Here is a 56,332-nt window from a genome sequence, read left to right as displayed (position 1 = left end):
CCAAGAACAAGTCCAACTGCGCCGACGCCTGTGCCAAGGAGTGGCCGCCGCTGCTCGACAAGGCACCCACCGCGGGCAGCGGAGTCAAGTCGAACCTGCTGAAGACGACGACCCGCGGCGACGGGAAGAGGCAGGTGACCTACAACGGTCACGCGCTGTACCGGTTCGACGAGGACCAGAAGGCCGGCGACACCAACGGGCAGGCCGTCGACGCGTTCGGCGCCAAGTGGTATGTCATCAGCCCCGAAGGAAAACAGATCACCACCAAGCCGACGAGTAACACCGGCAACGGTTACTGATCCCCGGCCGATCCGGCCCCGCAGGGTGCCGTCCATGCCGCCATGGCCTCCCGATCTCCCGCTGCCGGGTGGCGAGTTGCCAGCTCAGGTGCGCACTGCGCGGCTGGACAGATCGATTGTCGAAGGCTGGGCGGGCAAGCGCGCGAAACTCCTGGCAGGCATTGGTGATCTTGGCCGAAAACACCTGCATAAGGAGCTTCGTCGTTGCGCGGAAGCATCCAACTCCCTTTCGGCTTCGCTAGGTTGGAAAAGGCTCACTGATGTGGTCGAGTCCAGCTCGCCGCCGGGCGTGATGGCTTGTCACATACCAAGGTGGAATTCGGTCCCGCTCACCTGGCGCCGCGACTCCCGTGACTGCTCCTCTACTCCTGCAGTAGTTCAGGCTCGTAGCGGAACCGCATGGGGGTGGATTCGTAGTAGTACCGGGCCCCCGACTGTGTCCCACTCCCCTACCGATGGCATCGTCTGCCGCCTCGCCCGTCGTGCAGCAGCAGACCGAGTCCGCAGGACGATTGCTGCCCGCCTCCCCGCACGCGAGAAGGGCCGTGCAGGCAGGCGAGTTGTGAGCCGGTCACCGGTGAGCGACGACCGCGACGGGGGAAGAGGCGTGGTGGAGGACGTTGTGGGTGACAGGTCCGATATGCGCGCCCATCGAGGACCTGCGGATGCGTCGTCCGACGACAACGAGGCCGGCGCCGGCTCCGTTCTCCAGGATCTGGTCCGCCGCTCGGCCGGTCGTCGCCCGTACGTCGACACGGACGGTCGGCCATCTCTGCTGCCAGGGCGCGATCAGTTCGTTCAGTTTCGCCTCCACCTGGCGTGTGAGCTGCTCCGTGACCGCGGGGTCATAAGACATCCCGGAGCCGAACAGCGGGGGAGTCGCCGCACTGTGCAGCACACACACTGGGCATTCGCGGTGTGCCGCCTCTTCGAAGGCGAATGCGAGGGGGGCGTCGCTCGGCCGGTCCACGTCGATTCCGACGACGACCGGACCGTACGCACCGTGACTCCGGGCGTCGCGCTTCGCCTCTTCCGTCCCGCGTACGAGTACGACGGTCCGCTCCGACCCGCGGACCACCGCCAGGCCGACGGAACCGAGGACGTAGCCGGAGACGGTTCCCAGCCCCCGTGACCCCAGGACGAGCATCTCGGATGTGGCGGCCACTTCGGTGAGCGCGACGCCCGGCGGACCGTCAACGTCCTTCGTGTCGACGCGCAGGTGCGGATGGGCCTCGCGCAGTGCGTCCGAGGCGTCGGTAAGGAGCGCCTCCGCCCACCGTTCACGTGCGTCGGAGCGGCCGGCGCGGATACCGACGGGAGACGGCCCCTCCTCGCAGTGGACGAGAAGGAGGGGCCTTTCCCGGAGGACCGCCTCCCGCGCGGCCCAGTGAGCCGCAGCGGCGCTCTCGGCGGATCCGTCCAGACCGACGGCGATGCTCTGGTTCATGAAGGGCCTCCTCTCGCCCTCTGCCGAACTGGCTCAGCTGTCCGGGACCAGTGCGTGCCCCGGGAGCCCGCACCTCGACGGTCCGGTCATCCCCCACTGTCGGCACCCGGGCCGGGCGAGTGGAAGGGCCGTGCGGACCCGTATCAGGACCGAGCAGCCGTAGTGCGTTCCTGGGCTCAGCGCGAGGGACTGCCTGCATGAACCACGGGACCACGACGCTCCACCCGCCTGTTCAGCCACGTCCCGTCCGGGCTGCCCACGGCGGCACCCCGGTCGGATGAGCCAGGGGGACAAGGTGGTCCCGGTCGGGTGCCGACCGGCCCAAGCGCTGCGACGTCCCCGTTGCGAGTCTGGTGACAGGCGCTTCGAGCAGCGGAGAGGGACGACGTCATGAAGGCACTGGTTTTCCACGGCGAGGGACAGAAGTCCTGGCAGAACGTCCCCGACCCCGGCATCGAAGACGCAGGCGACGCGGTGATCCGTGTCGAAGCGGTCACCATCTGCGGGACGGATCTGCACATCATGAAGGGAGACGTGCCCGAGGTGAACCCGGGCACCGTCCTCGGGCACGAGGCGGTCGGCGAGGTGGTGGAGACAGGAGGCGACGTACGGAGCGTACGGCCGGGCGACCGGGTGCTGGTCTCCTGTATCAGCGCCTGTGGCCGCTGTCGCTTCTGCCGTGAGAACCGCTTCGGGCAGTGCCTGGGCGGAGGCGGCTGGATCCTGGGGCACCTGATCGACGGCACGCAGGCCGAATACGTCCGTGTGCCCTTCGCCGACCTCTCCGTCCATCCGCTGCCCAACGCCGTGAGCAGCGAGGACGCCGTCCTGCTCGCGGACATATTCCCGACTGCGTACGAGGTGGGCGTGCTGAGCGGGCGCGTGGGACCGGGCGACACGGTCGTTGTCGTGGGTGCAGGGCCCGTCGGGCTCGCGACCATCGCGACCGCACGCCTGTACACCCCGGGCAGAGTGATCGCGGTCGACTTCGCACAGTCGCGGCTGGAGGCCGCGCGCGCCGTGGGCGCGGACGTCACCGTCGGGGCCGACGAAGACCCCGAGCTTCTGGTCGACGATCTCACGAACGGTCTGGGTGCTGACGTGGTCGTCGAAGCGGTCGGTGTTCCCGAGACCTTCGAACAGTGCACGCGGATGGTGCGACCCGTCGGCAGGGTCGCCAACGTGGGCGTGCACGGCAAACCGGCAGCGCTCCACCTGGAGAGCCTCTGGTCGAAGGACGTGACCATCACGACCGGGCTGGTGGACACCTACTCCACCCCGCTGCTCCTGGAGATGATGGCCGCCGGCCGGCTCCCGGCGGCACCCGCACTGGTCACACACCGCTTCACGCTCCCGCAGATGGAAGAGGCGTACGACATCTTCGCCGGGGCGGCCGGCACCGGTGCGCTGAAGGTGGTACTCGGCGCGTCCTCGCACGACGCGGTGTCGGTGCCCGCCCAGGCGCCCTGAAGGGGCGCTGCCCGGCCGGGCAGCCCAGCTCGGCAGCAATCGCCGGAAGCGGAATCAGCGGTCCGACTGCTCCCGGTCGTGTGCCTGTGTCGCGATGACCGCGGCCTGCACCCTGCGCTCCACTCCGAGCTTCGCCAGCAGTCGGGAAATGTGGTTCTTGACCGTCTTCTCGGAGAGGTAGAGCCTCTTGCTGATCTGCCGGTTGGTGAGCCCCTCACCGATGAGTTCCAGGACCGCGAGTTCCCGGTCGGAGAGCACCGACAGCCGCTCGTCGCCCACCGGGTGCGCGGAGGCCGGAGAACGCAGCGAGCGCATGAGCTGTGCCGTGGTCGTCGGATCCAGCATCGACTGCCCGGTGGCCACAGTCCGCACGGCTGCCACGAGATCGACTCCCCTGATCTCCTTGAGTACATAGCCGGCGGCGCCCGCCATGATCGAGTCGAGCAGGGCTTCCTCCTCGTCGAACGACGTCAGCATGAGGCAGGCCAGATCCGGCATGCGGGAACGCAGTTCTCGGCAGACGGAGATCCCGTCGCCGTCCGGCAGCCGGACATCGAGTACGGCGACATCGGGTCGGAGCGCCGGCCCCCGGGCGACCGCCTGTTGGGCGGTCTCGGCCTCACCCACCACGGTGAGGTCCGGCGCGGAGTCCAGCAGGTCGCGCAGGCCGCAGCGCACGACCTCGTGGTCGTCGACCACGAAGACCCGGGTGGGCCCCTTCTCAGCGACACCGGCCCGTACGTCAGTCATTGCTGCCCCTGTACCAGTCGCGGCGCCACGACGGCGCCACGGTCGGAATGCTGCTGCACGGCCAGTATCCCTCCACGGGGCCCGTCCGGCTCGGCGCGCGGCAGGGCGCGACTTCTCGCTGCCGGCCATACGGTGGTAGCCGAGGTGGTTTCCCGCCGTCTCAGGAGGGTGGCCGTCGTGAGCGAAGGCGATCTGGGTGCCGAGCCGCGCACACATGAGCTGCTGAGCCGGCTCCAGGCCCGCCTGGAAGCCGTCCGTGTCTCCCGGGACCAGATCCACGGCCTCCTGGAAGCGGTTCTGTCCGTGGGCCGTGAGCTCGAACTCTCGCAGGTGCTGCGCCGCATAGTCCAGGAGGCCACCGTCCTCGTCGACGCCGAATACGGGGCTCTCGGTGTGGTCGGCGAGGACCGCCGGCTCTCGGAGTTCATACCGGTGGGAGTGGACGACGAGCAGTGGGCGGCCATAGGCGCGCTGCCCGTCGGGCATGGACTCCTGGGCGAGCTGATACGGCACCCGGAACCGCTACGGCTGGCCGAACTGTCCGGGCACCCGTCGTCGTACGGGTTCCCGCCGCATCACCCGCAGATGCATTCGTTCCTGGGCGTACCGATCCGCGTACGGGGTCAGGTCTTCGGCAACCTCTACCTCACTCAGAAGCGCGGTGCCCGGGAGTTCGACGCGGAGGACGAGTCGGTGCTGCTGACCCTGGCCGTCGCCGCGGGCATCGCCATCGAGAACTCACGGCTCTACGAGGAGTCCTGCCGCCGTGAACGCTGGCTGGCCGCGGGCTCCGAAGTCACGAACAGCCTGCTGTCCGACTGCCCCCGGGCCGAGGTGATGGCTCTGATCCTCCGGCGCGCCCGCGCGAACGTGTCCGCGGACCTGGGACTCATCGCGATTCCCGTGGAGGGGTCGGGCAAGCTGCGGATCGCGCTGGCCACCGGCGTCGAGGCGGAGAGGCATCACGGGGCGTTCGTGCCCATGCGTGCCGGTTATCTCGGCACCTCCTTCACGCATACCGGGGCGCTGGAGACTCCCGACATCGAGAACGATCCGCGCAGCCGGGACGAGGCCTCACGATGGTCCGGTTTCGGGCCGGCGGTCGCGGTGGCCATCGGGTCGGGAACCGCTGTCCGAGGGGTGCTGCTGCTGGCCCGTAAGAAGGGCAGCGCCTCCTTCTCCGCCGAGGAGTCGGAGCCTTTGACCGCATTCGCACGCCAGGCTTCGCTGGCCATGGAACTGGCCGAGCGCCGCAAGAACGCGGAACAGACGGCAGTCCTGGAGGACCGGGACCGTATCGCCCGTGACCTTCATGACCTGGCGATCCAGAGACTGTTCGCCACCGGAATGACACTGCAGGGCGCACAACGGTTCGTGACCCATCCGCAGGCGGAGCAGCGGCTCCGCAGGGCGGTGGACGATCTGGACACGACCATCAAGATTATTCGTTCCACCATCTTCGGCCTTCGCACGCACGACACGGGCAGCGCGGCTCCGCCGGGCCTGCGCAGCAGAATCGCCCAGGCAGTCGAGGCTTCCACGGCATCTCTGGGCTTCGTGCCCGGTCTGCGGGTCGAAGGGCTTGTCGAGACCCGCGTTCCGGCACCCCTCGCCGACCACGTGGTGGCAGTACTCGTCGAAACGCTGAGCAACGCCGCACGGTACGCGAGGGCGGACTCGGTCGACGTCCATCTCCGCGTCACCTCCGAATGGCTCACTCTGACGGTCACCGACGACGGCGTGGGCATTCCGGAGGGCGTCGCGTTCAGCGGGCTCAACAATCTCGGCGAACGTGCCCGGGCCGCGGGGGGCAGGCTGGCTGTCAGCGCCCCGGAGGGCGGTGGCACCAGACTCACGTGGACGGCTCGGGTGGCTTTGGAGGACGCCCACGACCGGCCCGTCCGGTGACCCGACGACTGCCCGACGCATTGGATCGGGCAGGGAGCACGGCGCCCGGGGCCTCGAACGCACGTCCACCCTCACGGTTCAGCGACGGCTGCCGTGCCGCACGTGGCCTGCCTCTTACGTCGTGCAGGGCCCCGGGGGCCGCCCGGGCATCCCTGGGGTCCGGTCGGCCCTGTGACCGGGGGTGACGCCGATGGGACCGTAGCAGCAGTGGAAGGTTGCGCGGATAGGGACGTGAGGACCATGGCATCTCCCCCTCTGGTTGTCGGTGTGGACGGGAGCGAGCCCAGCATCCGTGCCGCCGAGTGGGCAGCGGACGAAGCAATGCTCCACCAACTGCCCCTGCGTCTGGTGTACGCCTCTTTGTGGCAGCGCTACGAGGGCGCCGCGCTCGCGGCCAAGCTTTCGCGCCCCGACGGACAGGTGATGGCCGAGAACATCCTCGGCTCCACGACGGAACGCATACGCCTCAGGGCGCCGGACCTGCGTGTCACCACGGACGTACCGCACGAGGACGCCGTCGACGCGTTGCTGAGGGAAGGCGAGGAAGCCTTCGCTCTGGTCACCGGCTCGCGAGGACGAGGCGAGTTCGCCGGCTTGCTCCTGGGATCGGTGAGTCTCGCCGTCGCGGCGAGGGCCCATGTCCCCGCCGTCGTCGTGCGTGGCGACAAGGCCGGGCTGGAAGGGACCCACGGACGGATCCTGCTCGGCATCGGTGACAGCGACATCGATTCGGCGGCCGTGCGATTCGCCTTCACCGAGGCGCTGCTGAGGCGGTGCACACTGGATGTCGTGCGGGCGTGGCGCTGTCCGTCCCACGAGACGGCCGACCATCCGCTCCTGGCGGGTGACCCCGCCCAGTACCACGAGGCGCGTGCCTCCGAGCTCCTCGACGAGGCCCTGGCGGCGGCTGCACAGGCTCATCCGGACGTTCTCGTGCGGCGCGTCACCACGGAGGGGCCCGCGCGGAAGGTTCTCGCCAAGCGTTCGGCGGTGGCCGACCTGCTGATCGTAGGGGCTCATCGGCGGCACCGTCAGCTCGGTATGCAGCTCGGCAGGGTCGCCCACACAGTCCTGCATCACGCCGCCTGCCCCGTAGCGGTCGTTCCCCACAGCGAGAGCGTCTCGGAAGGAACAACGCCATGAACCGCCGGTCACCTCACCGTGTGGACGATGTCATGACGAAAACCGTCGTCGCAGTGGGCCTCGACGCACGTTTCAAGGAGATCGTGACCGCCATCGATCAGTGGCAGGTCACCGCTGTGCCCGTGCTGGAGGGTGAGGGCAGGGTGGTGGGGGTGATCTCCGAAGCGGACCTGCTGGCGAAGGAGGAACTACGGGACACGGACGCGACCATGATCGGTCAGAGGGAGCGCCTGGCGGATTACGCCAAGGCTGGAGCAGTGACCGCACGGGACCTCATGTCTTCTCCCGCCGTCACTGTTTCCGCGTACGCGCCCCTACCCGAAGCCGCCCGGCTCATGGCGCACCACGGGGTCAAGCGTCTCCCGGTCGTCGACGGACACGGGGTTCTCAAAGGAATCGTGAGCCGGGCCGATCTGCTCAAGGTGTTCCTCCGGACGGACGAGGAGCTTGCCGACGAGGTGCGCCGGGAGGTCGTCGACCGGCTGTTCCCCATCTCGCACGGGGACATCCGGGTCGAGGTGACCGAAGGGCGCGTGGCGATCACCGGAACCGTCCGTGATGCCGCGCTGATTCCCGTCGCCGAACGGCTGGCCGGAGCGGTGGAGGGCGTGGTCGATGCACGGTGCCATCTCAGCGGCCCGGCCGCAGCGGCGACGCCTTGACCCGGACGGGGCCGTCTGCCGGTTGACGGACCGGGGGCCCACGCACCCGGCCGCGGCAGTGGGGTTTGGCGTCAGTGGGGGTTTGCACGTACGACGACCACGGGACACTTGGCGTGCTGAGCGCAACGCTGGCTCACGGAACCCAGCATGGCCCGCGCGAAGCCGCCGCGCCCCCTGTTGCCGACGACAAGAAGGTCGGCCCCCTCCGAAGCCTTGACCAGAACCTCGGAAGGATCACCCTGCACCAGCATCTCCCGCACCTCGGCAGGCTGAACGTCGCCGAACACCGCTCGGACACCCTCGGTGAAGCGCAGACGAGCGCGCTCCAGGTCGAAGCCGGCTTCCGTGGCCGGTCCGGCCCAGCCGATCTCGGAGGGGGTGTCCCAGGCGCACACGGCTTCGACGACCGCGCCGGTGAGCTGCGCATGGTCCGCTGCCCAGCGGAGGGCCTCCTGGGAGGGGCCGGAGCCGTCGACGCCGACTACGACGCGAGGGGTGGGTTCCCTGCTGCTGCTGTCCATGACCGCCTCACCGCTTCTCGGAGTCCCCGTTCGTCCACACTGCCCGGGCTACGGGCGCCGCGCCAGTGGAGACGGCATCGTCCTGGCTGCGTCGCCGGTATCAGGGCGGTGTCTGCCGTTCGATGTCGAGCACGTCGCTCACCGCTCGACGGGGCGTCCGGGGGACGCGGGGGCCGTATCCGAGCCGGAGCAGCATCTGAGGGAACGCTGACGCCGCGGGTGCGTGTGGATCCCGCAACAGCCACCGCAGCTCGGCGCTCTCGACGGCCTGCGAGTTGAGCGAGGTGGACAGCCCGTCCAGGGTCGCCTGCAGGAGGACCCGTTCCAGGGCCTGGCCGGCGAGCAGCCAGTCCTGAGGGCGGTCGGCGGACGTCCCGAGCACCGTGAGGCAGGGAGACTGCTCGAACACCGCCGACTCACGGCCGGGGTCCGGACGGCCCGCGGCGAAGTCCCTCACCGGTGCCCGGCCGTCCCGGCGCTTCGGCCCGAAGGCATAACCGGGGATCCCGGCGGAGTCCTTGGCTCCGGCTCCCGTCCATCCAGCGATCTCGTCCCGGACGCCAGGTGACAGTGATTCGTCCTGCCGGGCCTCCTCGACCACGTCGAGCACAGCGTCGAGCTGCCAGTCGTTCAGGACGGTCATGCTCGCGCCCTCGGACCGGGCAGCACCACTCAGGCCATCGAGGAGGGCATCGGGGACCGACTCGTCGGTGAAGGGCTCGCGGCTGCTGTGCCGGCGAACGATCGCCGGATACAGCATGGACAAGGGGTCGGTCCCGTCGTACTCGGTGAACACCACGGTGGCGGCCAGAGCGGGATCGGCGGGATCCGGCAGCAACCGGACGCGCGCGGACCATCCGGCGTGCGCGGCAGCCACGCGAAGGTTGAACAGTGCCGCACCGCAGCTGATGTGCATGCCGCGGTCGGAGGGGTCCGCGCGGGGCATGGAGCGTGCCGTGTCCATACGCAGATCGAGTACGTTCATGGCTGGTGCGTACCGGAACCGCCAGGGCTGGGCGTTGTGCATGGACGGTGCCATGGTGGCGTCGCTGATCCACGCGCTCACTGCCGCGACATCCGCGTGTCGAGTCGGCATCGGTACTCCTTCCCGACGAGGCGTCATATGTGAGGGACCACGGCGACGGGGCAGGCCGCATGATGGATCACCGCGTGCGCCACGTGCCCGAGCCGGGGACCCACCGGCAGCTTGCGCCGACGACGGCCGACGATCAGCAGTCCGGCGCCGGGCGACGCGTACACCAGCTCCGCGCCCGGTGTCCCCACCACGGCCCTGGCCTGGACCGCCACATCGGGGAAGCGCTCCTGCCACGGAGCGACGGTGCGTTCCAGGGTGTCTGCGATGTGACCGGCGAGTTCGTCGCCCAGCCCCGGATCGGCGGTCTGGGCGTACGAGTACATCGCGGGCAGGGACCACGCGTGCACGATCCGGAGGCGGCTGTGCCTGCGGGCCGCCTCGGTGAAACCGAACGCCAGCAGCTCCTCGTCGGCCCCTGTTCCCTTGAGGTCGACACCGAGGACCAGCTCCTCGCTCCCGGGAGCGGCATCCGCCTCCTCCGCTTCAGCGGGTTCCTTGCTGCGGACGAGTACGACCGGCCGTTCGGACGCGGCGACCACCGGAAGCGAGGTGGAGCCCACGAGGAAGCCGGCGACGGTGTTCAGCCCTCGTGAGCCGAGCACCAGCAGTTCCACCCTTCCGGGTGCGTCGACCTCGGCCATGAGCATCAGCGTGGGGTTGCGACCGGACAGGTTGTCCGTGGTGACGTCCAGGCCCGGTCGATCGAGCGCGGCCATCCGCGCCGCCTTCGCGAGCAGCGCGTCGTCCTCCTCGGACTGCTGCGGCGGGACCGGTACCTCGGGGGTGAGGGGCCACTCGCGTACATGGAGGATCCGAAGGGGCAGCTGTCTGAGGGATGCCTCGCGGGCGGCCCATCTCACGGCTGCGAAACTCTCCGGCGTTCCGTTCAGTCCTGCTGTCACATTGCCCGTCATGGTGATCGCCTCGCAGTGCTGGAGGGGTCGCTGCGGGGATGCCGCAGCGGTCCGGTCCCCCGCGGAGTCCGGGGGAGGCTCATGTGCCCTCGTCCGCCCATGCCGCTCTCCGTTTCTGGACGTCCTTCTCCAGGCGCCGGCGGACGTCGGAGGTCAGGTTCGAGAGACGGGTGGACACGGCGGGAACGGGCGGTTCCGGGTCGCCGATGCTGCGCGCGGACCGGGGGAGGGCGGCCATATCGGCCACGAACCGGTCATGTGCCGCAGCCAGGGTGTCGGGCGCCCCGGTGCGGCGTCCCGCGGACATGACCGTACGCAGCAGAGGCTCCGTGCCCTCGGGCACCTCTTCGTCCGCCAGTGCGATCACATCTCCCGCTTCACGGGAGCGGAAGACCTGTTTGCGTCCTGGCGCGGTCACCTTGGCGGCCGAGAGCTTCATCACCGGACGGCCGGCGTACTCCACCAGCTTGTAGGCGGTATCGAGATACGGGGCGTCCGCCGAGGTCCCCACTTTGGTCCCGACTGCATAGACGTCGATGGGTGCGCCACAACGGACCAGCTGGTCGATGCGGTACTCGTCGAGACCACCGCTGGCGATGATGGCGACGTCCGGCAGCCCCGCGTCGTCCAGGATGCCGCGCGACCGCCGGGCCAGGTCCGCGAGATCACCGCTGTCGAGCCGGATCGCCGACCCCGGGCCTCGCCGCAGGGTGTTCAGGACCCGAGCGGCGGTCACGACGCCGCCGGCCGTGTCGTAGGTGTCGACCAGGAAGGTGACCGGACCGGGACGGCCCCGCGCGAACGCCGTGAACGCGGCTTCCTCGTCGCCGAAGGCCTCGATGTACGAGTGCGCCATGGTGCCGGAAGCCCGTGTGTTCCACCTGAGAGCCGCGGCGACGTTGCTGGTGCCGGTGAAGCCGACCATCGACCCCACTCTGGCCGCCTGCATACCGGCCTCCGGCCCGTGCGCACGGCGCAGGGAGAAATCGACGACGGGGTGCTCGGCCGCCGCGAGCACGCATCGTGCCGCTTTGGACGCGACGGCGGTCTGATGGCTGACCTGACTCAGCAGCCAGGTCTCCACGAGTTGCGCCTGCGGCAGGGGCGCGGTGACTTCCAGCAGCGGCTCCCCGGACAGAACCGCCCTTCCTTCCGGCACAGCTCGGACCTCACCCTCGAAGCCGAGGCCGACCAGTGGTCGCACATCGTCGGGCCGGCAGCGCAGAGCCGCGGCGAAGTCCTCCGCATCGTCCGTGGTGACGCGAAAACCGCTCAGGAAGTCGAGAACCGGCTCCAGTCCCGCGCTCACCAGGAAGCCGCGGCCCTCGGGCAGCCCGCGCACGAAAAGGCTGAACGTGGCGTCGTCGGTCAGTCCTTCGCGCAGATAGGAGAGCGCCATCGACACCTCGTACAGATCGGTGGTCGTGACGTGCGACATGACGCTCACCCCTTCTCCCCGGTGTGACGGAAGGCGACGGAGCGGCCGTCCCGGCAGGAAGGCCTCTGCTCACTCATCCAGCGTTCCCCGGAGCAGCAGCCCGTGTGAAGGGCCGACCGGGGCACCTCTGGGAGAGGGAGACGGGCATCGCTCCGACGGCGTGGCCCTTCGCGGCAGGGAGGCCGCAGGCCGGACGGGGCCCCCGGCCGCCCGGACGAAGTGGCGCGCAGCCTCTCATTCCCCGCTCCCGGCTGCGTGCCCCGCCGCCCGCGCGTCGTCCTGGCCTTCACGGTCGCGCAGGTCGAGACGTATGTCCACCACCCCCTCCACCGCCCGGACGGCGCGGGCGATCAGGGGGACCAGTGCACGGTCCGACAGGGCTCCCCCCAGGGTGACCACCCCGTCGGACACCCGTACGTCCACGTCGGCGGCGGCCCCGATCCCGCCCAGCACGTCGCGTGCCTCTGCGGCGATGTCCTCGTCGGACCGCAGGAAGACCTTCAGCAGATCGCCTCTGCTGACGACCCCTTGCAGCAGCCCACCGCCGTCCACCACCGGCAGACGCTTCACATGCCGTCGTGCCATGATGCGCGCCGCCTCGGCTATGGTCGCGTCCGCGTGCACCGTGACGGCTGGGCTGGACATGAGCTGCTCCGCGTACAGGGCGTCGGCCTTGGTGACATCCGCGAACGGAGGGTCACCGGGTGCGGACGTCTCAGTCGGACGGTTCTCCTCCTTGGGCAGGAGGTCCGCCTCCGACACCACTCCTATGACCCGCCCTTCGCCGACGAGTACCGGCAGGGCGCTCACCTTCCACTCGTTCATCAGCTCGACAATGTCCTTGTACGAGGCCCGGCTCCCGACAGCGACGGCGGTGTGCGTCATGAGGTCGCTCACGGTATGAGGCGAAGCAGTCATCTCAGGCTCCCCTGGTAGGCCACGCGGGCCGTTCCCCGCGTCGTCCGGCTGCTCGGGCCGGAGTTCAGGTACGTCGACTCCACTGCGGTTCCACCCTGCTCCACTCGGCCTCCCAGCCGGCCGCGCGGCGCCTGTTGCACACCCTCCGTACGCCCAGCCCGGCGAGGGCGCCTACGCCTGCGACGACAGCCGCGCTGCCCGCTCCCGCCGCCAGCGCACCGGTCCAGACGTCACCCTCCCCGGCCGGGGCGGAGGTGATGCGCCCTTGACGGTCCAGCCAGAGATTCGTGTACTCCCCACGCTGGGTGCCCAGGGGCACCGGCGCCTGCCCCGTGACGTGTGCGCCGGAGGCGCTGGTCCAGCGGACCGGCACGGGCACGCGTTCCGTACGGCCCGACTCGTCCGCCCACGGCGACGATCTGGCGGCGTCCCTCAGAACCAGGGCCCGTTCGAGATGACGGGCGGCCCGCTGTTCCGAGGCCACCGACCGCTGGTGATCGTAGGCCGCCCAGCCGTGGGCCACGCCGATCATCGAGGCGCATCCGACCGCTGCGGCGCACAGGAGCAGCAGCAGCCGTGCTTCGAGGACGTCGATCCGCCGACGAAGCGGGTGGGTGTTCCATCCCCGCTTCCAGATCGCTGAGGACATGGCGTCACAGTCTTTCCGGCGAGGCTCCGACTAGCGCTGCGCGACCACAACCCTTCCGCAATGCCGTCGCGGATGCCTTGGCTGACGGTCTCCACCGAGTGTGCGCGTAGCCGTGGGAACGCTGAAGGGCCGTCCGACGCATCGCGGAGGGCCGACCGGTCCCCTCCTCTCTGCCGCAGCCGGGTGACAGTCCCGGGCATCCCCCCACGGGAGGGGCCCGAACGTCCCGGTGGGTTGCCCCGTCCGTCTCTCGCAGGAAACGGGCGACGCTCCGAGACTGGAAGAGAGATCTGCTGCGGCTCTTCCGGTCAACGAAGTTTGCAGAGGTGATTGCGGTGCACGGTTTCGTTTTTCACGGTCCTGGCCAGGGGCTTTGGGAGACCGTCGACGATCCGGCGATCGAGCAGCCGACCGATGCGCTCGTGCGGGTCGAAACGACCAGCGTGTGCACAGGCGATCTGCTGACGCTGCGCGAAGGCGCAGCCGATGTGAAGCCGGGTACGGTCCTGGGGCACGAAGCCGTCGGCGAGATCGTGGAAGTCGGACCGGAAGTGCACGCCGTGGCCCCGGGGGACGAAGTGATCGTGTCGTCCATTTCCGCCTGCGGTCACTGCGTGAGGTGCAACGAGGGAACGTACGGTCAGTGCGCGTACGGGGGAGGGTGGCTCCTCGGGCACGAAGTGAACGGCACGCAGGCGGAGTTCGTCCGTGTTCCCTTTGCCGACCATTCCACGCACAAACTGCCGTACACCCTCGACCGCGGCACCGCTGTCCTGTTCTCCGAAGTCCTGCCCGCGGCCTTCGAGCTCGGCGTGCGCAACGGGGAAGTCGGTCCCGGTGCCGTGGTCGCGATAATCGGGGCAGGGCCCGTCGGCCTGGCCGCTCTCGTCATCGGGGGGATGTACACCCCCGCGAGGACCATCGTGGTGGACCTGTCGCCCCGTCGCCTGGAGGTCGCCACCGGTCTGGGCGCCGACGCGGCGGAGCTTCCGGGGCAACTGATCGCAGAGCTGGCCGAAGGCCCCGGAGCCGACGTGGTCGTAGAGGCGGCCGGGAGCGCCGACAGTTTCACCCTGTGCACCCGGGCCGTGCGTTCGGGTGGTCACATCGCGAACATCGGTATGCACGGTGCCTCGGTGACCCTGCACCTCGAAGAGCTGTGGCGCAAGAACGTCACGATCAGCATCGGTCAGGTCGACACGTCGTCCACTCACTGGCTCCTCAAGGCGCTCGCGCCCAAGCACCTGGAGTCCCTGTCGCGGCTCATCACCCGGAAACTCGACCTCACGGAGGTCGGCCACGCCTACGAGATCCTTTCCACCGCAGTCGAGGACGGCGCGCTCAAGACGGTCCTGCAGTCGGCGTAGTCGGCCCCGCGTCCGACGCGAGACCGGCTACGGCCCGCGGTGACGGCTACGCGCTCGGTCCTGCGAGGCTGCTGAGTGCGGCGTCGAGGCGGCGGGTGGCCTCCTCGGCGACCGGCTCCATGGCGGCGATGCCGGTCAGGGTGACCATCGTGCCGGGGTCGACGGCCTGGACGATCACGTGCTCCCCGTCCGTGCGGACCACGACATTGCAGGGCAGCAGCAGGCCGATCGAGCGGTCGGCCTCCAGTGCCTGCCGGGCGAGTGCGGGGTTGCAGGCGCCGAGGATCAGGTACGGCTCCATGTCGTGGTCCAGCTTGGCCTTCAGCGTGGACTGCACGTCGATCTCCGTGAGGACGCCGAAGCCCTGTTCGGCCAAGGCCTCGCGGACAGCTGCCGACGTCTCCTCGAAGGAGCCTTCCAATTGCACGGTGCGGTCGTACTGCACGGTGTCCCACCTCGCTTCTTCCGATTCCGGCAGCACCGCCGGGCAGGCGGCGGCCGTGGCGGTCGCCATAGCCGAAATATACCCCGGGGGGTACGGGCGTAGTGGTGTTTGCAATACCCCAGGGGGTAATTTTCACGCGAAAGGAGTATCGATGTGCTCTTCATGGACGCCATCGGCCTGGAGGGCCTCGGTAACCGCAGCTACCTGGCCGGGGGTGAGATGGGCGGCGGTCGCGGTGGGCCCGCCCCGGGGTATCGGCACCGTGCTGAGCGCTGCCGCCCGTCGAGGAGTGCGGATCTCCCGCGTGGTGGAGACCCGCCTCCACATCTTCGCCGACGTACTGCTGGCGGTGGCGGCCCTCATGCTCGTCGACGTGATCGTCTGACCGCGAAGGCCGCCGGAACATCAGGCCAGGGAGAGGAACAGCTTCTCCAGCCGGGCCCGCATCTCGTCCCGGTCCTCCCCGGAGCGGAGGCCTTCCTCGACGCCGGTCAGGCACTGTTGCAGCCCGGTGGCGATGATCGCGAACCCGGCCCGGTCGAGCGCCCTTGAAGCGGCCGCCAGCTGAGTGACGACCTCTTCGCAGTCCCGGCCCTCCTCGATCATCCGGATCACCCCGGAGATCTGACCCTGTGCCCTGCGCAGCCGGTTGAGGACCGACTTCAGTTCGGCTCCCGCCAGATCAAGATCCACCACGACAACTCCTCATTAAATACCCCCAGGGGTAATGTACTCCCCATTCGGGGGCATCGTCGAAGACAAGGATGGCACCTGTCACGACAACGCCCACCGCTCTCGGTACCGACGAGGCGCGCACCTGCATACACGTACTCACCGTCATCGACGTCCCACACCCGGTGAGTACCCGGGAGGCCACCTCCCGGGCGCCCTCAACATCCCTTTCGACCAGGCCCGGCGTGCCCTGCCCGACAAACGCCACGTCGCCGGGCGCGGTGATGTCCTGATCGTCCGCGCCTCCGGTGCCCCGACACCTGCGCCCTGGCCGCCGTGCTCGCCGGACTTCCCCGCAATCGCCCCCGTGCCGCCGACCTGCACAACACCCTGGCCGCTCTGCGCAACCGCTGGCACGCGGAGGACGCCGTCCAGGGGGCTGCCGAACCCGGCATCCATGACCCGTCGGCGTCCACCGGGCGTCGGCCCTCTGATCCGGGAGACACGTCCGGTTGCGTCAACGCACCGCGTCAGTCGACGAGTTCCAATTCGGCCACACGCTGTGCGTACTCCCTGGCGATCGCCCCGTTCGGAGCGATCGCCTCCGCCGCCCGGTACGCCTGCGCCGCCTCGCGGGTGCGGCCGAGGCGGCGCAGCGCGTCAGCGCGGACGGCCGGCACGGCGTGGTTCCCCGCCAGCTTCTTGGACGTGGCGAGGACGTCGACGGCATTCAACTGCGCCTGAGGGCCGTCGCGCATCCCGACAGCGACAGCGCGGTTGAGCGCCACGACCGGGTTGGCCCGCAGGGCGAGGAGACGGTCGTACCACCTCACGATCGCCGCCCAGTCGGTCGCGGCTGCGGCCGGGGCAAGGGCGTGCTGTTCAGCGATCGCCGCCTGGAGCGCGTAGGGACCGCCCGCCACGACGGCCTCGCGGGCGAGGGCGACGCCCTCGGCGATGAGCGCGTGGTCCCATAGCTTCCGGTCCTGTCGCGCCAGCGTGACCAGCCCGCCGTCGGCATCGAGCCGGGCGGCGCGTCTCGAGTGCTGGAGCAGCAGCAGCAGCGCGAGGAGCCCCCGCGCCTCCGGCTCTCCGGGTGCCTCGGCAGCGACGAGCCGGGCGAGCCGGACGGCCTCCCCGGCGAGGTTGTCGCGGTGCGTGTTGCCGTCGCTCGGTGCGTACCCCTCGGTGAACATGAGGTAGATGACGGCGAGTACTCCGTCCAGCCGTTCGGCGCGTGCCCCGGGTGGCGGCACCCGGTACGGGATTCCGGCCGCCGCGATCTTGCGTTTCGCCCGCAGGATCCGCTGGGACACGGTGTCCTCGCCCACCAGGAAGGCGCGGGCGATCTCACGGGTGGTAAGGCCGCTGACCGCCCTCAGGGTCAGCGCGACCCGCGATTCGAGAGGGAGCGCCGGGTGGCAGCAGGTGAACACCAGCCGTAGCCGCTCGTCCCCCGGCGGCTGCGGTTCCCGGACCGCCTCGAGCGCGGCGGCTTCGGCGAGCTTGCCGCGCTCGGTCGCCCGGCGGCGCAGCACGTCAAGGGCGCGGTGCCTCGCGACGGTCACCAGCCAGGCTCCCGGCCTGCGCGGTATCCCCTCCTTCTCCCACGCCGGCAGGGCACGGGAGAACGCCTCCTGCGCGCAGTCCTCGGCCAGCTCCCAGTCGCCCGTCAGACGCACGATCGTGCCGAACACGACACCCCACTCGCCGCGGTACGCCTCGGCGAGCGCCGCCCGCACCTGCGCCGGGCCGGCCTTCACGAGAGGTCGGTCCAGAACTCGCGCAGCTCGGCGATCCCGGACCGCGTCATGGGGCAGTGGGAGAGATAGTCGATCGCCTCCTGCCAGTCGCCGTCGATGAAGAAGATCGCGGACACCCATTCCGGCACGTCCGTGTACGCGCCGTCGGTGATCAGCAGGTCCCCTCCCCGGCGGCGCACGAGCGTGGCGTCCTCGACGGGACTCAGGTGCTCGCCACCGAGAAAACGGCCGGAGGCGAGACCGTCGCGGACCCACTCGGCCACCGCGGTGGGCTCAGGGGTGCAGGGCGGTGCGCCCGGGTCCGTCCGGATGATCCCGAGGAAGCGTGAGGCGGGCGCGTCGCCCTCGTGCGGGACGTTCCCGGTGCCCGGTCCGAGGTCGAGCGGATCGACCGGGCGGATCTCGATGCGTCCGCCGGTCGCCATCGGGTGCGACGCGGCGACCGCGATCGCCTCGTCGAGGTCGGCGGCCTCCACCAGGTCGTAGCCTGCGATCCACTCGGCAGTCTCGGCGAACGGGCCGTCGGTCACCAGCACCCGGTCGTCGCGGACGCGGACCGTCCTGGTCTCGGCGGCCGGCTTGAGCGGCATCCCCTCAATGCGGACGCCGCGGTCGTTCCACTTCTCCACCCATGCCTGCGGGTTCTCGCCGGTCGGCTCCCCGGCGGGGTCTGTGGCGACGAACAACACGTACTTCATGACCGTTCTCCTTTCGAGCGTTTCACGATCCGACGAACGGCCTTCGCGGAATCCGACAACACAGTGAAGATTCCGATGACCGTATCCCCGCCGGACAGACGAAGAGACCGTGGCCGAGGTGGTCCGGACCATCCGTGGCCGCAGTGGACGGCTCGTCGTGCGGCGGAAACGGGAGACGGAACTGGCCCCTCTGACCGCAGCGATCCGTCCCGTCACACCGTGTCCGGGCGGGCGTGGTCCGGAGGGACACCAGCGGCTAATAGGGTGACCCGCATGTCTGCACAGTTGAGCTCCATCAAGACCCGCGCCGCACTGCGCACTTCGGCACGTGTCTCAGGCGAATTGCTTCTCGTCCTTGTCATGGCTGCGGTAGCGGTGTGGCTGATGGGGCGCATGTGGTCGGTTGTCTGGCCGCTCATAGTCGGACTGCTGCTCACCACCCTGACGTGGCCCGCTGCGCGCTTCCTGCGCCGGTGCGGATGGCCGCCGGCCCTCGCGGCATCGCTCGTGACGGTGCTCTTCCTCCTGGTCGCCGCGGGTGTCGTCGCGCTGATCGCGGTACCGGTGGCCTCCCAGTCGGGTGAACTGGCCGACGGCGTGGTCCAAGGCATCCAGCAGCTGCGGGAATGGGCCTCGGGGCCGCCGCTCAACATCGGCGACGACGAGATCACCGGTGCGTTCGACTCCGCGACCGCCCGTATCCAGGACAGCGTCGGCAGCATGGTCACCACGGTCTTCACCGGGGTGAGCACCGTGGTCAACGGTGTGGTCACCGCCGTCCTGGCGGTCTTCCTGATGTTCTTCATGCTCAAGGACGGCCCCCGCTTCCTCCCGTGGCTCGCACGTCAGCTGCCCGGCCGGCTCGCCGGTGATGTTCCCGCTGTGGCCGCGCGCGGCTGGGAGACCCTGGGCGAGTTCGTGCGTTCCCAGGCGTACGTCGGCTTTCTCGACGCCGTCCTGATCGGCATCGGCCTGTGGATCGTGGGAGTGCCGCTGGTGCTGCCGCTGGCGGTGCTGACCTTCGTTTCGGCATTCGTGCCGATCGTGGGGGCGCTGTTCGCCGGCTTCGTCGCCGTTCTCATCGCCCTGGTGTCCAACGGACTGACCGACGCATTGATAGTCCTGGCCATCATCGTCGTGGTGCAGCAGCTGGAGGGCAACGTGTTCCAGCCGATGATCCAGAGTCGCGGGCTCGGTCTGCACGCCGCGGTGATTCTGCTGGCGGTGACGCTGGGCGGGAGTCTGGCCGGCATCGTGGGCAGCCTGCTCGCCGTACCCGTCGCCGCGATGATCGCGGTGGTCTGGAACTATCTGCGCGAGCAGCTCGGCGAGCCGCAGCAAGAGCCGGAAGACGCCGCTTCGGCGAGTGTTGGCGGCTCCGTGTCCTGACGGCGCCTCCCGATGCGTTCGCCGACAGTCGGAGAGGCGGGTGCTGCCGATGCCGATGCCGATGCCGATGCCGATGCCGATGCCGATGTCGCTGCTCGGCTCGGCTCGGCGGTGAGTGTCCGATCCGCGCGGCGGTGACGGGGCCGTGCGGAGCTCGATCAGGACTGTGCCGTATCCCCGGCGGCCCCTGATCCGGCACGGGACCCGGCCTACGTTCGTCCGCGGGGCCGGGCGGCGTCGGTGACGCGGTCGATCCGGTAGTAGTCGGCGACGCACCCTCCGGGCCAGTAGGAGCGTCCCTGCCGGCTGAACGGCTCCAGCATCTGGCTGATCACGAGCCGCTCGTACGGGAGGACCCTGGCACCGGCGCCCGCAGCCGCGCGCATCCGCCGGTCCTGGGCATCCCATCTCACGGCCCGCTCGCGCATGTTCGCGTCGAGGCCGAGCAACGTGACGGCCGGGCCGAAACAGACCAGGACACAGAGCACCGCGCACACGGCTTGCACAGGGCCGGTCCGCCGCGCACGCCACCGGGCCGCCACCCCCAGCAGCGCACCTGCTCCGACGAGCAGGGCCACGTACACCAGGAGGAAGTCGTTCCGGAGCCGGTTCGCGCTGGGAGCACTCACCCGGTCCTCGAACACCGGATATGCGATGACCGTGCAGAGGTAGCCGGACACGAGGAGCGCGGCCACTCCGGCACAGGCCGTCAGCGGCCACCGGGCGGGCAGGACGGGCGCGCTCCCGTCCGGACGCCGGCACAGCAGACCCAGGAGCACCCCGACCGCGACCGCTCCGGCGTACTGCCAGGTGGTGGCCACGCTGTGAGCGATCTCCGTGAACCCGCGCAGTGAGGCGGCGAGGGACTCCGGCGCGGCCAGGGACGTCGTACCCGCCCCGTACCGTTCCCGCCGGGTGTTCGAGCCGGGCGAGGTGATCAGGACGAGTGCCCCGGCCCCGACACCGGCGATACCCGCCGCACACCAGAGGCGGAGGAAGCGAACGGAGGTATCGGTGACGCGGCCGCTGAGGAGGAGGACGGTGACCAGCAGCACCGTCACGACGATCGCCGTCTCCTCCGAAAGTGTGCCGATGGCCGGACCGGCGAGGAGGGCGAGCGCGAGGGCCGCGCCCCTGCCCCGGCGCGAGCGGGCCACGAGGAACGGGATCAGCGCGGCGCAGGCGAGAACCGGTGGCATCGTGTGCGAGACCGACGCGGCCGGCCAGTAGAACGTCTTGTACGTGTTGGGGGTGGCGAACAGGAAGAGGGCGGTTGCCATGGCCGCCACCAGCAGTGGCAGCCCGCGTGGCACGGTGAGCCGCCCGCGTCGCAGCGCGGCTGCCGTCGCCGCCCACAGCACTCCGAGGGTCAGCGCACCGCTGACCAGGCCGAACCACTGGTGGCCCGCGACCTGGAACTCCGCATAGGCACCGACCAGTGCCGCGTTGGTGACCCGCCCGTTGTCGGCGAAGTAGAACCGGCCGATGAGGCCGGTGATGCCGTCGTCCCGCACCACGGGCAGGAAGCACCAGTCGTCGGCCCCTGGCCGGACCCACCTGCCGAACCAGGCCGCGGCGGCCAGCAGTACGAGAGGTGGCACTGAGAGAGCGGTCACCCAGAGCGAGGTCCGCGAAACGTTCCGCGGGTCGTGTACGTCCTGCCGACGCTCGGCGTCCTGGCGGACTGGGACCGCGTCCGGCCGGTCCGGGACCGTGGAGTCCGGGGTGTGGTCGGACATCCGCGATCACCGGTCCTCGGACGAAGGCAGGGGGCGCGCGGAGACAGGCTCGCCGACCGCCCGTTCCGACGGCCGGGCGGCCGTCCCCGCCGGCGCGGAGGCGGGGCGGCGGCCCGACATGATGGCCCACCGGGCCAGCAGGAACGAGACCGGGGTGACGAGGGCACCGGCCACGAGGGCGGCCACATTCTTGTCCATGCCGAGGCCGCTGACCGCCCCGTGGAGGAGCGCGCCCGATGCCACGAGATTCACGACGCTCGACACGGGATAGCGCAGGAACGCGTGCCACGTCGGCTTCGTCCGGCAGGTGACGTAGGAGTTGAGCAGGAACGAGCACACGATGCTGACCGCGTAACCGAGGACATGGGCGGCCAGGTAGGGAATCCATCGGTTCAGAACCGCGTACACACCGAGGTAGACGGCTGTGTTCACACACCCGACCAGGACGAAACTGCCGAACTGGCGCCCGGTGCGGGTCCGCGCGGGGACAAGATCGTCCAGCTCCGCGACGACCGGGGGAGGAGGGCGGTCCGACAGCGCCGGACAGTCCTCGTCGGTCTCCCGCACCACGTAGGGCGGGCGGTGCTTCGCCTCGTGATAGATACGCCCCACGTATTCGCCGATGACCCCGAGAGTGACCAGCTGGATACCGCTGAGGGCCACCACCGCGGTGAGCAGAGTGGCGTAACCGGGCGTGTCGGCACCGTTCAGGACTACGGTCACAACGGTCCACAGCGCGTACACCAGTGCCGAAAGGAACACCCAGAAGCCGGCGTAGATGGCCAGGCGGAGCGGACGGTTGTTGAAGGACAGGAGCCCGTCGATGCCGTAGTTCAGCAGACGCCTGCTTCCCCATTTCGACCGGCCGGCCACGCGTTCGCTGTTGCGGTAGCGGAAGCTGACCGTGTCGAAGCCGATCCAGGAGAAGATCCCCTTCGAGAAGCGGTTGCTCTCCGGCAAGGACAGGACGCTCTCCACCGCCCGCCGGGACAGCAGGCGGAAGTCCCCCGTCCCGTCGAGGAGTTCCACGTCCACGCAGCGGCGGACGACCGCGTAGTAGGCGTGGCTGAGTGTGCTGCGGACCACGCCCTCCCCACTGCGGTCGCGACGCGGGATGACCTGGTCGTAGCCGTGCCGGTGCAGTTCGAGCATGCGGGGGATGAGCTCGGGCGGGTGCTGGAGGTCGGCGTCCATGATCACCACGGCGTCACCGCGCGACATGCGGAGACCGGCGAGCATCGCGGCTTCCTTGCCGAAGTTCCGGCTGAACGCCGTGTAATGGGTCCGTTCGTCCCGCGCGGCGAAAGAATTGAGAAGCAGTCGTGTGCTGTCGAGGCTGCCGTCGTCCACGTAGCAGATCTCGAAGGTCTCTCCGAGGCCTTCGAGGACGGCGAGCAGGACCGCGTGGAACGACCTGATGCCCTCGGCCTCGTTGAAGCAGGGCACGACGACCGACAGGTGAGGGCCGGTCACACGACACCTCCGGGCTTCGACTCGGATCGCTCGGCTTCACCACCGCCGCCCATCCAAGGGTGCGGTGCCTCTGCTTACGCTCCGAACGCGCGGGCCGCCGCACTCTTTCGCACGAACGGCGGACCTACGGCGCAGAGGCGGCGCGCGAAATCGGTGGAGCCCCGGTTCGACGAGGCCCCACCGAGACCGCACCCGCAGGGGTCAGCGCCGTGTGCGTACCAGCAGGTAGAAGAAGTACGGCGTGCCGATGACCGCAGTCATCAGACCGGCACCGAGCTGCGCAGGGGCGATCACCGTGCGCCCGGACAGATCCGCGAGGCAGACCAGTAGGGCCCCGAGCAGGAGCGAGACCGGAACCACCCGTACGTGCCGCCGTCCCACGAGGGCGCGCGCCGCGTGCGGGGCGACCAGTCCGACGAAGCCGATGGTGCCCGCGGCCGCCACGGCCGTGGCGGCCAGCAGCACGGCCATCACCAGGAAGCCGAGACGGGCCCTGGGGAGGCCGAGGCCGAGGAGCCTCGGAGTGTCCTCGTCGAGCGCGACGAGGTCCAGTTCCCGTCTGCGTACCACCGCCAGGACGATGCCGACGGCGAGAACGACGGCCACCGGCAGCACGTCGGGCATGTTCCGCCCGTACGTGGACCCGGACAGCCAGGTGAGGGCCTTCGTCGTGTCGAAGGGATCGCTGAGTACGATGACCAGGCTGATCAGCGCCGCCGCGGCGGAGGACACCCCCATCCCGAGCAGGACCAGCCTGTTCTGCCGGAAACCACCCCGGGCGGCCAGCCCGAAGACGACCGACGCGGCGACGGCAGCCCCTCCGAACGCCGCTCCCGCGACCTCCCACGAGCCGGGGGACTGCGCGAGGGTGACCAGCAGGACGGCGCCGAGACCGGCACCTCCGGAGACTCCCAGAATGCCCGGTTCGGCGAGCGGGTTGCGGGTCACGGCCTGAACCAGGGTGCCGGACAGTGCCAGCGCGGCGCCGGCGAGGAGCGCGGCAGCCACCCGGGGCACCCGGGTGTCGAGGACGAAGGTGACGACCCGGCCGGCCCTGCCCTGCGCCCAGTTCACGACGTCGCCGAGCAGCAGCTTCGCGTCACCGAGGAGTACGGCAGCGACAAGCACGCCCACGAGGGCGGCGATGAGCACGACCACGGTGACGAGGAACGTCATCCGCCCAGGGATCCGCAGCCGGTCCGGCGCGTCCGCCGAGGCCGTGTCACGGGTGCGGAGCGCCATCACGACGAGGAACACCCCGCCGACCACGGTGGTGACGACGCCGGTCGGCACCTCGACAGCGGTGTCCGCGGGCACGACCGCACGCAGCAGCACGTCGGAGAGGAGGACGAGCGCCGCACCCACGAGTCCTGCCACGGGCAGGCTCACCCGCGAGCGGACGAGTCCCCGGAACCGGCGGGCCAGCGGCCGGACGAGTGCGGGCGCGCAGAGGCCGACGAAGCCGATGGGGCCTGCCAGTGTGACCGCCGCCGCGGAGAGCGAAGTGGCGAGCACGACACTGGTGATCCGTGTCCCTCGGACGGATACGCCCAACCCGCGGGCGGCATCGTCACCCAGGGCCAGGGCGTCCACGCGTCGGGCGACGAGCAGCAGCCCGACGATGCCGGCCGCGATGACCGGGGCCATCTGAACGACACCGTCGAACCCGTTCTGTCCGACGCTTCCCTGGTTCCACGCGTAGAGTCCCTCGGTCTGTTCCGGGAACAGGAGCAGCAGTGCGTCGGTCACCGCGTTCAGCCCCAGAGCGAGGGCGCTGCCCGCGAGGACGAGACGCACGGTGCCCTTGCCGAGCCCGGACAGACCGAGCACGACCGCCGCGGCGGCGAGTCCGCCGACGAACGCCGCGCCGGACGAGGCGAGGAGCGGGAGGGCGGTGCCGCTGACGGCCACCAGCCCGAGCGCCAGGTAGGAGCCGGCGTTCACGGCGAGGGTGTCGGGTGAGGCGAGCACGTTCCTGCTGACCGCCTGGAGGGCGGCCCCTGCCATGCCGAGCGCCAGTCCGACGAGGACGGCGGCGACCATCCTCGGCAGCCGGGAAGCCACGACGACGGAGGCGTCCCCCGCCTCGGCGTTCCCCGTGAGCGCGTCCCAGACCTGCGACGCGCCGACGTCGGCGGTGCCCTGGGTGATGTCGACGGCGGCGAGGACCGTGACCAGCAGCACGAGCGTGGCCGTCACGGCGACCGCGCCCGTCGTGGCCGCGGCGGTGCGGTCACGGCCCACCGCGGTCTTGTCGATGACGGCCACGGCGCGCTACTTCGTCAGCGCGTCGACGAGGGAGTCGGTGTACGCCTCCATGGAGAGGGGGCCGCCGAACATCCAGACGCCGTCGGGCAGCCGGTGCACGTTGCCGTCCTTCACGAAGGGAAGCGACTTCCACACCGCGTTCTTGGCGAGGGGACCGGTGAACGCGTCACCGTCCGCGTCGTTCGCCACGTACGTGAACTGGACGTCGCCGAGGCCGGTCAGGCCTTCGACGTCGGTGGTGGCGAGGCCGTAGCTCTCGTCGCCCTTCACGGTCCAGGCGTTCTTCAGCCCGAGCTTCTCGTTGACGGCCCCGAGGAGGGAAGTGCCGGTGTAGGCGCGGATGGAGACCTGGTTCGAGGCGACGTAGCCGTCGGCGGAGGCGATCTGGGCACCGCCGAGGCCCGCGTCCGCGAGCGCCTTCCTGCCCTCGGTGAGGCTCGCTTCGAAGTTCTTCTTGAGCGTGTCCGCCTTGGTCTCCTTGCCGGTGGCCTTCGCGATGAGGTCGAGGCCCTTTGTCATCGTGCCGATCTGGTCGGCGGCGTCGGCGGACGTGATCTCCATGACGGGCGCGACCTTGCGGAGCTGCTTCACCACCGCCGGCGAGAGGTCGCTGGTGGCGACGACCAGGTCGGGCGCGAGGGCCGCGACGGCGTCGATGCTCGGCTCGCCGCGGGTGCCGATGTCCTTGGGGTCACCGGTGAGCGGGGCCGCGGTGTTCCACGCGGTGTAGCCCTTCACGTCCGCGACGCCCACGGGTGCGACTCCGAGCGCCAGAAGGTCCTCGACCACGTTCCACTCGGTGGCGACGACCTTCGTCGCGGGTCCGTCGAGAGTCACCTTCGTGCCCTTGGCGTCGGTGAGGGTGATCTTTCCCGCAGGCTTGTCCGCGGCCGCGGAATCGGCGGGGGAGGGTTCCGTGGTTCCGCAGGCGGCCAGGGAGAGTGCGGCGACGGCGACGGAGACCGAGGCGAAGAAGTGGCGTCTCATGGGGAGGTGCTGAGCCTTTCGGATCTGGAGTGGTGGCGGCCTATCGCGCGGGTGCGCAGCCGGCCGGTCGAGGGATCGGTGCCTACATCGATGCGAATGCCGTAGACGTCCGACAGAAGTTCCGGCGTGAACACGTCCTCGGGCGCGCCGTCGGCGACGATGCGCCCCGCCTGCAGCAGGGCCACGCGGTCGGCGACGGCTGCGGCCTGGTCGAGGTCGTGGAGGACGACTCCCACAGCGATGCCGTGGTCGTCGGCGAGATCGCGGATCAGGTCGAGGAGTTCGACCTGGTAGCGGAGATCGAGGTAGGTGGTCGGCTCGTCCAGGAGCAGTACCCCTGTCTCCTGGGCGAGACAGCTCGCGAGCCATACGCGCTGGAGCTGTCCGCCCGAGAGCTGATCGACGCCGCGCCCGGCGAGGTCCTCCACACCGGTGAGGCCGAGCGCCCGGTCCACCGCGGCGGTGCCACGAGGGTCGGGCCGGCCCCAGCGGCCCCGGTGGGGGTAGCGGCCGAAGTCGACGACGTCCCTGACGGTGAGTCCGCCCGGTGTGGACCGGGTCTGGGTCAGGAGGGCGACGCGCCGCGCGAACTCGCGGGCGCCGAGCGCGAAGCCGTCCGTGGCCTCGTCCGTTCCCGCGTCGATCGTGAGCGAGCCGGTGCGCGCGGTCTGGAGCCTGGCGAGCGTGCGCAGCAGCGTCGACTTCCCGCTGCCGTTGGGGCCCACGAGCACGGTCACCTCGGCGGGCCGCAGGGTGATGGCCGCAGCGTGTACGACGTCGACGCGGCCGTACGCCACGGTCACCCCGTCGGCGGTCAGTCCATGGCCACTCGCACGCGGCACACCGGCCGCCACAGGGGCAGCCACAGCACTGGAAGTGCTCTCACCAGCTCTCATGGGCCTTAGGTTAGCCTGCCCTTACAGCTTGGTCGACGTCGGCCTCCCGTAACGGGTGCGGTCCGCCGGAGCCACCGGCCGGCCGGTCCCGCGCCGAGCGCCGGCGCCCTCCTCCTCCCGGTGTTTCACGGATGCCGTTCGGCGGCGGCCGTGGCGTCAGGGGCGCCTGGTCAGATAGCCGCCCATGGCGGTGAAGTACTCCGCTGCGGGCATTTCCCGGCCGTCCTCGGTGCGTACGCGTGTGATGGCCAGGCCGCGGTTGCGTCCGGTGCGGGCGTCGGATCCCGCGACGACGACCACCCCGTCGCCCTCGCGGTAGAAGATCCGGCCGGGCGTTCCCCCGTACCGGCCCTGGGACACCGCCGCGGCGAGGACCTCGATGCGCGTGCCCTTGTGGAAGGTGAACGCGCTGGGATACGGCTCGGACTGGGCGCGGACCAGGCGTTCGAGGTCCTCGGCGGGCCAGCTCCAGTCGATGCGGATGTCCTCGGCCGACCGCTTGTGGAAGAAGGTCGCGTGCGAGCGGTCCTGCGGGGTGAACTCCGTCTTCCCTGCCGCGATGAGATCGAGAGCGCCGATGGTGACCGGGCCTATGAGGTCGACGGTCCTGTGGAACAGGTCGGTGGCGGTGTCCGTCGGGCCCACCGGCACGGCCTCCTGCCGGACGATGTCGCCGGCGTCGAGTTCGTCGTTCATCATGTGCGCGGTGACGCCCACTTCGGACTCGCCGTTGATCAGGGCCCAGATCAGCGGGGAGAAGCCGGCGTACTTCGGCAACAGCGAGTCGTGGATGTTCAGCGTGCCGTGGCGCGGGAGGCCGAAGATGCGCGGGGGGATCCAGGTCCGCCAGTTGTTGGCCACGATGATGTCCGGGGCGGCTTCCTGGAGGCGTTCGAACAGCTCCTCGTCGTCGGGGCGGTTACGGATCAGGACCGGGACGTCCCGCGCTTCGGCCAGGTCGGCGACGGAGTCGCTCCAGATCTTCTCGTACGCGTGGTCGCTCCTGGGGTGGGTCACGACCAGCACCACGTCATGCTCGGAGTCCAGGAGGGCTTGCAGGGTGCGGTGCCCCCAGGTCTGGTACCCGAACATGACGACCCGCATGGGTTCCTCCTTGGAGCAGGGATTGACGAGCACTCAGTAAAGCGAGGCTAACCTTAGTGCGCAACAGGGCGTCGGGAACACGGTGTTGGCGGAGGGCGTGCGCGGTGGTTCGCCCCCCGCCTGTCGACAGCTGGGAGGGAGGAGCTTAGGCTCACCTCAATTGCAGGAGCGTGCCGCTCGGCCGGCGCGCGCCCGCTCAAGGTCTCCCGCGTCCTTCGGCGGATTCCCCGCGCGATGGGAGTGACATGTCGCAGGTTCTGCCTGACGGTGCGGCACCTGCGGCACCTGCGGCACACGGCCGGCTGCACGCACTCTCCGGCCTGCCCCGCCGCCGACCGGAAGCGGACCCCGAGTGAGCGGCGCCGACACGCGCGTCGCGCCGTCCACCCTGCGCACGGCGGCGGGTGGCGAGTCCACCCGATGGCTCGCCTCGCGGTGCCGTGAGGCGCCGTGGCTCACGGCGGCCACCGTGCTCACCACGGTGGCCGGGGCGGTGTTCCAGGTGCTCCCGGTGCTCCTGCTCAGCCGGGTGGTCGACGGCGTGGCCCAGGGCGGCGGGCACTCGGTCCTGGTCACGACGGGCGCCCTGATGGGAGCCGCCGCGCTGCTCGGCGCCGCGGCCACCGCGATGTCGGTGTATCTGATCGGGCGGCTGGGGGCGGATCTTCTCGCACAGTTGCGGGAAGCTGCCGTCCGGGCGGTTCTGGGCATGCCGAGCGCACGGATCGAGCAGGTCGGCAGGGGAGACGTGCTCTCACGCGTCGGCGACGACGTGGCCGTGCTGTCCAGGGGCATCCGTACGGCCGTCCCCACGGTCTTCACTGCGGGCGTGCTGGTGGCCATCGCCACGGCCGGCATGTTCGGACTCGACTGGAGGCTCGGCCTGGCGGGCGCCGGCGCGCTGCCCGCCTACGCTCTGGCCCTGCGCTGGTATCTCCCGCAGTCGGCCCCGCTCTACCGGCGGCAGCGGACAGCCCAGGGCGAACGTGCGCAGGCGTTGATCAGCGGTCTGAACGGGATCGAGACGGTCCGGGCGTACCGTCTGGAGAGCGACTTCCGTGAGCGGGTCACAGCCACGTCGTGGCGTGTGCGCGATCTCGGCATCGAGGTCTTCCGGATCTTCGGCCGTTTCGTCGGCAGGGAGAACCGGGCCGAGTTCGTCGGGCTGGTCCTGATCCTCGTGGTGGGCTACGTCCTGCTGGAGGGCGGCGCCGCGACCCTGGGAGAGGTGTCGGCGGCGCCCCTCATGTTCCACCGGCTGTTCACCCCGCTGGGGGCCATCATGTTCACCTTCGACGAGGCACAGAAGTCGGGCGCGAGCCTCACCCGGTTGGTCGGGGTGCTGGGAGAGGCCGGAGAGGACAGGCTGGTGGGCGACGCCTCCGTGGCGGCCGCGGCCGCCACCGAGTACCCGGTGACAGTGGAGCGACTGACCTTCAGCTATCCCGGTTCCGAGGAGCCGGTCCTCCGGGACGTCAGCCTGACGATCCCGGCCGGCGGTTCGCTCGCCCTGGTGGGGGCGTCGGGCGCGGGGAAGTCGACCCTGGCCGCGCTGATCGCGGGCATCGGTACTCCGCAGGCCGGTTCGGTGCGCGTCGGGCCGGTGGACCTCAACGGCCTCGACGAAGCGGGCGCGCGGGCTCTGGTGAGCATCCTGACGCAGGAGACGCACGTGTTCTCCGGGCCTCTCGCGGACGATCTGCGGCTGGCCGCGCCGCTGGCGACCGATGCCGAACTGGCGGACGCACTGCGGACCGTCGGCGCCGGTCACTGGGCGGACGCGCTCCCCGACGGGCTGGACACCGTCGTCGGCGAGGGCGGCGAGCGCCTCGACGTCACCAGGGTCGCCCAGATCGCCCTGGCCCGGCTGGTGCTGAACCGGGCACCGGTGGTGGTGCTCGACGAGTCGACCGCGGAGGCGGGCAGCGAGGGTGCCGCCGAGCTTGAGAGGGCCGTGCGGGCCGCGTGCTCGGGCCGGACCACGCTGTTCGTCGCGCACCGGCTGACCCAGGCGAGGGCGGCGGACCGGATCGTCGTGCTGGACGCGGGACGCGTGGTGGAGGAGGGGACCCACGAGGAACTGGTGGCTCTGGACGGACGGTACGCGCGGCTGTGGCGGGCCTGGCGCGAGGGCAGTGAAGCAGCGCTGAACTCGGGCCGGCCCGGCCTCCCTACGCTGTGAGGACGATGTGTTCCCGATGACGGATCGCGGTGCTCGCTCCGCCCTGCTGTCCCGCACCGGCCCCGACGACCTGCGCGGGCGGACGGTGACCCTTCGGACGCCGTCCTGTGATCACGATCCGCGTCACGCTCACCCCGCCAACCCCGGAAGCGATGGCCGGCGACCTCGATGACGACTCCTGATCCGCAGCGGCCCCGTCGGGGGACCGGCATCCTCCGGACCGCACTGCGCCGCAACGTCGGCGCCATGGCCCGGGGCACCGCTCTGATGGGCCTGTACCAGGCCGGCGAGACCGCCTTCCCCATCGCGCTCGGCCTGATCGTCGAGCACTCACTGCAGGAGCGGAGCCTCGGCTCGCTCGGCCTGTCCATCGGTGCGCTCGCCGTGATCATCACGACCGTCTCCCTGTCGTGGAGGTTCGGGATGCGCGTCCTGCAGGAGGCCAACACGACCGAGGCGCACCGCTGGAGGGTGCGGGTGGCGGCCTGCGGACTCCAACCGGTGGCCAGGGACGTCGATCTGAAGTCCGGTGAGGTGCTCACCATCGCCACCGAGGACGCCGACCAGACCGCCGACATCATCGAGGTGGTACCGCTGCTGATCAGCTCGCTGGTCGCGGTGCTGGTCGCGGCTGTCGCGCTGGGACTGGCCGACCTCCGCCTCGGCCTGCTGGTCATCGTGGGAACCGTCGCGATCCTGTCGGTCCTGAGCGTGATGTCGAAGCGGATCGGCACCGGCACCCAGGAACAGCAGGCCCGCGTGGCACGGGCCGGCGCGAAGGTCGCCGACCTGATCACGGGCCTGCGCCCGCTGCACGGCTTCGGCGGCAACCACGCCGCGTTCACGTCCTACCGCAAGGTCAGTACGGATGCCAGGCACCAGGCGATCACCGTCGCCAGGGCGAACGGCGCGTACGCGGGTACCGCGCTGGCCCTCAACGCGGTGCTCGCCGCCGCCGTGACCCTGACGGCGGGCTGGCTGGCCTTCGAGCGCCGGATCACCATCGGGGAACTCGTCATGGCCGTGGGACTGGCGCAGTTCGTCATGGAACCGCTCAAACTGTTCTCCGAGATGCCGAAGTACGTGATGACGGCGCGCGCCTCGGCCGAGAGGATGGCGCTGGTCCTGTCCGCGCCGCCGGTGACGGCCCCGGGACGGGATCGCCCGGCCGAGGGCGGGGGTCTGGAGGTCGACCGCGTACGCTACGGCTCCCTGAGCGAGCTGAAGTTCCAGGTGGCCGCCGGCGAGTTCGTGGCGATCGTCGCCTACCGGCCTCGCGCGGCGGCCGACCTCGCGTCGATCCTGGCCGTGAACATCCCGCCCCACGCCTACGAGGGCGCGGTACGGGTCGGAGGGCAGGAGATCACGGACCTGGCGATCGAGGCGGTACGCGAGCACACGCTGGTGAACCCGTACGACGCGGAGATCTTCGCGGGCACCCTCCGTACGAACATCGACCCGTCCGGCACCAGCCGGACGGTCGCCGAGGCCGTAGAGGCGTCCATGCTGACCGACGTCGTGGCGCTCCACCGTGAAGGACTCGACCACAGCGTCCGCGACCGCGGCGCGAACCTCTCCGGGGGACAGCGTCAACGGCTGTCCCTGGCCCGCGCCCTCGCCGCCGACACCGACGTGCTGGTGCTCCACGACCCGACGACTGCCGTCGACGCGGCCACCGAGCAGCTCATCGCCCGCGGTATCGCGAAGATGCGCCGGGGCCGCACCACCGTAGTGCTCACCAGCAGCCCGGCCGTCCTCGACGCCGCCGACCGGGTGCTCGTCCTCGACGACGGCGTCATCACCGCCGAGGGCACCCACCGCACCCTCCTCGCCACCGACGAGGCCTACTGCCGGGCAGTGGCTCGGTGAAGCGACGGCAGCTCGGGCAGCAGGGGTCCCACCCGGTTTTTCACGGCGCCCGGCCGCCTTGCCGGGCAGCAGACGCCTGCGCCGCCCCACAGCTCCCGACGGGGCTGGGTACGCCGGCGGGTCAGCCGGCTGAGTACGGGCACTCAGGCCCGCGGCGCTCTTCCCGACCACGATGGGGGTCACCACTTTCCGAGTCCGGGAGTACCCGCTCATGCTCAGTCGCCTCGCCCACGCCCTGGTACCCGCTGTCGGCCGGCTGACGGTCACCACCGACAGCGGCGCCGACTTCGCGGAGGGGAGCGTCATCGCCGCCAACCACAGCTCCCTGGCCGACCCGGCCGTGGTCCTCGCGGCCCTGCGCAGCCTCGGCGTCGAGCCGGCCGTACTGGCCGCTGCGGGTCTCTGGCGCATCCCTCTCCTCGGACGTGCGCTCGCCCGTGAGGGACACATCCCCGTTCACCGGCACGACGCACGCGCGGGTGACGCCCTCGACGGCGCCGCCGAAGCCCTGGCCCGGGGGCGCCTCGTCCTGATCTACGGCGAGGGCGGCATCCCGCTCCGCAGGGACGCGGGAGAAGCTGCCCCGGAAGCCTTCCGCAGCGGACTGGCCCGACTCGTCCACCGGACCGGAGCTCCCGTCATACCCCTCGGACAGGCCGGCTCCCGCCGCATCACGTCGGGCAACTGGGCCAAGCAACTCGCGGGCCTGGGCACGGCCCCGCTGCGAAGGCCCGGCCTCCATGTCCACGTGGGGGCGCCGGTCATGCTGACCGGCGACCTGCCGAACCGCACCGGCCATGCCCGAGCGGCGGTGACCGCCGCGTGGAGGGAGGCCGCCGAACGCCTCGGCGAACCCATCACCCTCGCAGCGTGAGGAGCGGCGGAGAACCGCCGTCGGCCGGTACGTCTCGGACCACCGCGGGCAGGGCGGCTTCGCGTCACTTCTGCGGGTCGTTCCGGCCGGGCAGCAGCCCGGCCGCGGATCGCGCGTGGGGACCCGCCGACTTCGCGGTGGCACCGAACGGTTCGTCGACCGCGGTTACTCCGTCGTCCGGCCGGCCAGCGATCATGGGGGCCGTGCCGCACGACGAACGCGGCCCCGCGACACGACCGGGAGGACCCCGTGGCCGACCCCAGGAGCTACATCATCGAGTCGTTGGACACCGGTCTGCGGCTCATGCGCCTCTTCCTCACCCATGACACCCTGACGGTCACCGACGCCGCCCGGGAGCTGGACGTGGCCCGCTCCACCGCGCACCGTGTGCTCAGCACCCTCGAGTCCCGCGGGTTCGCGACCCGCGACACCTCGGGCCGGGGCTACTCCGCAGGACCCGAACTGGTCGCGCTGGGCCGCCCGGCCGGCTACGGCCCCGGGATCGGGGCGCGCCTCCAGGTGGTGCTGGACGCGGCGGCCGCGACGACCGGAGAGACGGTCAGCACCGCCGCCCTCATCGGCGACCAGGTGATCATCACGGACGGCAGGGAGTCGCGGCACCCCGTGCGAGCCGTTCTTGAGACCGGCCGCGCCCACCCCGCGCACGCCACCTCGGCGGGCAAGATCCTGCTCGCCCAGCTGACCACCGATCAGGTCTGCGCCCTCTACCCGCAGGAGCGGCTGCCCGAGGTCACCGGCCGCACCCAGATCTCCCGTACCGCACTGCTCTCCGAACTCGCGGATATCCGCACCGTGGGTCGCGCCGACAGTGCCGGCGAATCGGTGCGGGGAATGAACGCCGTCGCCGTGCCGCTCGCGGGACGCAGCTGGCGTGACCGGCTCGCCCTGATGGCGTCCATGCCGGCTGACCGGGGCGGCGAACCCGAGCTGGCCCGGCACGCCGTGGCGCTGCGGAGGGCCGCCGGGCTGCTGCCGCCCCCGTCCTCCTGACCTGCCCCACCTCACCTGAAAGCGGACCCACTCACGATGTGCATGTCTCTCTCCTCCTTCCGGACGGGCGACCATCCGGACCGCGTGCCGACGCTGCTGCCCCATCCCGTCCACACGGTCGAAGTCGCTGTGTTCGCCGACGCGATCGACGCTCTGCCTCCCGGCGGCTACGGGGCGTACGGGCTACGCCCATCCCGACGCGCACCGGCGCCATCGGCCGGGCAGGGCTTCTCGCCGGGGTGGCCGAGGCCGAGAAGGAGCGGGCGGCGGGCTCGTCGAGGACCCCACCCCCGAGTGGCTCGGAGTAACCGTCAGGGAGGGCGGCAGTCCTGAAGGGAGGCGCTGCTCGGTGTGGTGGGGACCGGCCGGGTACCCGTCGACGGAGATCGAGAGATCGCAGGTCACCCTGCCCGGACGTCCTGTCACTGTGCTGTCCTCCTGGTGGCGATGTCCCGTCGCCCTCGCGGTGGGCCGCCTGATTCGTTCCTTACTGGTAGAGACCGTGCCAGGTTCGCGAACTCATCGCTTCGCAAGGACAGCGAAACTTTCTGCTTGTGACATCGTGATCACGCTCAGGAATCGATGCCTCCGGTGGAATCGCCTGCAGCTCCTGGGGTGCAAGACCTTGGTGGGCCGGCACCGCGTTCGCTGACCTGCCGCCCCGGGGGGACCGGCCTCCGGGGCGGTGAAGGAGGATGGGCGCGGATCCTGCTTCCGGATCCCTGACACCTGGAGACCCGAGTGACCGGCCGTGCCCTTTCCCTGTTCTTCCGCCGCAGGCGCGTGGTCGCCGGCGTGGCGGTGGGCCTTGCCTCCGCCCTCGGGGCGGGCGTGCTGGCGGGCTGTTCCGCCGCGGGCGGGGCTTCAGGCACCGCCGGGCTCCCGCAGCGGACCGAGACCGCCGACGTCCTCCTGCCGACGGCCGGCATGAAGTTCGACTATCAGATCGGTGGCGGCTACACGCCGCCCGACGGGGTGCGAGCGGTGTCCCGCGACCGCGAGGACGAGCCGGCACCCGGCCAGTACAACGTCTGCTATGTCAACGCCTTCCAGACCCAGCCCGGCGCACTGGACTGGTGGCAGGACACCCACCCGGACCTCCTGCTGCGCGACGGCGACGGGGAACTGATCATCGACGAGGGCTGGGACGAAGCCCTCCTGGACACCTCGACGGCCGCCCGGCGCACCCAACTCGCGGAGATCGTAGGGGAGTGGATCGACGGCTGCGCGGAGAACGGCTTCCAGGCGGTGGAACCGGACAACCTCGACTCCTTCGAACGGTCGAAGGGCAAGCTGACGCAGGAGCACAACGCCGCGTTCGCGACCGTGTTGGCCGCGCGTGCGCACAGTGAGGGCCTGGCGATCGGGCAGAAGAACACCACCGACCTTCTCGATCGGCATACCGAGATCGGCTTCGACTTCGCTGTGACGGAGGAGTGCGCCCAGTTCGACGAGTGCGGCGCGTACGCCGACGCCTACGACGACCGTGTCTTCGCGATCGAATACGAGGGCGAGGGTGAGGTGGGCTTCGACGAGAGCTGTTCCGCCTGGGGCGACAGGATCTCCCTCGTGCAGCGAGACCTCGATGTGCTCCCCGCGGGCGAGAAGGGCTACGTGTTCCGGACCTGCTGAGACCGAGAGGCTGTTCTGCCGCCCTCGCACCACGCCGGCCATCAACGAGGAAGTGATCCAGTCGGCCGTCGACGTGCGGACGCGCTAAAGACGCAGGGGCCGGCGGCCGATCACTCGGATATGTCACACACACGCCGCACCGTTCTCACGACTGGGGCACTGCTGGGTGCCGGATCCCTCCTCGGCGCCGCCGATCCGGGCCGTGCCACCGGCAAGGTACTCGCCGAACGCCGCTTGGACGACCGGCTGGTCGAACTGACTGTCGACTCCCGGGCTCTCGGCGGCCGGAGCACCGTGGCGCTGCTGACACCACGCGGCTGGGAACGGCGCAGCCCCGGCGACCGCTGGCCCACGCTCTATTTGTTCGCGGGCGGGGACGGCGACCACACGACCTGGACCAGCCTTTTCGCCGTACAGGACCTGCGGGAGCTGCGCGATGTCCTCGTGGTGATGCCGGGCATGCCGCTGTTCGGTTTCTGGACCGACTGGTGGAACCACGGCGAAGGGGGCTCCCCCCAGGTGCGTACGTACTTCCTCCGTGAAGTCGTGCCCCTGGTGGAACGGGAGTACGGCGCCGGGCCCAACAGGGCGGCAGCCGGCGAGTCCCAGGGCGGATTCGGTGCCCTGGGGCTCGCCGCCCGTGTCACGGGACTGTTCGGCGCCGTCGCCGCCTTCGGGGCACCCGTGCACCCGGTCCGGCACCCGGAGATGTGGCTCTCCGGTGCGAAGTTCGTCGGTGTGGACGGCTACGCGATCTTCGGTGACCCCTGGAAGCAGTGGAAGACCTGGCTCGACTGGGATCCCTACCACCACGCCCGGGGGCTACGTCACACACCCGTCTACCTGGCGTCCGGTGACGGCATGCCCGGTCCGCTCGACGGCGACGAGCCCGATCCCCACATCCCCGGCACCGAGAAATGGGTCGCGCTCGCCGACGACGGCGTCGTATCCGTCACCGAGGCCGTGTGCGGTGAGGAGACGCGGATGCTCAGCGGCCGTCTCGCGTCTCTGGGCGCACCCGTAACCACCCATATCTATCCAGGTGGGCACACCGGCACCTACGGTCACAGGGAACTGCGCCACGCTCTGCCGATGCTGACGGCGGCACTGCGCCGTTGACGCCCGCTCGGCCGAAGTGCCGAGTGCCCAGTGCCCAGTGCCGAGTGACGTGTGCCGGGCTCGGAACAGTCCGCCCACGCCGAGGCCCGGTCACGCGGAGTGGCCGCGGTCGCCTACCGCCGCAGGGCAGGTGGTTCCGCGCCCGGTGACGCCGGGTCAGTCGACGGTGGCGGCCTGCCGCGCTGCCGCGGGCGCTCCGGATCTGCTCTGACCGGCCGCGCGGCTCCAGGCCGTTTCGCGCAGGAGCCGGAGGCCGTTGAGGCCCACGATGACGGTGGAGCCCTCGTGCCCCAGCACTCCCAGCGGGAGCGGCAGGTGACCGATGAGGTCCCAGGCGACCAGGACGGAGATGAAGACGCCGGCGATCACCAGGTTCTGCACGACCAGTCGGCGGGTCGCCCGGGAGAGGGCGATGACCGCGGGCACGGTGGCGAGTTCGTCGCGGATGATGACGGCGTCCGCGGTTTCCAGGGCGAGATCGGACCCCGCCCGGCCCATCGCGATCCCGACGTGCGCGGCGGCCAGAGCGGGCGCGTCGTTGACTCCGTCGCCCACGACCAGGACCCTGTGCCCGGCCCGCTCCAGCTCGCGGACGGCGGCCGCCTTGTCCTCGGGGAGGAGCCCGGCCCGTACATCCGTGATGCCGGCCTCGGCGGCCAGCCGGGCGGCGGCGCGGGGGTTGTCGCCGGTCAGCAGCATCGGGGTGCCGCCGGTCAGCACGGCCAGCGAGGCGACGGTCGCCGCCGCGTCGCACCGGATGCGGTCGGCGATACCCAGAACACCGACCGGGAGGCCGTCGCGCAGGACGAGTACAGCGGTGCACCCGGTCTCCTCCATCGCGGCGGCCGAGGCGGCGGCCCGGGACGCCGCGGGTGAGCCGGTGTCACGCAGGAGCCGGGCGGGGGAGCCGACAGCGACGCGGTGACCGCCGACGGTGGCGGTGACACCTGTACCCGGGGCCGAGGTGAACTCCGAGGCCGGGAGCAGGGGCAGCCCTCGCTCCCGGGCGGCACTCACGACGGCGCGGGCCAGCGGATGCTCGCTGGGGTCCTCTGCGGCGGCGGCCAGCGCCAGCAGCGCGTCGCCGGTCAGCGCTGCTCCGGGAAGGGGATGGACGCCGGTGACGTGCGGGGTTCCCTCCGTGAGGGTGCCTGTCTTGTCCAGCGCCACCGCGTCGGCCTGCCCGAGGCGTTCCATGACGACGGCGGACTTGACCAGGACGCCGTGGCGTCCCGCATTGGCCATCGCGGACAGCAGGGGCGGCATGGTCGCCAGGACCACAGCGCAGGGGGAGGCCACGATCATGAACGTCATGGCCCGCAACAGGCTGCCGGTCATGTCGTCGCCGAAGGCGAGGGGGACGAGGAAGACGGCGAGGGTCGCGGCCACCATGCCGAGCGAATAGCGCTGCTCGACCTTCTCGATGAACAACTGGGTGGGGGCCTTGGTCCGGGATGCCTCCTCGGTCATGGCGACGATGCGGGCGATCACCGATTCGGAGGCGTCCCGCTCGACGGCGACCTTCAGCGTGCCCGTACCGTTCAGCGTCCCGGCGAAGACCTCGTCCCCGGGCTCCTTGGGCGCGGGGAGCGGCTCGCCGGTGATCGTGGCCTGGTCGACCTCGCTCGCACCGCCGAGGACCCGGCCGTCGGCGCCGACGCGCTCACCGGGCCGGATGCGGATGACGTCGCCGACCACGAGGTCCCCGGTGGCGACGCTCTCCTCGCCACCGCCCGCGGTGACGCGGGAGGCGGTGGCCGGAGCGAGGTCGAGGAGTCCGCGGACAGCGTCCTGGGTGCGCGCGGTGGCCAGCGCCTCCAGTGCGCCGGAGGTCGCGAAGATGACGATCAGCAGCGCCCCGTCCATCACCTGCCCGATGGATGCCGCGCCGAGCGCCGCCACGATCATCAGCAGGTCCACGTCCAGGACCTTCTCCCGGAGCTCCCGCAGGCCCGACAGGGCAGGCTCCCAGCCTCCGGCGGCGTAGACGAGTGCGTACAGCGGGCCCCACGCCCAGGCCGGGGCGCCGGCCAGCTCCAGCGGGAGCGCGAGCAGGAACAGCGCCAGAGCCGCGCCCGCCCAGCGGGCCTCGGCCAGCGCGAGGACGCGTGTCCGGCGCCGGGGGACGCCGCCCGGCTCGGCGGACACGCTGTGCGAGGGGCGCGGGAGGACATCGGCGGGCATGACGGAACGACCCCTCACGGGTGGTGGGAACGACGACGCCCCCACCGTACAGGAATATATGAACAGGTCTTCATGTGTCATCCGTAGAATGGGCTTCATGGGCCACGGACGCGACCAGCAGAGCACCGCCACCACCCGCGAGCGCCTGGACGCCGTGGGGGCAGCGGGCGTCGCCTCGACCCTCCAGGCCCTGGCCACGCCCTCCCGCCTGCGGATTCTGGCCCGTCTCCAGGAGGGCCCCTGCGCGGTCGGTGATCTTGCCGAGGCGGTGGAGATGGAGCCCTCGGCCTGCTCCCACCAGCTGCGTCTGCTGAGGAACCTCGGGCTGGTCACGGGTGAGCGTCGAGGCCGCTCCATCGTGTACGCCCTGTACGACCATCACGTCGCCGAACTCCTCGACCAGGCTCTCTACCACGTCGAGCACCTACGTCTCGGACTCCGTGACACGCCCGCCGAGATCGCCGCGGCGGCGCCGGGGCGCTGAGTGCCGGGCGGCGCGGGAATCCCGTCGCGCCCGCGGTGTTGCACCCTGTGTGAGCTCCTCCATCGCATCGACCCGCTTCTCCTTCCTCGACCGTTCCCGCACCCGCGAGGGTCACGACGCCGCCGAGGCGTTGCGCGACACCGTCACGCTGGCGGGCACGGCCGAGGCTCTTGGCTACCACCGCTTCTGGGTGTCCGAGCACCACGGCGTTCCCGGCGTGGCCGGCTCGGCGCCGACGGTGCTGGCCGCCGCCGTCGCGGCCGCGACGTCCACCATCAGAGTCGGGACCGGCGGGGTGATGCTCCCGAACCATCAGCCCCTCGTCGTGGCCGAGCAGTTCGGGGTACTCGCCTCCCTCTTCCCGGGCCGGATCGACATGGGGCTGGGGCGATCGGTCGGCTTCACCGACGGGATCCGCAGGGCCCTCGGCCGGGACAAGGGGGACGCCGACGCCTTCGCCGGGCAGCTCGCCGAGCTCCTCGGGTGGCTGGACGGCACTCAGCAAGCCCACCCCCAGGTCCACGCCCGTCCGGCCGAGGGTCTGCGCATCCCTCCGTACGTCCTGGCGACCGGCCAGGGTGCCGCCATCGCCGCCGGGGCCGGCCTGCCGCTCGTCGTGGGCGATCTCCGCGGCCGCGACAAGCTGATCCGGGCGGTGGAGGCGTACCGCGGTGGATTCCGGCCCTCCGTGTGGGCCCGGAAGCCCTACGTGGTCGTGGCCGGGACCGTGGCGGTCGCCGCCACCGACGAGGAGGCGCGGCGACTGCTGGTTCCCGAAGCCTGGTCCATGGCGTACGCGCGCACCCACGGCACGTTCCCTCCGCTGGCTCCGGCCGAGCGGATCGAAGCGCTGGCCATGACGGAGAAGGAGTGCGGGCTGTTCGAGGACGGGCTGCGCGGGCATCTTGCGGGGACCGAGGACGCGGTGGCGGCCGGACTGGAGACAGTCGTCCGGGTGACCGGTGCGGACGAGGTGCTGGTCACCACGAGCACGTACGACCGTGAGGCGCTGGTGGACTCGATGCGCCGGCTCGCGGGCATCGCAGGTATGGGCTGAGTGTCAGCCGCTGCCGGGGTGTCCGAACAAGAGGTCGTATCCCGGGGGTAGTTGCAGCAGGAGGCGCTGGAGCAGGTCCTCGCCCGAGGCGTCGGCCACCACACTGAGCACCGCACTGGTGTCCCAGGCCGCCGTCTCCTCGCTCGCGCCCTCGATCCAGGCGGACACCGCGCGTACGAACCGCTCCGAGCTGAGCGGTTCGGCGGCCTGCAGCGGGTTCAGGAGAATGAGTGCGAACGTCTCGGGGAGCCGCGCGGCCAGCTCGTTCCGCTCCTCGCCGACCAGATGCGCTCCGAGCAGCGCCAGCACCACGCGCGACGCGCGCTCCGCATCAAGGGCCGATGGATAGGCGCCGCGTTCCTGCACGGCCTCCAGGAACGCCTGCCACTTCATGTACGTCACCGGGTCCCTTTCGCGGAGCGGGAGCGGAGAGCGGGGCGGGGGAGGGGAAGCCCGTGCCCAGCCCTCCGCGTATCCACCGCATGTCACCCCACTTCCGATTTAACACTCGGCCGAGGAGAGGGCAAGCGGGGACCCGGCCCCAAGCCTCCCGAGCCCACGCCGCCGGTCACTCCATGGGGTAGATGTCCCCGCTCGCCATGCCGCTGACCTGCACGCTCTGCGATTCGAGCCGGTGTGCTTCGTCCTGGAGGCGCCGGCGTTCCGCAGGGTCGGTGGCCTTCTCGGCGGCCTTCTCCAGTTCCTTGGCCCGGCCGCGCATCTGCTGGAGACGGCCCCTGACGTCTTCTGACTCGCTCATGATCACTCCCTGGCACTGGGCGGAGCGGACCCCTCCACCGAACCAGGCACCCGGGGGTGCGCGCATCTCAGCGAGGGCGCCGGGAGCGCGGAGTGACCGTGCGGGGCGGTGTCCTACTCGAACCGGGTCAGGTCTCCGGCTCCCCGGCGTACGACCTCCAGCTCGCCACCCGAGAAGTCGATGACGGTGGTCGGCTCGGTCCCGCAGTCGCCGGAGTCGAGCACGACGTCCACCACATGGTCGAGGCGCTCCTTGATCTCCCAGCCCTGCGTCAGCGGCTCCTCCTCGTCCGGCAGGAGCAGCGTGCTGGACAGCAGCGGCTCACCGAGCTCGGCCAGGAGCGCCTGTGTCACGGTGTGATCCGGGATCCGGACGCCGACGGTCTTCTTCTTCGGGTGGAGCAACTGTCGCGGCACCTCTTTGGTGGCGGGAAGGATGAAGGTGTAACTCCCGGGCGTCGCCGCCTTGATGGTGCGGAAGACGTCGTTGTCGACCTGGACGAACTGGCCGAGCTGCGCGAAGTTCTGGCACACCAGGGTGAAGTGGTGGCGGTCGTCGAGGTTGCGGATCGAGCGGATGCGGTCGATCCCGTCGCGGCTGCCCAGCTGGCATCCCAGGGCGTAACAGGAGTCGGTCGGATAGGCGACGAGGGCGCCGGACCGGATGCTCTCGGCCACGTTGGTGATGGTGCGGCGCTGCGGGTTCTCGGGGTGCACGTCGAAGTACTTGGCCATTCGGCGAGTCTACGGCCTGAAGGCACAGGCCTTCCGCTCACCACGTGCCGGAACGGTGTGGCACCGTCCGCGGTACGGTCATGAACCCGCGGACGCCCGCGCCGTCTGCCAGGGCCCGGCTTCCGGCTTCCGGAGAGCACCGCGCCCCCGGGGCCCGCCTCGACGAGGGGCCCCGGGGGCGCGGTGCCTGACCGGCTGTCAGGCTCCGGACGCGTCCAGCATCGCCGCGCGCTCGACGACCTTGATGCGCTCACGGCCCTGCTCGGCTCCGAGCGCCTGCTCGTGGGCGTCCAGGCGGTGCCAGCCCTCCTTGGTGGTGTACCGGACACCGCGCTGCTCCAGGAAGTCCACGACCGCGTCGGGTCCGGGCTGCTCGGGGACCGGCAGCCGTCCGGCGGCGTGGTCCTCCAGCAGGCAGGCCACGGTCTCGTTCGCGTCGCCCTTGGTGTGTCCGATCAGGCCGATCGGACCGCGCTTGATCCACCCGGTGACGTACACCGAGGGCATCGGCTCGTCACCGGTCAGCACCCGCCCGGCCGCGTGCGGGACGGTGCCGGAGACCACGTCGAACGGCAGCTTCGGGAGCTCCTCCGAGTAGTAGCCGACCGCGCGGTAGACGCTCTGCACGTCCCAGTCCGTGTGGCGCCCCGTGCCCTTGACGTTGCCCGTGCCGTCCAGCTCCGTACGCTCGGTCCGCAGGGCGACGACGCGGCCGTCCTCGCCGACGACCTCCACCGGGGACTCGAAGAAGTGCAGGAACAGCTTGTGCGGGCGCTCGCCCACGTCCCGGATCGCCCACTTCTCGAGCGTCGAGGCCACCATGTTGGCCTGCTTGTTCTCCCGCCGGGTCGCGATCGAGCCCTCGTCGTAGTCGATGTCCTCGGGGTTGACGATGACCTCGATGTTCGGCGAGTGGTCCAGCTCGCGCAGCTCCATCGGGCTGAACTTCGCCTGGGCCGGCCCGCGCCGTCCGAAGACGTGCACCTCCAGCGCCTTGTTCGCCTTGAGCCCGTCGTGGACGTTCGCGGGGATCTCGGTCGGGAGCAGTTCGTCCGCCGTCTTGGCGAGGATGCGCGCCACGTCCAGGGCCACGTTGCCGACGCCCAGCACGGCGACCTTCTCCGCCTCCAGCGGCCAGGTGCGCGGGACCTCCGGGTGCCCGTCGTACCAGGCGACGAAGTCGGCCGCGCCGTAGGAGCCCTCGAGCTCTATGCCGGGTATGTCGAGGGCGCGGTCGGCGTCGGCGCCGGTGGAGAAGATCACTGCGTCGTAGAAGGACCGCAGGTCGTCCAGGCCGATGTCGCCCGGGTAGTCGACGTTGCCGAACAGCCGCAGCTGCGGCTTGTCCAGGACCTGGTGCAGAGCCTTGACGATGCCCTTGATCCGCGGGTGGTCCGGAGCCACTCCGTACCGGATCAGGCCGAAGGGAGCGGGCATGCGCTCGAACAGGTCGATCGATACGCCCGGCTCCTGGGCGGCCTCGGACTTGAGAAGCGCGTCCGCTGCGTAGATTCCGGCGGGACCGGCTCCGACGATGGCGACGCGGACGGGGCGTGTCATGGAGTGTTGTTCCTTAGGGCGGACGAGCAAGGGCAGAGTGCAGCGGGGTAAGGCTTGGCTTACTCCGCTGCCCCCACGGTACGGCCTGCGCCCGCAGACTCACGGGGCGGGGCGGGTGGATATTTCGGAAATAAATGGACGTATCGCCCTGTAATGGACTGGATTCCCCGGGCGGATCCGGCGTCGGCCGTCTCACGCGTGTCCGGGGAATGAGACGGCGAGTGGTGGGCAGGCTGTACGCCGGTGTCCCTGCAGGCTCCCTGACCACGGCGGAGCCATGATGGGCACACGACCGCAGCACTCCGACGAGAGGACATGTGCCATGCCGATCGAGGGCGAGTACGAGCCGAGCCCGACGACGTGGGTCCGTGAGCAGGTCGAGCTCATCGAGAGCTCCGGCGGTACGCAGGGGACCACCCTGCGCGGCATGCCCGTCATCCTTCTGACGACGCGCGGAGCCAAGAGCGGCAAGCTCCGCAAGACCCCGCTCATGCGGGTCGAGCACGACGGGGAGTACGCCGTGGTCGCCTCGCTCGGCGGGGCCCCCAAGCATCCCGTCTGGTACTACAACGTGCAGGCCGACCCGCGGGTGGAGCTGCGGGACGGGACGACGCTCCGCGACATGGTCGCCCGCGAGGTCACGGGCGAGGAGAAGGCTCTTTGGTGGGGCCGGGCCGTGGAGGCGTTCCCCGACTACGCCGACTACCAGACCAAGACCGACCGGGAGATCCCGGTCTTCGTGCTCTCCGCAGCCCCGAAGGCCTGAGGCCGCAGCCAGGGGCGGACCGGCCGGAGCATGCGGGGGAAGCACCTACCCGGGGCCGGTCCGCTACCAGGCGAGCCCGTCGACCGCGGAGGCGATCCGGTCGCGGTCCCAGGCTCCGTCGGCCACCAGCACCCGGTAGCGGCGGGTCAGGGTCGCCCCCGGGGCGAGCGGAAGCTCCTGGTGGAAGGCGAGGGACGGAGCGACAGCCGCGAAGGGGGAACTGCGCACGAACCAGTGGGCCGGATGCGTGCCGTCCGCGCCGGTGTGGTCGTTCTCGGGGGAGTGGACGAAGACCAGCGTCGCGTGCCCGTCCGTCCCGTCGTGCTCACCGCTGTACGCGAGCCAGGGCGCCTGCTGCCCCATCATCTCCGGCCCCTCGGCGTCCGGGGCGATGATCCGTCCGTCCCGGAAGGCGCGCGGCCCGCGCCAGAACAGGCCGGTGTACCCCGCGGCCGGCCGGCCGTGCGTCGTCGGACTGCCGAACCGCAGCGGCTCCCCGCGCCGGTTGGTGACCGCGGACGACCACGTCAGCGCCCAGCTGCCGGTCACGGCATCGACATCGTGCACCTCGACACGGCGGATCTCCTCGGCCCAGAGCTCCCCGTCGTACGGATGCCACGTCAGCCGTTCCGAGAAGCTGACCCCGTCGTCGCGCACCGACACCTCGTCGAAACCGGTGTGCGCCATGGACCCGACGCGTTCCGGCAGGGCGAGATACCCCTCGCCGTGCACATAGCTGTTGCCGCCCCACAGATTCGCGCCCGACAGGTGCGAGGCGGTCATCTGCAGACCCTTGTGCCAGCGGTGGTCGTTGGGCCGGTACCCGGTCACCACGTGCCCGGACAGTGTGCGCAGAGGGTGGATGTAAGGCTTCGGGGACTCCCAGGCGTCCTCGGCCCGGTAGACGTAGCGCAGCAGTTCCACTCCGCTCCCGGTCGCGGTGACGGAGAGGTGGTCGCCGTGCCGGTGGGTGAGCTCCACGGCCCGGGTCATGCCGGGACCTCCGCAGGCTGTTCCCGGCTTTCCGGTGCCCAGCCGGGGGCACCGCCGTGCAGCGCGCCGTAGTACGGATCGCCGGGCCCGATCCCGCCCGCCCGTACGGTGGACCCCGTGAAGGCCGCCCTGTACAGCGCGGCGACCAGTTCGAGGCTCTTGCGGCCGTCCGCGCCGCTGCTCCGCGGCCGGCGTCCGGCCCGCAGGTCCGCCAGCAGACCCTTCAGCTGAGCCTCGTGCGAGCTGGGCACATCAGGCCCGAAGTCCCGCCAGGCGTCGGCCTCTTCGGACGTGACTCCGGGGGCCGGTGTGATCCTCCAGTCCGCGTTGCGATGCCCGTACAGATGGGTGAGCTCGACGGTCGCCCGCTCGCAGTCGATCCGGATCCGGCTGACCTCGTCCGGGCTGAGCACGCTGTTCACCACGGTGGCCATCGCACCGTTCTCGAAACGGATGAGCGCGGTGGAGACGTCCTCCGTCTCGACGTCGTGCACCAGCCGCCCCGCCATCGCGCGGATCTCCGCCCACGGGCCCAGCAGGTCGAGCAGCAGATCCATCTGATGGATGCCGTGCCCCATCGTGGGACCGCCGCCCTCGCTGCTCCACGTGCCACGCCAGGGAGCGGAGTAGTACGCCGCGTCCCTGAACCAGGTCGTCTGGCAGTGGGCCACCAGCGGCCGGCCCATGGCCCGTCCGGCGAGCAGTTCCCGGACGTGCCGGGCTCCCGAGCCGAAGCGGTGCTGGAACACGATCGCCGCGTACGGGCCGTCACCGTCAGGGCCCTCGGCCGCCTCGATCGCGTCGAAGTCCTCCAGTGACGGGCAGGGCGGCTTCTCGCACCACACCCACGCCCCGGCGCGCAGCGCGGCCACGGTCTGGTCGCGGTGGAAGCGGGGCGGGGTCGCGAGGGTGACCAGGTCCGGGCGCTGCTCGGCGAGCATGAGACCGAGGTCGGTGTACGGGTGTGCGATCCCCGCATCGGTGCAGAACGCCGCGACCGACGCCTCGTCGACATCGACCGCGGCGACGATCTCCAGGGGCTCCCCGGCGGCGAGTGCGGTCAGCGCGGGCAGATGACTGCCACGCGCGATCGCACCCGTACCGACGATCGCGACCCGCACCGGCTCCCGGTGCGAAGGATTGCTGGCCGTGACAAACACCCCTTCGGCTGGAAAGACAGAGGCGCCCACCTGACAGCAAGCGCTTTCTCCCGGGAAACCTAGGCTCCGGCGGGAGGCGGGTCAAGGGGTCCGGGCCGCGCGCGTCCGTCAGGCCTTCAGCAGCCGCGGCAGTCGCCTGAGCTGGACGGCATGCTGGAACGGGCCGCCGCCCTCATGGTCGTTGAAGTCGTACACCTCTATCTCCTTGTCGGCGTGTGCGTACGCGTTGTACGCCGCGAACACGGTGGACGGCGGGCAGGTCAGGTCCTCCATGGCCACGGAGAACAGCGCGGGTGCCCGCCCCCGTGCCGCGAAGTGCACCCCGTCGAAGTAGGCCAGTGTCCTCTCCGTCTGCTCGGCCCGGCCCCGGTGCGTCTTGAGGTAGTCGCCGATCTCGCGGTATGGCTTGCGGTCGGTCATCCGGGTCGCGCGGGGGAAGTCGCAGAGGAACGGCACGTCCGGCGCGACGGCCGCCAGGTCGGGCACCAGGCCGCCGGCCGCGAGGGCGAGACCGCCGCCCTGGCTCGCGCCGATCGCGGCGGTCCGGGACGCGTCGGCCAGCGGGTGCGAGCGTGCCGCCTCCACCGCGCGCACCGCGTCCGTGATCACCCTGCGGTAGTAGTACGTACTCGGGTCCTCGATGCCCTGTGTCATGAATCCGGGCAGCGAGGGGCCGGAGCCGACGGGGTCGGCGGTGTCGCCCGGGGCCCAGCCGCTGCCCTGGCCGCGGGTGTCCATCACGAAGTGGGCCATTCCGGCCGAGGCCCAGAGCAGGTGCGCGTGGGGCAGGCTGCGCCCTCCGCCGTACCCGATGAACTCCACGACCACCGGCAGGGGTTCGGTGGTCCCCGCGGGGAGGACGAACCAGCCCTTGACGGGGTGGCCGCCGAAGCCGGCGAACGTCACGTCGTACACGTCGACCGTGACGAGGCCCGTGCCGGCGCGCAGCTCGAAGCGGGCGTCCAGATCGTGGGTTCTCGCCTCGTCGAGCGTGGCGGACCAGAATGCGTCGAAGTCCTCGGGCTCCACCGACCGGCTGCGGTAGGCGTGCAGTTCATCGAGAGGCAGGTCGAAGAGGGCCATGCGGAACCGCCTTGAGTCATCAGGTGAATGAATGGTCACACCGTACGACGGTCGGCCCGAACGTCAACCGCCTCTCACATCGCGGGAAAAAGCGTTGCCGGTCCGGTCCGCCCCTGCGAGGCTGCCGGAATGTCCGACACCGAAACCCGCACTTCGCGCCAGGTTGCCGCACTCTTCTCGGGCGGGCGCCTGACGGCGATCCCCCGGAGGCCCGTCCGCCGAGAGCAGCTGCTGGAGCACCTCGCGCACACGCTCTTCGAGCGGGACCGCGTCTACACGGAGCGCGAGGTCAACGACGCTCTGCTCACGGTGCACGAGGACTGCTCCGCCCTGCGCAGGTACCTCGTCGTCGCCGGCCTGCTGGAGCGGCCCAGGGACGGCAGCAGCTACCGGCGCGGGCGGTGACCGGCGGGTCGCCCGGGCCGGTTTCATGAGACGCGACGGGGCAGGCCCAAGGTGCCTGCCCGGCTCGGCCGCTGCGTCGTCTGCCCGCGAACGGGGCTTCGGTGCAGGTCAGTTGAGGGTGTCGGGGTCGGGGCCCGTGCGCATGCCGCGGTCCAGGCCTCCGATCACCTCCATGTCGGCGGCCGAGAGCTCGAAGTCGAAGACGTCGATGTTCTGCCGGATGCGCGCGGGGGCGACCGACTTCGGGATCACGACGTTGCCGAGCTGGAGGTGCCAGCGCAGAACCACCTGGGCCGGCGTCTTTCCGTGGTGCCCGGCGAGGGAGAGCAGCGCCCCGTCGTCCAGCAGCGCGCCCTGGGCCAGCGGGCTCCATGCCTCGGTGGCGATGCCGTGCTCGGTGTGCACCGCGCGCAGTTCGCTCTGCTGGAGCCCGGGGTGCAGCTCGATCTGGTTGACGGCGGGGGCGAGCGAGCTCTCCTCCCGCAGCCGGCGCAGGTGCGCGGGCTGGAAGTTCGACACACCGGCGGCCCGGATCCGGCCGTCGGCCACCAGCTTCTCCAGGGCACGCCAGGTCTCGGTGTAGAGGTCGCGGGCCGGAGTGGGCCAGTGGATGAGGTAGAGGTCCACATGGTCGAGGCCGAGCAGGGCCAGGCTCGCGTCGAAGGCGGCGAGCGTGGAGTCGTACCCCTGGTCCGCGTTCCAGAGCTTCGTCGTGACGAACAGCTCCTCGCGGGGAAGTCCCGCCTCGGCCAGCGCGCGGCCCACGCCCGCCTCGTTGCCGTAGACGGCGGCGGTGTCGATGGAGCGGTAACCCGCTTCCAGGGCGCTGGTGACCGCGGCGGTGGTCTCGTCGGGGACCTGGAAGACACCGAAACCGAGCTGCGGAATCGTGACGCCGTTGTTGAGCGTGACGGTGGGGACCGTGGGCATGGTGATACCTCTCGTGGGGTCGGACCGGGCGGATCCGCGTACGATGATTACTTGCGTAGACAATAATTGCGCACGCGGGTTAATTGCAAACGCAGGTAAAGGTGCCAACAAAGGTGCCAACAAAGGGGCTCTCCCGGCGCAGAGGGGCCACCCGGTGTCGTGTCGCGCTCGCGCACCGACGTGGCGATGCCCCCGAAGGCCCGGCCGTCAGCGGTCGCGGCAGGAGCCCCGGGCGGGTGCGTGAGGGCCGCGGGCGGCCGGATTGTGGTGATGTGCTGAACTGTCCGGGAAACAGCGGACACAGGAGTTCCCTTGAGCAGCTATCGTCAGCCCGGCATCGTCTTCACCGACCGACGGTTCACCGTCCCGCTCGACCACGGCGATCCGGGCGGCGAGACGATCGAGATCTTCGGCCGCGAGGCCGTGGCGAGCGACAGAGCCGCAGACCAGCTGCCCTGGCTGGTCTATCTGGAAGGCGGACCCGGCTTCGGCGCCCGCCGTTTCGTCGGTGCGGAGGCGTGGCTGGGGCGGGCGGTACGGGAGTTCCGCGTGCTGCTGCTGGACCAGCGCGGCACCGGCCTGTCCACTCCTGTCAACCGGCAGACCCTGCCGGCGCGCGGCGGCCCGAGCGCGCAGGCCGACCACCTCGCCCACTTCCGCTCCGACAGCATCGTCCGTGACTGCGAACTGATCCGCCCCCAGCTCACCGATGGCGCGCCCTGGACCGTCCTGGGGCAGTCCTTCGGCGGCTTCTGCGCCGTCCGCTATCTGTCGGCCGCCCCGGAAGGGCTCGAAGCCGTCCTGATCACCGGCGGCCTGCCCTCCCTGGACGCGCACGCCGACGACGTCTACAGGGCCGCGTATCCGCGCATCGAGCGGAAGGTCGCCGCGCACTACGCCCGCTACCCGCAGGACGTCGCCCGTGCCCGCGCGATTGCCGCGTACCTCGCCGAGCACCGCCCGGACAGCGCCGGGCACACGCTGACACCCGAGGGATTCCAGTCCCTCGGCATCATGCTGGGCGGCGGCAGCGGCAGTCACCAGCTCCACTACCTTCTGGAGAACGCGTTCGTCGAAGGCCCGCACGGGGCCGAGCTCTCCGACGCCTTCCAGGAGGCCATGCGGACCGCCACCTCGTTCGCGGGTCACCCGCTCTACGCCCTCGTGCACGAGGCGATCTACGGCCAGGGCGCGCAGCCCACGGACTGGGCGGCCGAACGCGTACGCGCCGAGTTCCCGCAGTTCGACGCCGCCACCGCACTGGCCGGAGAGGGCCCCGTGCTCTTCACCGGGGAGAGCATCCACCCCTGGCACTTCGAGGTCGACCCCGCGCTGCGCCCCCTGCGCGAGACGGCGGAGCTGCTCGCCGCCCGGACGGACTGGCCCGCCCTGTACGACGCCGAGCGGCTCGCGGCCAACGAGGTTCCGGTGGCCGCCGCCGTCTACCACGACGACATGTACGTGGACACCGGCCACGCACTGCGTACCGCCTCCTCGATCCACGGCCTGCGTACATGGGTCACCAGCGAGTACGAGCACGACGGCTTGCGTGCGGGCGGCTCCCACGTCCTGGACCGGCTGCTCGCCCTCGTGCGGGGCGAGAGCGACCGCTAGCCGTATCGAGCCGTCAGCCCTGGAGGGCGTCGAGCGTGGCGTCCAGGCCGGCCGCGGACTGCGGCGCGCGGTTGTACGGGAGCTTCGCGAGGGCGGCGGCCATGCCGCACGTGTTGCTCACCGCGGAGTAGACGAGACCGGCGCCGATGCCTGCCGAGAGCCACCGCGCCGCCGGCAGACGCCGGCCCGCCACCAGGCCGGCCACCACGAGGGAACCGGCGGCGAGGCGCACCTGGCGCTCCATCGGCCAGGTCGCCCGGGCTCCCACCGGACGGTCCAGTCCGTGTCCGTCGCCCTCCCATGCGGAGGTCCCGCCGGACAGGGTGGCGGCCTGGATGTCTGCGTCGGCGAGGATCTCGCACGCCCTGGTGGACCGCACACCGGAGGCGCACACCACGAGCAGTGAGCCGCGTGCGGAGGCCGACTTCAGGGCCGGCACCGCCTCCGGGAGCCGGTCGAGCGGAATGTTCAGGGCGCCGGGCACGTGCCCGGCGGCGTACTCGCCGGGAGCCCGTACGTCGATGACGGTGAAGTCCTCCAGCCTGGCTGCGGCCTCGGAGGGGGTGAGGGATGCGGGGCTGATCACGAGCGGGGGTTCCTTTCGGTCGCCGGAGCGGAAGCGGTCCGGGGTCATGTTCACCTCGGCGCCCTGGACACGATGATACCCGTAGGGGTATAGCGCTCCGGTGCGGCGCGGCTGGTGGTCATACGGGCACGTCCGACCGGAGCAACTCCTTGCTCCCTGCCCCGAGCCGCTTCCGGAATGCACGCATCCGCCTACCTCCGCCGAATAACCTGCCGGATATGACACAGCAGCTGGAACCCATGCCCACGGACTGGCGCCGTGCGCTGGCGGTGGTGGCCCACCCCGACGACCTGGAGTACGGCTGTGCCGCCGCCGTGGCCGGCTGGACCGACGAGGGGCGTGAGGTCACCTACCTCCTCGCGACCCGTGGTGAGGCGGGGATCGACACGATCGCCCCCGATGTCTGCGCGCCGCTGCGGGAGCGGGAGCAGCGGGACAGTGCCGCTGTCGTCGGCGTCGCCTCGGTGGAGTTCCTCGATCACCGGGACGGTGTCATCGAGTACGGCACCGCGCTGCGTCGTGACATCGCCGCCGCCATCCGCCGCCACCGGCCCGAACTGCTCATCACTCTCAACCACCGCGACACCTGGGGCGGCGCCGCCTGGAACACGCCGGACCACCGCGCGGTCGGCCGTGCCACCCTGGACGCCGCGGGCGACGCGGGAAACCGCTGGATCTTCCCCGAACTGCGTGAGCGGGGGCTGGAACCGTGGGACGGGGTGCGCTGGGTCGCCGTGGCCGGTACCGACCGGCCCACCCACGCGGTCGACGCCACCCCGGGCTTCGAGCGTTCCGTCCGGTCGCTGCTGGCCCACCGGACCTACATCGAGGTGCTGACGGATGAGGACCCGGAGGCGTACTGCCGGGCGTTCCTCGCCGGCGCCACCGGGGCGGCCGCCGAGCGCTTCGGCGGCCGCCCGGCCGTCACCTTCGAGGTCTTCGCCCGCTGACCCGTCCGCGTCGGACCGCCGTGCATCTGATTGACAAACGGCATTGCTGATTCTGCAATGGATGTCATGAAGGAACAGAACCACGACGACCCGGAACTCGACGCCGTACTCACCGGGGTCGGCCCGAGGCTCCGGCGGCTGCGCAAGGACCGGGGCGTGACGCTCGCAGGGCTTTCGGAGGTCACCGGAATCTCCGTCTCCACCCTGTCCCGCCTCGAATCCGGCGGCCGGCGCCCCAGTCTCGAACTGCTGCTCCCCATCGCCAGGGCCCATGAGGTGCCGCTCGACGATCTGGTGGGGGCCCCACCGGTCGGCGATCCGAGGGTCAAGGCGAAGCCCATCGTGCACGGGGCGAAGACCTCCCTGCCGCTCACCGCCCGGCCGGGGGGTCTCCAGGCGTACAAGGTCGTGCAGGAGGCGTCCTGCACCGAGGCGCCCGAGCAGCGCACCCACGAGGGTTACGAGTGGCTGTACGTGCTCAGCGGCCGGCTGCGGCTCAAGCTCGCCGAGCACGACCTGGTCCTGGTCCCCGGAGAGGCCGCCGAATTCGACACCAGGCTCCCGCACTGGTTCGGCCCCGCCGGCGACGAGCCGGTCGAATTCCTCAGCCTGTTCGGGCCGCAGGGGGAGCGGATGCACGTCAGGGCCAAGCCGAAGCGGTCGTGAACGGGCCCGGGGCCGACGCGTGCCAGGTGTTCCCAGAGCGGCAAGCGACCGCTTAGTATGCGGCGGAGCAGTGGTAATGCCGACAGTGTTGTGGAGGCCCCTCATGCAGGCATGGCGAGTGCACCGGAACGGCGAGCCGAGCGAGGTGATGGAGCTCGAGGAGACGGACCGTCCCACCCCCGGGGGCGGGCAGGTACTGCTCAGGGTGCGCGCGGCGAACATCAACTTCCCCGACGCGCTGCTCTGCCGCGGCCAGTATCAGGTGAGGCCCCCGCTGCCCTTCACCCCCGGTGTGGAGATCTGCGGCGAGACGGAGGACGGACGCCGGGTGCTGGCCACCCCCGCGCTCCCGGAGGGCGGCTTCGCCGAGTACGTCGTCGCGGAGGAGGCGGCCCTGCTGCCGGCCCCCGACGCCCTCGACGACGCCGAGGCCGCCGCACTGCACATCGGTTACCAGACCGGCTGGTTCGGACTGCACCGGCGCGCACACCTGCGGGCCGGTGAGACGCTGCTGGTGCACGCGGCCGCGGGCGGTGTCGGCAGCGCGGCCGTCCAGCTCGGCAAGGCCGCCGGCGCCACCGTCATCGGGGTCGTCGGCGGACCGGAGAAGGCCGCCATCGCCCGCGAACTCGGCTGCGACCTGGTCATCGACCGCCGCAGCGAGGACATCGTCGCGGTGGTGAAGGAGGCCACCGGCGGACGCGGCGCCGACGTCGTCTACGACCCGGTGGGCGGAGACGCGTACGCCAAGTCCGTCAAGTGCATCGCCTTCGAGGGGCGTGTCGTCGTCGTGGGCTTCGCCAGCGGCTCCATCCCCGCGCCCGGCCTGAACCACGCCCTGGTGAAGAACTACTCGATCGCAGGGCTCCACTGGGGTCTCTACAACACCAAGGACCCCGCCGCCGTCCGCGCCTGCCACGACGAGCTGACCAAGCTGGCGGCACAGGGCGTCATCAAGCCGCTGATCAGTGAGCGTGTCCCCATGGAAGAGGCCGCGCGCGCCGTTCAGCGCGTCGCGGACGGCACCAGCACCGGACGCATCATCGTCCTGCCGTCAGGAGGCGCCCGATGAGCGCAGACCTCGACGCGGCACGGATCCGCAGCCTCACCCAGCAGCTCCTGGCCGCCCACCCGCCGGCCACCACCGGCCGCACCGACTTCCTCAAAGCGCGCTTCGACGCCGGCCTGGCCTGGGTGCACTACCCCGTCGGGCTCGGCGGACTCGACGCGCCGCGCTCCCTCCAGCCCGTGGTCGACGCCGGACTCGCCGCCGCCGGAGCTCCCGACAACGATCCGCGACGCATCGGCATCGGCCTCGGCATGGCCGCGCCGACCCTTCTCGGATTCGGGACCGACGAGCAGAAGCAGCGCTTCCTGCGCCCGCTGTGGGTGGGCGAGGAGGTGTGGTGCCAGCTGTTCAGCGAGCCCGGCGCGGGATCCGACCTCGCCGCGCTCGGCACGCGCGCGGTCAGGGACGGGGGCGACTGGGTGGTCGACGGGCAGAAGGTCTGGACGTCCAGCGCCCACGTGGCCCGCTGGGCGATCCTGATCGCCCGTACGGACCCCGACGTACCCAAGCACCGCGGCATCAGCTACTTCATCTGCGACATGACCGACCCCGGCGTCGAGGTGCGGCCGCTGCGTCAGATCACCGGCGAGGCCGAGTTCAACGAGGTCTTCCTCACCGGCGTACGCATTCCGGACAGCAGGCGCCTCGGTCAGGTGGGCGACGGGTGGAAGGTCGCCCAGACCACCCTGATGAACGAGCGCGTCTCCATCGGCGGAGCCCGCATCCCCCGCGAGGGCGGGATGATCGGCACCGTCGCGAAGACCTGGCGCGAAAAGCCCGCTCTGCGCACCCACGACCTCCACCAGCGGCTCCTCACGCTGTGGGTCGAGGCCGAGGTCGCCCGGCTCACCGGTGAGCGGCTGCGCCAGCAGCTCGTCGCCGGACAGCCGGGCCCCGAAGGCTCCGGCATGAAGCTGGCGTTCGCCCGCCTCAACCAGGAGATCAGCGGGCTCGAGGTGGAACTCCTCGGCGAAGAGGGCCTGTTGTACAGCGACTGGACCATGCGTCGCCCGGAACTCGTCGACTTCACCGGACGCGACGCCGGCTACCGCTATCTGCGGTCCAAGGGCAATTCCATCGAGGGCGGTACGAGCGAGGTCCTGCTCAACATCGTCGCCGAGCGCGTCCTCGGTCTGCCCGTCGAGCCGCGTAACGACAAGGACGTCGCCTGGAAGGACCTCGCCCGATGACCGCACAGACCGAACCCGCACAGGCGCCCGACCTGCTCTACTCACAGGCCGAGGAGGACCTGCGGTCCGCCGTGCGTTCGCTGCTCGCCGACCGGGCCGACGCGCCGACGGTGCTCGCCGGGATCGAGTCCGACACGCCGTACGACCTGCGGCTGTGGGAATCGCTGGCCTCGGGGATCGGAGCTGCCGGACTGCTGGTCCCGGAGGAGCTCGGCGGCCAGGGCGCCACCCACCGCGAAGCCGCCGTGGTCCTGGAGGAGCTGGGCCGCAGCGTCGCCCCGGCGCCCTACCTGACAAGCGCCGTCGTCGCGACCGAGATCCTTCTCGCGCTGGGCGGCGAGGACGGTCCGGCCGTAGAACTCCTCGGTGAGCTGGCCGCGGGGCGCAAGGTCGCCGTGCTCGTCCTGCCGTTCGCGACAGCTCCCGCCGACGGTGCCGCGGCGATGACGGGCACCCTTGAGCGGACCGTGACCGGCGTCGCGGAGGCGGAGGCGGCCGACGTGCTGCTGGTGCCCACGGCGGAGGGCCTGTACGCGGTGGAAGCCGGCGGTGACGGCGTCGCCGTGCAGCCGCTCGTCCCGCTCGATCTCACCCGCCCGCTCGCCACGGTCAGCCTGTCCGGGGCGTCCGGTATCCGGCTCGCGGAGGCGGGCCCCTCGGCCGCGGCCGTGGGGGCGGGGCTTCTCACCGGTGCCGGACTGCTCGCCTCCGAGCAGCTCGGACTGGCCGAGTGGTGCCTGACCGAGACGGTCCGGCACACCCGCGAACGCCACCAGTTCAACAGGCCGGTTGGCTCGTTCCAGTCGCTCAAGCACCGGATGGCCCAGCTCTGGCTGGAGGTCGTCTCCGCGCGCGCCGCCGCCCGCAACGCCGCCGACGCACTGGCGGCCGGCAGCCCGGACGCCCCGCTCGCGGTGGCCGTGGCGCAGGCATACTGCTCCGGGGTCGCCGTGCACGCGGCGGAGGAGTGCGTCCAGCTTCACGGCGGGATCGGAATGACCTGGGAGCACCCCGCGCATCTGTATCTGAAGCGGGCCAAGGCCGACTCGATCGCGTACGGCACCGCGGGACGTCACCGCGATTCCGTGGCCGGGCTGGTGGAGCTTCCGGCTCCGTAGGGCGGGCCACGGGGCGGGGGCGTGTGTGAGCACGCGCCCCCGCCCCGTCGTGCTCCGCGGTGTCCGGAGCGGAGAGCGGGGGAACAGCAGGCGCAGCGCGGCCGACGCGCGGACGACGACCATTCCAACTCTTGGCAGGTACCTGCCTTTATGGGCGTCCGCACCTCCATACTCGTCGCGTTCCCCCGCCCGCTCCGCCCCTACGGCCACCTCAGGGAGACCCCATGGCATACCTGACCCGTCGCAGAGTCGTCACCACAGCCCTCGCCACCGCCGTCGCGGGCGCGTTCATCCCCGCGCAGGAAGCCGAAGCAACGCCC

Annotated in this window: 51 protein-coding genes and 2 pseudogenes (1 of these 53 cut by a window edge); 25 read left to right on the top strand and 28 right to left on the bottom strand. The window is 70.9% G+C overall.

Going from position 1 to position 56,332, the window contains the following annotated elements; all coding sequences use genetic code 11:
- Positions 1–299: the 3' portion of a COG4315 family predicted lipoprotein gene (locus BFF76_RS14010; protein WP_065848340.1), read on the top strand. 262 nt of this gene lie to the left of the window's left edge; 299 of the gene's 561 nt are visible here — the last part of the coding sequence; its start codon lies off the left edge, out of view; the stop codon is at positions 297–299.
- Positions 300–870: 571 nt separating this feature from the next.
- Here BFF76_RS14010 and BFF76_RS14005 read toward each other — a convergent pair.
- A complete protein-coding gene (locus BFF76_RS14005) occupies positions 871–1,746 on the bottom strand; it encodes a universal stress protein (protein ID WP_053928956.1) in 876 nt (291 codons plus the stop codon).
- Positions 1,747–2,136: 390 nt separating this feature from the next.
- Between BFF76_RS14005 and BFF76_RS14000 the strand changes: the two genes are divergently transcribed.
- Positions 2,137–3,216 (top strand): alcohol dehydrogenase catalytic domain-containing protein, encoded by a 1,080-nt coding sequence (locus BFF76_RS14000; RefSeq protein ID WP_065848328.1) that lies wholly within the window; start codon positions 2,137–2,139, stop codon positions 3,214–3,216.
- A 54-nt stretch (positions 3,217–3,270) separates the two neighbouring features.
- On the opposite strand, the gene BFF76_RS13995 is transcribed toward BFF76_RS14000, so the two are convergent.
- Entirely contained in the window at positions 3,271–3,966 is a 696-nt protein-coding gene (locus BFF76_RS13995; RefSeq protein ID WP_031090036.1) for a response regulator, read from the bottom strand.
- A gap of 177 nt (positions 3,967–4,143) precedes the next feature.
- Here BFF76_RS13995 and BFF76_RS13990 point away from each other — a divergent pair, with 177 nt between their 5' ends.
- The 3 genes from BFF76_RS13990 (at position 4,144) to BFF76_RS13980 (ending at position 7,679) form a co-directional block, all read left to right on the top strand.
- Positions 4,144–5,874, top strand: coding sequence for a sensor histidine kinase (locus BFF76_RS13990; protein ID WP_051834479.1), 1,731 nt, complete (start codon positions 4,144–4,146; stop codon positions 5,872–5,874).
- Between the two features lie 240 nt (positions 5,875–6,114).
- Positions 6,115–7,017, top strand: a complete 903-nt coding sequence (locus BFF76_RS13985) for a universal stress protein (RefSeq protein WP_208604849.1) — start codon at positions 6,115–6,117, stop codon at positions 7,015–7,017.
- Positions 7,014–7,679 carry a CBS domain-containing protein gene (locus BFF76_RS13980; RefSeq protein WP_065848326.1) on the top strand — a complete coding sequence of 222 codons (666 nt, stop codon included), beginning with the start codon at positions 7,014–7,016 and terminating at the stop codon, positions 7,677–7,679. Before BFF76_RS13985 ends, BFF76_RS13980 begins: the two co-directional genes overlap by 4 nt.
- Before the next feature lie 71 nt (positions 7,680–7,750).
- Here the strand turns inward: BFF76_RS13980 and BFF76_RS13975 are convergent, their stop codons facing one another.
- The 6 genes from BFF76_RS13975 to BFF76_RS13950 all read right to left on the bottom strand — a co-directional run bounded on the left by BFF76_RS13975 (position 7,751) and on the right by BFF76_RS13950 (position 13,215).
- On the bottom strand, positions 7,751–8,200 hold the full coding sequence (locus tag BFF76_RS13975) for a universal stress protein (RefSeq protein WP_053928958.1): 450 nt from the start codon (positions 8,198–8,200) through the stop codon (positions 7,751–7,753).
- 100 nt (positions 8,201–8,300) lie between these two features.
- Positions 8,301–9,296: an Acg family FMN-binding oxidoreductase gene (locus BFF76_RS13970; RefSeq protein ID WP_065848325.1), complete on the bottom strand. Its 996-nt coding sequence runs from the start codon at positions 9,294–9,296 to the stop codon at positions 8,301–8,303.
- A gap of 23 nt (positions 9,297–9,319) precedes the next feature.
- Complete coding sequence (locus BFF76_RS13965) at positions 9,320–10,198, bottom strand: universal stress protein (protein ID WP_244167279.1); 879 nt, start codon at positions 10,196–10,198, stop codon at positions 9,320–9,322.
- Between the two features lie 91 nt (positions 10,199–10,289).
- Positions 10,290–11,648 (bottom strand): nicotinate phosphoribosyltransferase, encoded by a 1,359-nt coding sequence (locus tag BFF76_RS13960; RefSeq protein ID WP_065848323.1) that lies wholly within the window; start codon positions 11,646–11,648, stop codon positions 10,290–10,292.
- 234 nt (positions 11,649–11,882) lie between these two features.
- Entirely contained in the window at positions 11,883–12,566 is a 684-nt protein-coding gene (locus BFF76_RS13955; protein WP_065848322.1) for a CBS domain-containing protein, read from the bottom strand.
- Between the two features lie 64 nt (positions 12,567–12,630).
- Complete coding sequence (locus BFF76_RS13950; RefSeq protein WP_065848321.1) at positions 12,631–13,215, bottom strand: Rv1733c family protein; 585 nt, start codon at positions 13,213–13,215, stop codon at positions 12,631–12,633.
- A gap of 335 nt (positions 13,216–13,550) precedes the next feature.
- Between BFF76_RS13950 and BFF76_RS13945 the strand changes: the two genes are divergently transcribed.
- The gene (locus tag BFF76_RS13945; protein ID WP_065848320.1) at positions 13,551–14,582 is read left to right on the top strand and encodes an alcohol dehydrogenase catalytic domain-containing protein; all 1,032 of its coding nucleotides are present in this window, start codon (positions 13,551–13,553) and stop codon (positions 14,580–14,582) included.
- Between the two features lie 46 nt (positions 14,583–14,628).
- Here the strand turns inward: BFF76_RS13945 and BFF76_RS13940 are convergent, their stop codons facing one another.
- Entirely contained in the window at positions 14,629–15,027 is a 399-nt protein-coding gene (locus tag BFF76_RS13940; RefSeq protein ID WP_065848339.1) for a DUF302 domain-containing protein, read from the bottom strand.
- 153 nt (positions 15,028–15,180) lie between these two features.
- On the opposite strand from BFF76_RS13940, the pseudogene BFF76_RS32300 reads away from it, so the two are divergent.
- Positions 15,181–15,352 (top strand): annotated as a pseudogene (locus BFF76_RS32300) (MBL fold metallo-hydrolase); the annotation flags it as partial.
- Positions 15,353–15,432: 80 nt separating this feature from the next.
- Here BFF76_RS32300 and BFF76_RS13935 read toward each other — a convergent pair.
- Positions 15,433–15,720, bottom strand: coding sequence for a metal-sensitive transcriptional regulator (locus BFF76_RS13935; RefSeq protein ID WP_065848338.1), 288 nt, complete (start codon positions 15,718–15,720; stop codon positions 15,433–15,435).
- Between the two features lie 71 nt (positions 15,721–15,791).
- Here BFF76_RS13935 and BFF76_RS33770 point away from each other — a divergent pair.
- Positions 15,792–16,012 (top strand): annotated as a pseudogene (locus BFF76_RS33770) (rhodanese-like domain-containing protein); the annotation flags it as partial.
- Between the two features lie 217 nt (positions 16,013–16,229).
- Here BFF76_RS33770 and BFF76_RS13930 read toward each other — a convergent pair.
- Complete coding sequence (locus BFF76_RS13930; protein ID WP_244167278.1) at positions 16,230–17,462, bottom strand: RNA polymerase sigma factor; 1,233 nt, start codon at positions 17,460–17,462, stop codon at positions 16,230–16,232.
- A complete protein-coding gene (locus tag BFF76_RS13925; RefSeq protein WP_065848319.1) occupies positions 17,459–18,160 on the bottom strand; it encodes a YciI family protein in 702 nt (233 codons plus the stop codon). The genes BFF76_RS13930 and BFF76_RS13925 overlap by 4 nt, the downstream gene beginning before the upstream one ends.
- A gap of 273 nt (positions 18,161–18,433) precedes the next feature.
- Between BFF76_RS13925 and BFF76_RS13920 the strand changes: the two genes are divergently transcribed.
- Complete coding sequence (locus BFF76_RS13920; protein WP_065848318.1) at positions 18,434–19,549, top strand: AI-2E family transporter; 1,116 nt, start codon at positions 18,434–18,436, stop codon at positions 19,547–19,549.
- A gap of 209 nt (positions 19,550–19,758) precedes the next feature.
- Here BFF76_RS13920 and BFF76_RS13915 read toward each other — a convergent pair whose 3' ends face one another.
- The 6 genes from BFF76_RS13915 to BFF76_RS13890 form a co-directional block, all read right to left on the bottom strand.
- Complete coding sequence (locus tag BFF76_RS13915) at positions 19,759–21,288, bottom strand: DUF6056 family protein (RefSeq protein WP_065848317.1); 1,530 nt, start codon at positions 21,286–21,288, stop codon at positions 19,759–19,761.
- Between the two features lie 6 nt (positions 21,289–21,294).
- Positions 21,295–22,761, bottom strand: coding sequence for a glycosyltransferase (locus BFF76_RS13910; RefSeq protein WP_065848316.1), 1,467 nt, complete (start codon positions 22,759–22,761; stop codon positions 21,295–21,297).
- A gap of 201 nt (positions 22,762–22,962) precedes the next feature.
- On the bottom strand, positions 22,963–25,029 hold the full coding sequence (locus BFF76_RS13905; protein ID WP_065848315.1) for an iron ABC transporter permease: 2,067 nt from the start codon (positions 25,027–25,029) through the stop codon (positions 22,963–22,965).
- Between the two features lie 6 nt (positions 25,030–25,035).
- Positions 25,036–26,016, bottom strand: coding sequence for an ABC transporter substrate-binding protein (locus BFF76_RS13900; protein WP_065848314.1), 981 nt, complete (start codon positions 26,014–26,016; stop codon positions 25,036–25,038).
- Entirely contained in the window at positions 26,013–26,912 is a 900-nt protein-coding gene (locus tag BFF76_RS13895; protein WP_065848313.1) for an ABC transporter ATP-binding protein, read from the bottom strand. The genes BFF76_RS13900 and BFF76_RS13895 overlap by 4 nt, the downstream gene beginning before the upstream one ends.
- A gap of 156 nt (positions 26,913–27,068) precedes the next feature.
- A complete protein-coding gene (locus BFF76_RS13890; RefSeq protein WP_065848312.1) occupies positions 27,069–28,016 on the bottom strand; it encodes a methionyl-tRNA formyltransferase in 948 nt (315 codons plus the stop codon).
- A gap of 352 nt (positions 28,017–28,368) precedes the next feature.
- Between BFF76_RS13890 and BFF76_RS13885 the strand changes: the two genes are divergently transcribed.
- The 6 genes from BFF76_RS13885 (at position 28,369) to BFF76_RS13860 (ending at position 36,703) form a co-directional block, all read left to right on the top strand.
- A complete protein-coding gene (locus BFF76_RS13885) occupies positions 28,369–30,198 on the top strand; it encodes an ABC transporter ATP-binding protein (protein ID WP_065848311.1) in 1,830 nt (609 codons plus the stop codon).
- A gap of 168 nt (positions 30,199–30,366) precedes the next feature.
- Entirely contained in the window at positions 30,367–32,067 is a 1,701-nt protein-coding gene (locus tag BFF76_RS13880) for an ABC transporter ATP-binding protein (protein ID WP_065848310.1), read from the top strand.
- A 211-nt stretch (positions 32,068–32,278) separates the two neighbouring features.
- The gene (locus BFF76_RS13875; RefSeq protein WP_065848309.1) at positions 32,279–32,941 is read left to right on the top strand and encodes a lysophospholipid acyltransferase family protein; all 663 of its coding nucleotides are present in this window, start codon (positions 32,279–32,281) and stop codon (positions 32,939–32,941) included.
- A 249-nt stretch (positions 32,942–33,190) separates the two neighbouring features.
- Positions 33,191–33,952 carry an IclR family transcriptional regulator gene (locus tag BFF76_RS13870; RefSeq protein WP_065848308.1) on the top strand — a complete coding sequence of 254 codons (762 nt, stop codon included), beginning with the start codon at positions 33,191–33,193 and terminating at the stop codon, positions 33,950–33,952.
- Between the two features lie 741 nt (positions 33,953–34,693).
- A complete protein-coding gene (locus tag BFF76_RS13865) occupies positions 34,694–35,584 on the top strand; it encodes an endo alpha-1,4 polygalactosaminidase (RefSeq protein ID WP_065848307.1) in 891 nt (296 codons plus the stop codon).
- A 120-nt stretch (positions 35,585–35,704) separates the two neighbouring features.
- A complete protein-coding gene (locus tag BFF76_RS13860; protein WP_065848306.1) occupies positions 35,705–36,703 on the top strand; it encodes an alpha/beta hydrolase in 999 nt (332 codons plus the stop codon).
- A 156-nt stretch (positions 36,704–36,859) separates the two neighbouring features.
- Here the strand turns inward: BFF76_RS13860 and BFF76_RS13855 are convergent, their stop codons facing one another.
- Positions 36,860–38,887, bottom strand: coding sequence for a heavy metal translocating P-type ATPase (locus BFF76_RS13855; RefSeq protein WP_065848305.1), 2,028 nt, complete (start codon positions 38,885–38,887; stop codon positions 36,860–36,862).
- 97 nt (positions 38,888–38,984) lie between these two features.
- Here BFF76_RS13855 and BFF76_RS13850 point away from each other — a divergent pair, with 97 nt between their 5' ends.
- On the top strand, positions 38,985–39,371 hold the full coding sequence (locus tag BFF76_RS13850) for an ArsR/SmtB family transcription factor (protein ID WP_065848336.1): 387 nt from the start codon (positions 38,985–38,987) through the stop codon (positions 39,369–39,371).
- A 49-nt stretch (positions 39,372–39,420) separates the two neighbouring features.
- Positions 39,421–40,428 (top strand): MsnO8 family LLM class oxidoreductase, encoded by a 1,008-nt coding sequence (locus BFF76_RS13845; RefSeq protein WP_065848304.1) that lies wholly within the window; start codon positions 39,421–39,423, stop codon positions 40,426–40,428.
- Between the two features lie 3 nt (positions 40,429–40,431).
- Here the strand turns inward: BFF76_RS13845 and BFF76_RS13840 are convergent, their stop codons facing one another.
- From BFF76_RS13840 to BFF76_RS13825, 4 genes are all read right to left on the bottom strand, one after another.
- The gene (locus tag BFF76_RS13840; protein ID WP_031090094.1) at positions 40,432–40,821 is read right to left on the bottom strand and encodes a DUF2267 domain-containing protein; all 390 of its coding nucleotides are present in this window, start codon (positions 40,819–40,821) and stop codon (positions 40,432–40,434) included.
- A 175-nt stretch (positions 40,822–40,996) separates the two neighbouring features.
- Positions 40,997–41,188 (bottom strand): DUF6381 family protein, encoded by a 192-nt coding sequence (locus BFF76_RS13835; protein ID WP_065848335.1) that lies wholly within the window; start codon positions 41,186–41,188, stop codon positions 40,997–40,999.
- Between the two features lie 113 nt (positions 41,189–41,301).
- Complete coding sequence (locus BFF76_RS13830) at positions 41,302–41,922, bottom strand: L-threonylcarbamoyladenylate synthase (RefSeq protein ID WP_031090098.1); 621 nt, start codon at positions 41,920–41,922, stop codon at positions 41,302–41,304.
- 198 nt (positions 41,923–42,120) lie between these two features.
- Positions 42,121–43,482 carry an FAD-dependent oxidoreductase gene (locus BFF76_RS13825; RefSeq protein WP_065848303.1) on the bottom strand — a complete coding sequence of 454 codons (1,362 nt, stop codon included), beginning with the start codon at positions 43,480–43,482 and terminating at the stop codon, positions 42,121–42,123.
- 322 nt (positions 43,483–43,804) lie between these two features.
- Between BFF76_RS13825 and BFF76_RS13820 the strand changes: the two genes are divergently transcribed.
- Positions 43,805–44,248, top strand: a complete 444-nt coding sequence (locus BFF76_RS13820; RefSeq protein ID WP_065848302.1) for a nitroreductase family deazaflavin-dependent oxidoreductase — start codon at positions 43,805–43,807, stop codon at positions 44,246–44,248.
- A gap of 63 nt (positions 44,249–44,311) precedes the next feature.
- Here the strand turns inward: BFF76_RS13820 and BFF76_RS13815 are convergent, their stop codons facing one another.
- The 3 genes from BFF76_RS13815 to BFF76_RS13805 form a co-directional block, all read right to left on the bottom strand.
- On the bottom strand, positions 44,312–45,241 hold the full coding sequence (locus tag BFF76_RS13815; RefSeq protein WP_031090105.1) for a DUF6807 domain-containing protein: 930 nt from the start codon (positions 45,239–45,241) through the stop codon (positions 44,312–44,314).
- Positions 45,238–46,401, bottom strand: coding sequence for a Gfo/Idh/MocA family protein (locus BFF76_RS13810; RefSeq protein ID WP_053928972.1), 1,164 nt, complete (start codon positions 46,399–46,401; stop codon positions 45,238–45,240). Before BFF76_RS13810 ends, BFF76_RS13815 begins: the two co-directional genes overlap by 4 nt.
- Positions 46,402–46,509: 108 nt before the next feature.
- Positions 46,510–47,484: an acetylxylan esterase gene (locus BFF76_RS13805; RefSeq protein ID WP_053928973.1), complete on the bottom strand. Its 975-nt coding sequence runs from the start codon at positions 47,482–47,484 to the stop codon at positions 46,510–46,512.
- Between the two features lie 129 nt (positions 47,485–47,613).
- Between BFF76_RS13805 and BFF76_RS13800 the strand changes: the two genes are divergently transcribed.
- Complete coding sequence (locus BFF76_RS13800; RefSeq protein WP_031090111.1) at positions 47,614–47,889, top strand: DUF2087 domain-containing protein; 276 nt, start codon at positions 47,614–47,616, stop codon at positions 47,887–47,889.
- 108 nt (positions 47,890–47,997) lie between these two features.
- Here the strand turns inward: BFF76_RS13800 and BFF76_RS13795 are convergent, their stop codons facing one another.
- Positions 47,998–48,819 carry an aldo/keto reductase gene (locus BFF76_RS13795; RefSeq protein ID WP_065848301.1) on the bottom strand — a complete coding sequence of 274 codons (822 nt, stop codon included), beginning with the start codon at positions 48,817–48,819 and terminating at the stop codon, positions 47,998–48,000.
- A gap of 312 nt (positions 48,820–49,131) precedes the next feature.
- Between BFF76_RS13795 and BFF76_RS13790 the strand changes: the two genes are divergently transcribed.
- The gene (locus BFF76_RS13790; protein ID WP_031090114.1) at positions 49,132–50,433 is read left to right on the top strand and encodes an alpha/beta fold hydrolase; all 1,302 of its coding nucleotides are present in this window, start codon (positions 49,132–49,134) and stop codon (positions 50,431–50,433) included.
- A 13-nt stretch (positions 50,434–50,446) separates the two neighbouring features.
- On the opposite strand, the gene BFF76_RS13785 is transcribed toward BFF76_RS13790, so the two are convergent.
- Complete coding sequence (locus tag BFF76_RS13785) at positions 50,447–51,019, bottom strand: rhodanese-like domain-containing protein (RefSeq protein WP_031090117.1); 573 nt, start codon at positions 51,017–51,019, stop codon at positions 50,447–50,449.
- A gap of 218 nt (positions 51,020–51,237) precedes the next feature.
- Between BFF76_RS13785 and BFF76_RS13780 the strand changes: the two genes are divergently transcribed.
- The 5 genes from BFF76_RS13780 to BFF76_RS13760 all read left to right on the top strand — a co-directional run bounded on the left by BFF76_RS13780 (position 51,238) and on the right by BFF76_RS13760 (position 56,012).
- Positions 51,238–51,969 carry a PIG-L deacetylase family protein gene (locus BFF76_RS13780; protein ID WP_053928976.1) on the top strand — a complete coding sequence of 244 codons (732 nt, stop codon included), beginning with the start codon at positions 51,238–51,240 and terminating at the stop codon, positions 51,967–51,969.
- A gap of 66 nt (positions 51,970–52,035) precedes the next feature.
- On the top strand, positions 52,036–52,635 hold the full coding sequence (locus tag BFF76_RS13775; protein WP_065848334.1) for a helix-turn-helix domain-containing protein: 600 nt from the start codon (positions 52,036–52,038) through the stop codon (positions 52,633–52,635).
- Between the two features lie 103 nt (positions 52,636–52,738).
- Positions 52,739–53,707, top strand: a complete 969-nt coding sequence (locus BFF76_RS13770; RefSeq protein WP_031090123.1) for an NADPH:quinone oxidoreductase family protein — start codon at positions 52,739–52,741, stop codon at positions 53,705–53,707.
- Positions 53,704–54,894: an acyl-CoA dehydrogenase family protein gene (locus tag BFF76_RS13765; protein ID WP_031090125.1), complete on the top strand. Its 1,191-nt coding sequence runs from the start codon at positions 53,704–53,706 to the stop codon at positions 54,892–54,894. The genes BFF76_RS13770 and BFF76_RS13765 overlap by 4 nt, the downstream gene beginning before the upstream one ends.
- On the top strand, positions 54,891–56,012 hold the full coding sequence (locus tag BFF76_RS13760) for an acyl-CoA dehydrogenase family protein (protein ID WP_031090127.1): 1,122 nt from the start codon (positions 54,891–54,893) through the stop codon (positions 56,010–56,012). Before BFF76_RS13765 ends, BFF76_RS13760 begins: the two co-directional genes overlap by 4 nt.
- Positions 56,013–56,332: the final 320 nt, after the last annotated feature.

Origin of the sequence: Streptomyces mutomycini (genome assembly GCF_001700505.1) — a bacterium.
GTDB lineage: Bacteria > Actinomycetota > Actinomycetes > Streptomycetales > Streptomycetaceae > Streptomyces > Streptomyces mutomycini.
This window is presented reverse-complemented; position numbering and strand designations above follow the sequence as displayed.

Coding starts and splice junctions, on each gene's coding strand:
- BFF76_RS13970 (WP_065848325.1), bottom strand. CDS start 9,296: ATGCCGACTCGACACGCGGATGTCGCGGCAGTGAGCGCGTGGATCAGC.
- BFF76_RS13800 (WP_031090111.1), top strand. CDS start 47,614: ATGTCCGACACCGAAACCCGCACTTCGCGCCAGGTTGCCGCACTCTTC.
- BFF76_RS13850 (WP_065848336.1), top strand. CDS start 38,985: ATGGGCCACGGACGCGACCAGCAGAGCACCGCCACCACCCGCGAGCGC.
- BFF76_RS13985 (WP_208604849.1), top strand. CDS start 6,115: ATGGCATCTCCCCCTCTGGTTGTCGGTGTGGACGGGAGCGAGCCCAGC.
- BFF76_RS13760 (WP_031090127.1), top strand. CDS start 54,891: ATGACCGCACAGACCGAACCCGCACAGGCGCCCGACCTGCTCTACTCA.
- BFF76_RS13770 (WP_031090123.1), top strand. CDS start 52,739: ATGCAGGCATGGCGAGTGCACCGGAACGGCGAGCCGAGCGAGGTGATG.
- BFF76_RS13880 (WP_065848310.1), top strand. CDS start 30,367: ATGACGACTCCTGATCCGCAGCGGCCCCGTCGGGGGACCGGCATCCTC.
- BFF76_RS13900 (WP_065848314.1), bottom strand. CDS start 26,016: ATGAGACGCCACTTCTTCGCCTCGGTCTCCGTCGCCGTCGCCGCACTC.
- BFF76_RS13950 (WP_065848321.1), bottom strand. CDS start 13,215: ATGTCCTCAGCGATCTGGAAGCGGGGATGGAACACCCACCCGCTTCGT.
- BFF76_RS13860 (WP_065848306.1), top strand. CDS start 35,705: ATGTCACACACACGCCGCACCGTTCTCACGACTGGGGCACTGCTGGGT.
- BFF76_RS13975 (WP_053928958.1), bottom strand. CDS start 8,200: ATGGACAGCAGCAGCAGGGAACCCACCCCTCGCGTCGTAGTCGGCGTC.
- BFF76_RS13980 (WP_065848326.1), top strand. CDS start 7,014: ATGAACCGCCGGTCACCTCACCGTGTGGACGATGTCATGACGAAAACC.
- BFF76_RS13895 (WP_065848313.1), bottom strand. CDS start 26,912: ATGAGAGCTGGTGAGAGCACTTCCAGTGCTGTGGCTGCCCCTGTGGCG.
- BFF76_RS13920 (WP_065848318.1), top strand. CDS start 18,434: ATGTCTGCACAGTTGAGCTCCATCAAGACCCGCGCCGCACTGCGCACT.
- BFF76_RS13805 (WP_053928973.1), bottom strand. CDS start 47,484: ATGGCCCTCTTCGACCTGCCTCTCGATGAACTGCACGCCTACCGCAGC.
- BFF76_RS13815 (WP_031090105.1), bottom strand. CDS start 45,241: ATGACCCGGGCCGTGGAGCTCACCCACCGGCACGGCGACCACCTCTCC.
- BFF76_RS13995 (WP_031090036.1), bottom strand. CDS start 3,966: ATGACTGACGTACGGGCCGGTGTCGCTGAGAAGGGGCCCACCCGGGTC.
- BFF76_RS13820 (WP_065848302.1), top strand. CDS start 43,805: ATGCCGATCGAGGGCGAGTACGAGCCGAGCCCGACGACGTGGGTCCGT.
- BFF76_RS13835 (WP_065848335.1), bottom strand. CDS start 41,188: ATGAGCGAGTCAGAAGACGTCAGGGGCCGTCTCCAGCAGATGCGCGGC.
- BFF76_RS13765 (WP_031090125.1), top strand. CDS start 53,704: ATGAGCGCAGACCTCGACGCGGCACGGATCCGCAGCCTCACCCAGCAG.
- BFF76_RS13925 (WP_065848319.1), bottom strand. CDS start 18,160: ATGAAGTACGTGTTGTTCGTCGCCACAGACCCCGCCGGGGAGCCGACC.
- BFF76_RS13825 (WP_065848303.1), bottom strand. CDS start 43,482: ATGACACGCCCCGTCCGCGTCGCCATCGTCGGAGCCGGTCCCGCCGGA.
- BFF76_RS13780 (WP_053928976.1), top strand. CDS start 51,238: ATGACACAGCAGCTGGAACCCATGCCCACGGACTGGCGCCGTGCGCTG.
- BFF76_RS13890 (WP_065848312.1), bottom strand. CDS start 28,016: ATGCGGGTCGTCATGTTCGGGTACCAGACCTGGGGGCACCGCACCCTG.
- BFF76_RS13875 (WP_065848309.1), top strand. CDS start 32,279: ATGCTCAGTCGCCTCGCCCACGCCCTGGTACCCGCTGTCGGCCGGCTG.
- BFF76_RS13915 (WP_065848317.1), bottom strand. CDS start 21,288: ATGTCCGACCACACCCCGGACTCCACGGTCCCGGACCGGCCGGACGCG.
- BFF76_RS13855 (WP_065848305.1), bottom strand. CDS start 38,887: ATGCCCGCCGATGTCCTCCCGCGCCCCTCGCACAGCGTGTCCGCCGAG.
- BFF76_RS13830 (WP_031090098.1), bottom strand. CDS start 41,922: ATGGCCAAGTACTTCGACGTGCACCCCGAGAACCCGCAGCGCCGCACC.
- BFF76_RS13960 (WP_065848323.1), bottom strand. CDS start 11,648: ATGTCGCACGTCACGACCACCGATCTGTACGAGGTGTCGATGGCGCTC.
- BFF76_RS13795 (WP_065848301.1), bottom strand. CDS start 48,819: ATGCCCACGGTCCCCACCGTCACGCTCAACAACGGCGTCACGATTCCG.
- BFF76_RS14005 (WP_053928956.1), bottom strand. CDS start 1,746: ATGAACCAGAGCATCGCCGTCGGTCTGGACGGATCCGCCGAGAGCGCC.
- BFF76_RS13955 (WP_065848322.1), bottom strand. CDS start 12,566: ATGACTGCTTCGCCTCATACCGTGAGCGACCTCATGACGCACACCGCC.
- BFF76_RS13840 (WP_031090094.1), bottom strand. CDS start 40,821: ATGAAGTGGCAGGCGTTCCTGGAGGCCGTGCAGGAACGCGGCGCCTAT.
- BFF76_RS13775 (WP_065848334.1), top strand. CDS start 52,036: ATGAAGGAACAGAACCACGACGACCCGGAACTCGACGCCGTACTCACC.
- BFF76_RS14000 (WP_065848328.1), top strand. CDS start 2,137: ATGAAGGCACTGGTTTTCCACGGCGAGGGACAGAAGTCCTGGCAGAAC.